The organism is Thalassotalea piscium (assembly GCF_030295935.1).
GTDB classification, from domain to species: Bacteria; Pseudomonadota; Gammaproteobacteria; order Enterobacterales; family Alteromonadaceae; genus Thalassotalea_B; species Thalassotalea_B piscium.
The window spans coordinates 749729-807399 of the sequence record NZ_AP027362.1 but is presented as its reverse complement, the minus strand read 5'-3'; the positions used below and the strand labels follow the sequence as shown (position 1 = coordinate 807399).

Below are 57671 nucleotides of genomic sequence, written 5' to 3'. Positions count from 1 at the left end.
ATTTTCAAGATCATAGTAATAACGAGTTGTTCTTCCTAAATTGTCCGTTTCACTGATTTTATTGCCTTGACTATCATAACTATAAGTTGAGGTATTACCTAACTCATCCGTTAAGCTAATTAACCGATATTGGGCATCATGAATATAGGTTTTACTTTTACCAGTTCTGTCGGTATATACAGCCGTAGTTGAGCCATCAGCATTATTAGTATATGAGATATTACCTGCGTCATTACCAGTTCTAGCATCTTCTTGTTGAATAACTCGACCTTGAGCATCATATGTATTACTAAAATAGACAACATTTAAAGCATCTGTACCCGTTAGTAACCTATGATTTTCATCATAAGTAAATGATTCTGTGTGTGTGAGTGCATCAGTAATCGTAATTAAATTATTACTCCCATTATAAGTAAAACTAACAGTACCTGCATCAAGCGCGGTAATACTACTTACACGCCCGCTAAGATCATAAGTAAAATCTATATACCGACCTGATAATGGTTCAGTTACCGACGTTAGCTGGTTAGATGTATAACTATAGTTTAAAGCCAGGCCTACTTTATTAGTTTTACTGATAAGTTGTCCGTTAGCATTAAATTCGTACGTTACTTGGTTTTTATCGATTAACTGATAACCACCATTAATAGTAGTAAATTTGTCTTTAGCATCGCCATCCACAATTTGGTATCTGCCTGAGCTTGGGTTGCTGTAATGTGTAATACGGCCTGTTGGCCAGGTTAAGGCTACAGTTTGCCCTGCTTGAAATTCGAGCTTCATATTAAAACTATGATTCCAGCCATAACCCATATTGCCATTTTTAGGATTGAATGAGCTATAATTTAACTCCATATCTAACGGCAAAGCACCTTGAACATGCATCACATTTCGACTAAGCACATGAGCACCCGTTGAAATATCAATAGGATCGGCAATTAAACTTAATAATCGGTCTACATGGGTATTATCTATTGAATCAGCCGTTTGTGTAGGTATTCCATTAAAAGTAGCGACAAGAGTATAAGCACCAACAGCACTGCCTGAAATGCCAAGGTAATAATCTCCATCAGTATTAAAAGTGACATTTAATAATTTTGTTTCCCCATCATAAACCGTTTGGATTTGCCCTAATGAAACAAAGTTTTCATCATAAAGCGTTACTCGTGCCCAGCCTGCATTAAAAGCTCCCGTTATCGCAGCCGTAAATGTATCACCTGCATTTGCACTAAAACGATAATAATCAGTTAACGGTGTATTACTCTTTGTTAAATGAGTGCGAGTATATGACCCTGATGCTAAATAATGGGCACTACCAAAACTGTGCTTATAGGTGCGTAAACCATCATGAGCACCCGCAGAGCTCCAAGTTGAATTGACTGACAAATCATAACTACCCACACCAGCGCCTGTTACTTTAATATAATAAGTGCCTGCTGATGCTATCTCTTCATCAAATGAAACAGTATTACCATCATAAAAATTACTAGAATCGGCAAGTAGCTGATTAGCATCGCTATAAAGAAATACTCTAATTGGTGATGAATTGTTCAAATGTGCTGTCGTGGCAACTGTAATTCCTTCTCCCGCGAGTTTGTCAAACTTGAACCAATGAACCGTATTCGAAGTCCCTTGGTATTCTGCTGTTAACATTTGATTAAAGTAAGGTAACTGTGTAGCTGCTGATTTAGTGTTCGAAACGCTTTCATGAGCATATTCTGCGAAGGCATTCGGATTACCACCGTTTAAAAGCTCTGCACCGTCTTCAATACCATCACCGTCAGTGTCTTTTACATAAGGGTTAGAATGGTGAAAGTATTCAACGGCATCATTAAGCCCATCATTATCACTATCGCCATCTGTTTGTGCTCCCGTAATAGCTAATTGGTAACTACCGACAGACGTACCTGAAACACTAAGGTAGTAAAGCCCCGTTTTAGTTATAGCTTCTGATAATTCTTTTGTTTCCCCATCATAAACCGTTTGGATTTGCCCTAATGAAACAAAGTTTTCATCATAAAGCGTTACTCGTGCCCAACCTGCATTAAAAGCTCCCGTTATCGCAGCCGTAAATGTATCACCTGCATTCGCACTAAAACGATAATAATCTGTTAACGGTGCATTATTTTGCTCTAGATGAGTGCGAGTATATGACCCTGATGCTAAATAATGCGCACTACCAAAACTGTGCTTATAGGTACGTAACCCATCGTGCGCACCCGCAGAAGACCACGTGGAATAAACCGCTAAGTCATAATTACCCACCGCCTGACCTGATACTTTTAAATAATACGTACCTGCTGAAGATATTTGCTCGTCAAATGATAAGGTATTACCGTCAGTCAAAGTGGAATAGCCGAAGCTTCCTAAAAGATTATCGGCAGCATCATAAAGAAAAACATTCATTCCGCTTGAATTATTAAAATGCCCACTAGCGACAACGGTAACTCCTTCTCCCGCCAACTTGTCAAACTTGAACCAATGCTCTGTATTCGAAGTCCCTTGGTATTCTGCTGTTAACATTTGATTAAAGTAAGGTAACTGAGTGGCTGTTGATTTTACATTTGAAACACTTTCATGAGCATATTCTTTGAAGGCGTTTGGGTTACCACCGTTTACAAGCTCTGCACCGTCTTCAACACCATCACCGTCAGTGTCTTTCACATAAGGGTTAGAATGGTGGAAATATTCAACGGCATCATTAAGCCCATCATTATCACTATCACTATCTGTTTCGGCTCCAGTAATAGCTAATTGATAACTACCGACAGACGTACCTGAAATACTAAGGTAGTAAAGCCCCGTTTTAGTTATAGCTTCTGATAATTCTTTTGTTTCCCCATCATAAACCGTTTGGATTTGCCCTAATGAAACAAAGTTTTCATCATAAAGCGTTACTCGTGCCCAACCTGCATTAAAAGCTCCCGTTATCGCAGCCGTAAATGTATCACCTGCATTCGCACTAAAACGATAATAATCTGTTAACGGTGCATTATTTTGCTCTAGATGAGTGCGAGTATATGACCCTGATGCTAAATAATGCGCACTACCAAAACTGTGCTTATAGGTACGTAACCCATCGTGCGCACCCGCAGAAGACCACGTGGAATAAACCGCTAAGTCATAATTACCCACCGCCTGACCTGATACTTTTAAATAATACGTACCTGCTGAAGATATTTGCTCGTCAAATGATAAGGTATTACCGTCAGTCAAAGTGGAATAGCCGAAGCTTCCTAAAAGATTATCGGCAGCATCATAAAGAAAAACATTCATTCCGCTTGAATTATTAAAATGCCCACTAGCGACAACGGTAACTCCTTCTCCCGCCAACTTGTCAAACTTGAACCAATGCTCTGTATTCGAAGTCCCTTGGTATTCTGCTGTTAACATTTGATTAAAGTAAGGTAACTGAGTGGCTGTTGATTTTACATTTGAAACACTTTCATGAGCATATTCTTTGAAGGCGTTTGGGTTACCACCGTTTACAAGCTCTGCACCGTCTTCAACACCATCACCGTCAGTGTCTTTCACATAAGGGTTAGAATGGTGGAAATATTCAACGGCATCATTAAGCCCATCATTATCACTATCACTATCTGTTTCGGCTCCAGTAATAGCTAATTGATAACTACCGACAGACGTACCTGAAATACTAAGGTAGTAAAGCCCCGTTTTAGTTATAGCTTCTGATAATTCTTTTGTTTCCCCATCATAAACCGTTTGGATTTGCCCTAATGAAACAAAGTTTTCATCATAAAGCGTTACTCGTGCCCAACCTGCATTAAAAGCTCCCGTTATCGCAGCCGTAAATGTATCACCTGCATTCGCACTAAAACGATAATAATCTGTTAACGGTGCATTATTTTGCTCTAGATGAGTGCGAGTATATGACCCTGATACTAAATAATGCGCACTACCAAAACTGTGCTTATAGGTACGTAACCCATCGTGCGCACCCGCAGAAGACCACGTGGAATAAACCGCTAAGTCATAATTACCCACCGCCTGACCTGATACTTTTAAATAATACGTACCTGCTGAAGATATTTGCTCGTCAAATGATAAGGTATTACCGTCAGTCAAAGTGGAATAGCCGAAGCTTCCTAAAAGATTATCGGCAGCATCATAAAGAAAAACATTCATTCCGCTTGAATTATTAAAATGCCCACTAGCGACAACGGTAACTCCTTCTCCCGCCAACTTGTCAAACTTGAACCAATGCTCTGTGGAAGCATCATAACTAACATTGAATGTTTGGTTGAATTGAGGAAGTAAGGTGGCAGTTTCTTTAGTTTGCGAAAAAGCTGCGAAAGAATTACCAAAAAATAACAATGAGATAATGAAGAGGAATTTTATTTTTATCATTTTTTATTAACAAATTAACATTAAGTTAACGCTATTATAGGGTTTTGCTCCATAAATTAATAACACGATCCAAGCAACTATTAACAAAATACAATCAACTTAGTATTAATTAACCTGAGTTCGGGATAATGGATGTGCATAAAAACATTTAAAATAATAGTTTACAGTGCTTTAGGTGATTTTTTATAAGTACTAGGTGCATTGTAACTCAACCAATGCTAAAAGTTTTGTGTGAATCAAGGCTGATTTGTGTACCTAATAGCTGGCTATTAGTAGCAAATTATACGCAGATGCGCGCAAAAATCTTAGCTTTGGTGTACTTAGCTTATCCCGAACTCAGGTTAATTAAGCTTTTGGTTCCAATACATTGCGTGGGATCAACTTTACAGTTACAAATTATTCTAAAGAGTATTGTATTGTGTTAATGTTTTTCAGCTTTTATGTTTAATAAGGTTTCAGTGGATGAAGTTAGTTGTACATCAACTAGTTCTTTTTCTTTATATATTGTGTTTGTTTTGTTCAAATAATGGTAATGCTAACAATTTAGTTATAGCACCTGTTAATGACCCTGCATTGAAAGACTTGTTAATTAGAACAATGTTTGTTGATAAACAAAAACGTATTTATATAGGCACGGATTCAGGACTTTATCGATATACAAACAAAAACTTAGTAAAGTTAGATGATAGATTTGCCATTAATGCGCATGCTTTTAATGGCGCTATAAGTAGTATTCATGAGTTAGGTAACAGATATTTAGCCATAAATGCCTTTTTATCAGACGTAATTTATTTTGACCGCATTAAAGATGGTTATGTTAAAGCCCCATATAATTTAAATCAAATAAACACATTTCTTCACACAGAAAAAATATCAAGTTCACAATGGCTTTGGAATACTACAAGTGAATTATTTCTGTATTCGTCAAAAGTTAATAAAAATAGTCTCCTATTAGCAACACCACAAGATGAACGCATTATTAACTTTAAACTTAATAATGCGAATAGTTCTGTTTATGTTTTAACGCAAAAAGGTCTTTATTACAGCAAAAGCATTGAATTACCACTTAATTTAATTTTTAAAACTCACAGTGATAGTTTTTATGGTCTGTTTCTAACTAATAACCTTCTACATTTAATAAGCACTAAAAGTCACTTAACTTTTAAAGAAACTGAATTAATTTCGTCGATTGATGTGGCATTTTGTAGTAAAGAACAATTTAAACGTATAAAAGCACAAACTCGAGCTCATATGTTTAACAACCCCATTTTTTACACTGTTTCAAGTAATCATATTATGGCTCTGTCTGAATGTGGCGCTTATAAATATGATTTATTAAACCATAAATTAGAATCTCTGTTACTCCCTCAAAAAAACAATTTAGCACAATGGATAAAAGGTGTTGGTTATACCAAGGCTCTACCTACGATATTAGAGACTAATATCGGTTTGTTTTTAATCAATGAAAAAGCTGAAATATCTGCCCTAAAAGATAAAACTTCTGCAAGTTTGGGCGGGTCGACTTTTAGTGTAGTAAAAGTAACTGATGATCAATACTTAATTGCTGATGGTACGCCGGGTTTAAAAATAGCCTCTACAAGACTAAATAAATTCAACAATTTACATAAATCAGATCTCGTGCGATTAACTGGAGGGCATTCACTACGAGACATAATAAAAATTAATAACAATACTATATGGTTGGGGAGTCAAACTAACGGGCTGATTAAAATTGTTAAACATCAAGATACATGGCAAACAGACAAACAATTCCTAACTAAAGTACACATTAGATCTTTATATAAAGATAAAAATATTCTATGGGTTGCAACCGAAGGTAGCGGCTTGTACCAAATAAACTTAACAGATGACACTATTAATAAAATTTATTCTCCAGAAAACATACAAGGTTTACTCAGTTTTCTGCCGATAGATAATGAACAATTACTAATAGGCACAACCAATGGCGTATTGATATATCATAGAAAAGATATGAAGCTTGTTAAAAAAATACCTGTAATAGAAGGTGCTGTTTGGGGTATGGCACAAAATAACAAGGGTGAAATCTGGTTAGGCAGTCAACTCGCAACGGAAGGATTATTTAAGTTAGATAGAGATTTTACAATTTCAGAAACTTATACATATAGCGCAGATTTATATAATAGCGCTATTATGGATATTACTATAGATGACTACCAACAACCGGCTATAGCGACATGGGGCGGTGGTTTACTCTACCGTATGAAGGGTCGAAATGAATTTAGCCAATTGAACGCTAACGATGGTTTATTAAATGACACAATACAATCAGTTACTAAGATATCTGAAAACCAGTATTGGCTAAGTACAGAAAAAGGTCTCGCTAATGTAACGTTATGCCAGCTTACAGAATGTAATAATGAAGTTAAAACTTACACAACTAACGATGGACTAGCGACCAATTTATTTGATCTTAATAGTGCACACCTTAACCCGGATGGTACTTTAATTTATGGTGGCTTTTATGGCTTAACTTGGTTTAAACCAAAAACCGACATAATTCATAATACTGTGCTCCCAAGCGAACACCACGTAAACAGCCTAATTGTAGATGGAAAGAAGGTTACGAATAAAATTACAACCAATAACAATATACCCAAATTAAATTTAACCTCTGACACTCAGCAAATTAATATAACTTTTCACAGTGATGATTATGTTAATCAAAATAATAAAAAATATCGTTACCGTATTAATAATAGTAATTGGGCTACCACATTAAAACCAGAAATAAGCCTTTCTGCATTAACATACGGTAAGTACCTTTTAGAAGCAGGAAGTAGCAACAGCGATGGTTTATGGGCAGAAAACAATCTAAAGTTAATGATTATAATTTCACCCCCTATTTGGTTGTCACTTTATGCCAAAATAATTTACATAGTTCTATTTATACTATCTATCATTGCTTTATTTAAAAGAAGAAGCACAAAACTAATAAGACAAAACACTTTACTCGAAAGTAAAGTACAAGAAAAAACAAAGTTATTAAGTAAAGCAATTGCAGAAAAAGAGCATATGTTCGAGTCTTCATCACATGAATTACAAACGCCATTAACACTTATTTTAAATTACCTTGATCTACTTCCCAAAAAAGAACTTTCAATTAAATACGCCAATTATATTTCAATTGTAGAAAGCCAGTCGCAACGTTTGCGCTACTTAGTAAAGAATATGCTACTTAACGCTGATCCCGCATCATCTAATAATCAATGTGAGTTAACCAACATAAGGTCTAGTATAACAACGCTTATTGAGCACCATAAAGTACAGGCTAATAAATCTAACATTACATTAAATTTTCATTCTGATGTAAGGGAGGATGTTTTCGCTAATTTAGTCGTTGACTCTGAACATATTATATTTGGTAACTTAATTGATAACGCCATAAAGTATTCACCTAATGGCTCAATCGTAACAATAACCTTATACCTTAAGGATAATAATTTGGTATTTTGCATTTCTGATCAAGGACCTGGTTTTAAAGATTTAAACAAGATTTGCTATAAATACTATAGAGAATCAAAGCACATTGAGGGAACAGGGTTAGGGTTATGGAACGTAAAAGAATACATCAATAAAAACCAAGGCACATTAAGCATTACTAACAACTTTGAACTAGGCTGTAAAATAATTCTATCATTACCATTATCTTGTCAACAACCTCAAACAGAAACAACAGAGCAAACACCCCAAAAACAGAAAAGTTATCAGCTCAACTCCACAACCCCTTCAAATACAAGTAAAAAGGTTTATAACGTTTTACTTGTAGAAGACGACACTAACTTAACAATTTTATTTAAAGAAACATTAGCCAAGCAATATTGTGTTACGTTTTGCTGTAATGGAAACCAAGCACTTGAATACCTTCAACAAACAAAGGGTGATCTACCAGATATTATTGTTTCTGATGTAATGATGCCAATAATGAATGGCTTTGATTTATGTAAACACGTTAAACAATCTAACGACTTTAAGCATATACCTTTTTTATTGCTAACGGCCAAATCTGACAATTCGAGTCTATATAAAGGTCTTTCTTTAGGAGCTGACGATTACCTAAACAAGCCATTTAAAATGAGTAATTTACAGCTAAAAATTAACAATATAATTACAACCAAAGAAGCACAAAAGCAGTTACAACTAAATTATGTTACTACTAAAGAAAATATTGAAATAATCGATAATAATCAAGATAAGTTTATTATTCAGATCAAAGAGTCCTTAAAAGCAAATCAGCAAAATTCAAGCTATAGTATTGCAGAACTAGCCGATGCTCATAATATGTCGACCTCAACTCTACGTAGAAAACTGAAACAATATTTTGACCAAACATTTACAGAAATATTAAAAAAATCTCGAATGAATAAAGCTAAAAAATTATTAATGACGGATAAACAAATACAAATAATTGCTGAAGAGTGCGGTTACACAAATACTTCATATTTCAACAAGCATTTTAAAGAAGAGTTTAATTTAAGCCCTAAAGCGTTTCGCAAGTAACTTAGAAAATAATATAACCCTATTAATATTCAATTTATACTAAATAAAACGCCCGACATATATCGGGCGCTATCTATCCTTATTACTGATACATCCAACTGCCATTAGTGGTCATTCCTACACCACCTGAGCCAGCGGCAAAGCCTCTATTGCCATTAAGGTGATACAGATACCATGCGCCATTACTGTTACGTATAAGCACGTCGGTATTACCATCACCATTAAAGTCATTGGCTGCCTTAAACTGCCATGCTGCGCCAGTTGTTAGCCCTAAACCTCCAGAGCCCGCACCAATACCTCTTGCACCAGTTAAGTGGTATAACCACCAACCACCAGTTGCGCTATTGCGTACAAGAATGTCGGTATTACCATCACCGTTAAAGTCTTGTGCGGCTTTAAATTCCCAGTCGGTGTCGTAACTCATACCTATACCACCTGAGCCTGCTGCAAAACCACGGTTACCATTAAGATGATAAAGGTACCAAGCCCCTGTACTGCTGTTTCTCACCAGTACGTCGGTATTGCCATCGCCATTAAAGTCTTTCGCTGTTGTAAACTCGTAGCTTGCGTTTGTTGTTAAGGCTATACCACCTGAATTAGCCGCTAAACCACGCGCACCATTCATATGATATATCCACCAACCGCCTGTTACGCTGTTACGCATTAAAATGTCAACGTTACCATCGCCATTAAAGTCTTCGGCTGTTTTAAATTCCCAGTCTAAGCTCGTTGATAGGCCAACACCACCTGAATTAGCTGCAAACCCTCTTGCACCGTTTAAGTGATACATGAACCATACTCCTGTATTCATGTTTCTCACCAGTACATCTTCAAAACCATCGTTGTTAAAGTCTGCTTTGGCTTTAAGTTGATAGTTCGTATCACCTATCATCGCTATGCCGCCTGAATTAGCTGCAAGACCACGATTGCCATTAAGGTGATTAATCCACCAAATACCATTGCTATTACGCATAAGCACGTCGGGAATACCATCGCCGTTAAAGTCATCGTTGATTATTGCATCTTCTTCTGCTTGCTCTGTAGGGACAACATGCCAGTTGATATCTTTAGTCATGCCCATGTTACGACTACCTGGTACTAGGTTGCCTTGTCCATTAAGTAAGAAGCCTTTCCAGCGGCCATCAGCTTTGTGTCGTACAATTAGGTCTACGTTACCGTCTTGGTTATAGTCTGCGACTTGTTGAAGTACCCAGTTTTCATCTTGTGGGATACCTGCGCTTAAGCTGTGAGTACCTGCTACACGCTCTGTGCGATTAAGGTTTAAGGCCACGGCTTCATAGGCATAAGTGCTTTGATGTTGTAGCAATAAGTCAACCACGCCATCGCTGTTCATATCAACAAGACGTTTAACCTGCCAATCGCTATTGCGACTTACCCCTAATCCGCCTGAGCTTGATAATACATCGCCATTCGCATCAAGGTGGTTAACATACCATGCACCGTTGGTGTTATGGCGTAATAACACATCAACATAACCGTCGTTATTAAGGTCGCTAAGTCCTTCAAATACCCAGTCTTGGTTAGTTGTTACCCCTAAGCTTCGATAGCTCGCAACGCCTTTAGCTCCATCAAGGCGATATAGCCACCAACTGCCATTGGTGCTATTTCTGACTAGTACATCGGATAGCCCATCGCGGTCAAAGTCGTGCAGTCCTTTAAATTCAAGGTTTTTAGCTGTAGGTAGTTGCCCTATAAAGCCTACGTCACCCGTTACTTGGCGGTTGCCGTCTAAGGTAAATTGATACCAATGGCCATTATCATGGCGTACCAGTACATCAGCATTAACATCATTGTTTAAATGCCCTATGTCTTGTACTGTCCAGTTACTGTCCGTTGTCAGCCCTACACCGCCCCAACTCGCTAAGCTTAAGTCGGTATCTATACCGTATAAGTACCATTGATTCGTGCTTTTATTTCTAAGCAGTAAGTCTGCTAGGCCGTTACTATTAAAGTCGATACCGCGGTTGTCGGTTAATGGCATTAACGGTGATAAGTCATCGCCATCTAATACACCATCTCCATCAGTGTCACTATTTGTTGGGTCTGTGCCTGCTTGGTATTCTTCAAGGCTGATTAAACCGTCGTTGTCTGAGTCTACTAATGCATCTGTTGGGTCAAGTGGGTTTAGGCCATTAGCCAATTCAAATTCATCTGACATGCCGTCGTTGTCAAAGTCTTGAATTTCATTACCATCAGCTTTACAGTTTTGAGTAACCCAATAAGCTTGTTCAATACCCCAAATATTATTTACAACATCGACTTGCCAACAAGGTAAATTAAATTGTGAAACTTGGAGCCAGTTTAATGAGTAAAATACACTAAGCCCTTTTAGATCAGTTACTGTATAATTATAACAATCAATAGAGGTGACCTCGCTCACAACTATCGCATCCGGGTAATCATCTTTTATACACTGAGCAAGTGTTTGATCTTGTAATTGAGCGATTGCATCATCAAACTTCACATAAGCAACACTCTCATCATATAACTTTCCAAATTCTACCGTGTGTGCATTTAACGCATATACAGCATCGGCTCCATTTGAAAGATTCTTGTCAATCCCGCAAGGCATTCCATTTTTACACGTTAACTCAGGTGATGAATACTTATATATTTTATCATTACCCCAAACACCAAATGCACTAGCATAGGCCATAACTGTCACAAATTCATTCGCTACCCCATAACCTCGCCCAAAATCATAATTTGCTCCAGTATCCCCCTGTTCATATGAATGTTTTAGCCCCATATTATGGCCAATTTCATGAGCTACAACATAGTCTGCACAAGAAATATCAACCACAGTTTTAGTCATCTTAATAGTGGCAGGAGAAGATAAAACCCATCCTAACCCACAGCTTGAACTTCCGCTTGGCTCCACTTTAATTAGCGTCATAAAATCAGCTTTATTAGCCAATTGTAGATCCCAAATTCTTTTCACTTCAGCATCATTTTTTATACTGTAACCATTCTGCCCACTTAATCTATACAATGCTGTATTCATACTTTCACTGTCAGCTAAGCTAGTAAGGGTTTTATGAACAAATTCAAGGGTTAAATTAACGCCGCTGTCTATATATATTTGATTAGTTATGGATTCAATATGAACCAGTTTTGTTTCAATTTCAGGGTAAGCCTGCAACGCGCCAGACGTATAAGCAACTAACCATTTAATTGTAACATTCTCTGTTGGCGTTCCACTTTCAGTCTCTATGGTCTGACGGTTTTTTTTGGACAAAGATTTTGGACTAACAATATTGCTATTAGTCTTATTCTTTTTTGGGGGGATTAAATAATCAACTCTGTCCGTATGTCGATTTTTATGAATGACACTTTCTTTGCCTAATTCACCTGAACCATCAATTGCTTTAATTGAATACGTAGTGTTTGATGTAACAACTCGGCCAAAAAAGCTTCGCTCGCCAAGGGTTAGCACTAGAGGATAATCAAAATCCTGCTCTGTAGTTTTCCCTGTAATAGATACAATACTATTTTTTACTTTATAGGTTGTGATGGTAAATTCAGCACTCTTATTATTCAATAAAGGTAATATTATTGTGTCGCCTACTTTTAATGATCGAATAATATCTTTATTGATTAAAACACTTTGTTTGCCTTTCATTGACTTTCTTATAAACGTTGTAGGGTCACCAAGAAAGGAGCTTGGTATTGACTGAGTCAAATTCCATAATTGTTTTGTGTCTTTTGCAGCATAAGAATTCATGCTAAAAAGTAATCCAACCAATAAGAAAACACTAATGACAATACTATTTAGTATTAAATTTTTAATTAGATGAAAGTTCACTTTATGTTCCACTATATTTAAAACGCCCGACATATATCGGGCGCTATCTATCCTTATTACTGATACATCCAACTGCCATTAGTGGTCATTCCTACACCACCTGAGCCAGCGGCAAAGCCTCTATTGCCATTAAGGTGATACAGATACCATGCGCCATTACTGTTACGTATAAGCACGTCGGTATTACCATCACCATTAAAGTCATTGGCTGCCTTAAACTGCCATGCTGCGCCAGTTGTTAGTCCTAAACCTCCAGAGCCCGCACCAATACCTCTTGCACCAGTTAAGTGGTATAACCACCAACCACCAGTTGCGCTATTGCGTACAAGAATGTCGGTATTACCATCACCGTTAAAGTCTTGTGCGGCTTTAAATTCCCAGTCGGTGTCGTAACTCATACCTATACCACCTGAGCCTGCTGCAAAACCACGGTTACCATTAAGATGATAAAGGTACCAAGCCCCTGTACTGCTGTTTCTCACCAGTACGTCGGTATTGCCATCGCCATTAAAGTCTTTCGCTGTTGTAAACTCGTAGCTTGCGTTTGTTGTTAAGGCTATACCACCTGAATTAGCCGCTAAACCACGCGCACCATTCATATGATATATCCACCAACCGCCTGTTACGCTGTTACGCATTAAAATGTCAACGTTACCATCGCCATTAAAGTCTTCGGCTGTTTTAAATTCCCAGTCTAAGCTCGTTGATAGGCCAACACCACCTGAATTAGCTGCAAACCCTCTTGCACCGTTTAAGTGATACATGAACCATACTCCTGTATTCATGTTTCTCACCAGTACATCTTCAAAACCATCGTTGTTAAAGTCTGCTTTGGCTTTAAGTTGATAGTTCGTATCACCTATCATCGCTATGCCGCCTGAATTAGCTGCAAGACCACGATTGCCATTAAGGTGATTAATCCACCAAATACCATTGCTATTACGCATAAGCACGTCGGGAATACCATCGCCGTTAAAGTCATCGTTGATTATTGCATCTTCTTCTGCTTGCTCTGTAGGGACAACATGCCAGTTGATATCTTTAGTCATGCCCATGTTACGACTACCTGGTACTAGGTTGCCTTGTCCATTAAGTAAGAAGCCTTTCCAGCGGCCATCAGCTTTGTGTCGTACAATTAGGTCTACGTTACCGTCTTGGTTATAGTCTGCGACTTGTTGAAGTACCCAGTTTTCATCTTGTGGGATACCTGCGCTTAAGCTGTGAGTACCTGCTACACGCTCTGTGCGATTAAGGTTTAAGGCCACGGCTTCATAGGCATAAGTGCTTTGATGTTGTAGCAATAAGTCAACCACGCCATCGCTGTTCATATCAACAAGACGTTTAACCTGCCAATCGCTATTGCGACTTACCCCTAATCCGCCTGAGCTTGATAATACATCGCCATTCGCATCAAGGTGGTTAACATACCATGCACCGTTGGTGTTATGGCGTAATAACACATCAACATAACCGTCGTTATTAAGGTCGCTAAGTCCTTCAAATACCCAGTCTTGGTTAGTTGTTACCCCTAAGCTTCGATAGCTCGCAACGCCTTTAGCTCCATCAAGACGATATAGCCACCAACTGCCATTGGTGCTATTTCTGACTAGTACATCGGATAGCCCATCGTTATCAAAGTCCTGCAATCCTTTAAATTCAAAGTCTTTTGATTGTGGCAGCTGTCCTATAAACCCTACATCGCCTGTAACACTACGGTTACCATCTAAGGTAAATTGATACCAATGGCCATTATCATGGCGTACCAGTACATCAGCATTAACATCATTATTTAAATGCCCTATGTCTTGTACTGTCCAGTTACTGTCCGTTGTCAGCCCTACACCGCCCCAACTCGCTAAGCTTAAGTCGGTATCTATACCGTATAAGTACCATTGATTCGTGCTTTTATTTCTAAGCAGTAAGTCTGCTAGGCCGTTACTATTAAAGTCGATACCGCGGTTGTCGGTTAATGGCATTAACGGTGATAAGTCATCGCCATCTAAAATACCGTCGCTATCTGAATCATTGTCTTGAGGGTTGGTACCTGCTAAGTACTCGGCAAGATTAGTTAAACCGTCATTGTCTGAGTCTACTAATGCATCTGTTGGGTCAAGTGGGTTTAGGCCGTTAGCCAATTCAAACTCATCTGACATGCCGTCGTTGTCGTCGTCAAGGTCTATGTTGTCAGGAATACCATCATCATCACTGTCAGTTGTTTGAATTGCTATATAAGCTTGGGTAATTGTGCTATGAGCCAACACCGAGTCTAACTGTGGTATTTTAGAAGGGTAAATAACAATATCTCCTGAGGCAGAAATACGCGGTTTAATATGATCCGAAATATTACCTGCTTCAGCTATATAATGTGTGGTGTTTGCCACTAAGTCACGCACTAAGATATGTTCTTCATTTGCAGCATTATAGCCTTTGAAAACCACTTTCTGACCATTATCCGAAATCTCACTATCATAAGCATATCTAATTTGGCTATTATCAGTATCTAAACTAATTAATTGAGTCTGGTTAGTTGCGCGGTCATATAAAAGTATATCATCGTATGAAGAGTGATCATTATCATAACCAATAATTTCCTCTGTAGCATCTGAATTATATGTTACATACCGTCCATTCCATGAAATTGATGGTTTATAGTTGCTTGAGTTAGTTGGGTCTTCACCCACAGAGAGTGTTACCAACGTATTTTGCTTACTTGCTACTTCATACAAGGCTATTTGATGAGAATAGCCGCTGTCATACCCAAACACGCCATGTTTAGTTGTTTGGTAGGTAATATAATTGCCAGCACTACTTATTTTCGGATTTGAAGATGTTCCTGTTGTTGAGAAGCCGTTAGCATTTTTACTGACTAAAATGGTTTCTTCAGAAACTGCGTCGTACAAGTAAATATCTGTATAACTATCACCATTGGATACAATATTACTTGCTCTAGACGTAAATACAACATAGCGCCCATCCCCTGAGATATCAGGACTATCTGAATCACCATTTGCTTCACTGCCATCATGGCCAACGCTGATACGTTTAGTAACGCCACTACTACGAGTGTGATAAAAAATATCCCATGTAGTGCTAGTATCATTAACATCTATATTCGTTGCCGAAGAAGCAAATACGATCTTATCTCCGTCGCTAGAAATAGCAAAACCTGCATCACCAATATCTCTATTTAAATTTGCACCCCGAGTGCCAAACATTAATCGCTCTTTGGTATTAAGTGCTCGATCTATTAAATATAAATCATCGTATGAGCCTCCTCCTTTTAAAACATTAGTAGCATCTGTTCGTACTAAAGCAAATCGTCCTGTACTTGAGAGAGCGACTCCATCAACGTCACTGGTATAGTGTTGTCCAGCAGGTTCGCTAATTTTAACGGTTGTAGTTGATAATAAATCATACATAAACACATCATCAAGATTATCTACATCTAAGGCATTTATTTCCTGCCTGTCGGTATAATAAACAATAAACTGACCATTAGCTGATAGTTTAGGTAAAAGTGCGTCACCGTCGCCTGGGAAGCTACTATCGTAAGCATGAGAAGCCATAACTGTTGTACCCGAAATTAAGTCACGGACAAATATTTCATGATTAGTAGCATCAGGTTTATCAGAAGTAAAAGAGTCATAGGTAGACGAAAAAGCCACACGACTGCCATCTGCCGAAATACTAGGGTTGGTAGCCCACCCTTCAGTATTAACCCCATTTTCATTTAGACTTACTTGAACAGTAGTACCAGCACTTACATTTCTAACGTAAATATCATCTCTGGTGTCCCCATCTGTAATAGCAAGCGAACCTGTAGTCTGAAAAGCAATTAAATTACCATTACTGGAAATACTTGGGGCAATACTAGGGCGGTACGCGTTCTTTAATTCATTTGAGTCAACACTGATCAGTTCAAGGCTGTCATTTAATATATCATAACGATAAACATCGTCATAAGTATCAGTATCAGTAGGCAATAATGTAGTTGCATCAGATGAAAATGCGATGAATTTACCATCACCACTTATAACCGCATCACCTGAATTTCGATCACCTTCAGTTCCATCTCCAGCAATACTGATTCGTTTAGTAGTCCCTGCACTACGGTTTCTTAAATAAATATCTTCTCTATTATTTATATCATTTTGTTCAATATCTAATGAGGTTGCAGCACTAGTAAATACAACTAAATTACCATCATCAGATACAGATGGTCCATAAGAAGTACCATTCCCTCTTACATTATCAGTTGCAAGAGAAATCAATTCTATTGAGTTCATCACCCTATCGTACAAATACACGTCATATGTAGAGTTACCACCAATTAAAATAAGATCTGATGCTCTAGAATAAAAAGCTATATAACGACCGTCAGCAGAAATTGATGGTGCATAAGAATCACCATTAGCAGGAAAACCTAATAAGTTTTTTGAGATAATATCCGTGGTATTTAGCACCGTATCGCGTAAAAAAATGTCACAACGCCCATTACTGTCATAATCGACTAGCGTTGATGCACAAGATTGAAAAGCTACAAACCTACCGTTCCATGAAACTGCCATCTGATTGGAGTTATGATCATTGTAATGTAATTCAGTTTCACTGACGAGCTCAGTGGTGGTCCAAGTTGACGTGGCGGCAACTACATTATTTATTGTAGTAATAAAAATAAATACAATAAAAAAAAGTTTACTAAAAAGAAGCTTAACAAACATAAGAATAACATCCCTATTTTTTAGTTAATTAATTGATAAAAAAGCTACATAAACAAAACGATTAAATTATACACTAACTATTTTAGTAAAGTAAATACGATCTAATTGCACATTAATTCAACTTAATGTGCAATCACTAATTTAAACTAGGAAAAGTATGATAGATATTAAAACGAAATGTGAAAAGTGATCTCTCTTTAGCAACGCCCAAATACATCTTCAAAGCGAACTATATCATCTTCACCCAGATAGCTGCCGCTTTGCACTTCTATCAGTTCTAATGGTAATTTTCCAGGATTAGTTAGCCTGTGAGTTTCACCAATAGGTATATACACCGATTGGTTTTCTGTTAATAATTGCTCTTTTTCGCCAACTTGTACTAGTGCACTGCCCGACACAACTACCCAATGTTCAGCGCGGTGATAATGCATTTGAAGCGATAAGCTCGCACCTGACTTTACCGTTATTCGCTTAACTTGGTAGCGCTTACCGTTATCTATTGAGTCGTAACAACCCCATGGGCGATGTACTTCTCGATGTTGAAGGTGTTCATCGCGTTGATATTTTTTTAATTGCCCTACGACTTTTTTAACATCTTGTACTTGATCTTTATTGGCAATTAATAGCGCGTCATCCGTATCTACTATCACTAAGTTTTCTAGTCCAATTGTGGCAACCAGTTTTTTAGGGCTATGTACCAAGTTATTATTACTATTGATTGAAATTACATCCCCCACAAACGCGTTGGCATTTTTGTCTTTGTCTAATATGTCCCATAATGCAGACCAGCTTCCAAGATCGCTCCAACCGGCGTCCATAGGTACTACACGTACATTATTTGACTGTTCCGCTGCATCTTCGAAAACTGCATAATCTATTGAGTCATCTGGGCTTTGTTTAAAAGCTTCTTTATCAACTCGTATAAAGTCTAAATCTGTTTTAGCCAATTTCAATGATTTTTCACAGGCTCTGGTGATTTTAGGGTTTGACTGTTCAAGTGCTTTTAAATAAACCTCAGCCTTAAATACAAACATGCCACTGTTCCAAAAATAGTCACCTGATTCAATATACTGCTGTGCGGTAGCTAAATCTGGTTTTTCAACGAATTTTTCAACATGGTATGCCAAACCTTTCGCTGATTTATCGGCTTTGATATAGCCAAAGCCTGTTTCTGGCTTGTTCGCTACAATACCAAAGGTAACTAATTTATTGTTTTGGGCTTCTGCAATAGCAATATTTAAAGCATTTTGAAACGCTTCGGCATTGGTAATAACGTGGTCTGCTGGAAATACCGCAATAACAGCGTTTTGGTCAAAACTTAGGGCTTGATAAGCAGCTAACGCTATTGCAGGGGCTGTATTTCTAGCTACTGGCTCTAATAAAATAGATTTAGGTGTAATTCCCATGGAATGACATTGTTCTGCTACCATAAAGCGATGGTCTTCGTTACAAACAATTATAGGAGCGTCAATATGTGATACCCGCTTAAGCGTGTCTTGTAGCATGGTGTATTCGCCACCTGCTAAATTAAGCAACTGCTTAGGGTATTGTTTGCGCGATAATGGCCATAGGCGTGTACCAGAACCACCAGACAAAATAACGGGTATTACAGACATAGAAATCCTTAAATTAACTATTTGTTATCAGCTACCAAGCAAGCGAGGTATTCTAGCGTAATGTTAAAGTTATTCAATACGCTTAACTTTTTATTTTATTTTATTTTATTTTATTGTGAGAGTTTTCGCGCTTTATTGAACATGTGTAAAGCCATTTCTTTATCACCCATTTCTTCAAAACACTTACCCACACCAATCACTGGCTCTATCATGTTTGGTTTTAATTTCATTGCTTGAAACATGTACTTTGTGCAATGTAAATAGTTTTTTTCTTGCCAGTAAAAACTACCCAAATTAGTATAAATTATTGGTAAAAATTTACTCCCTTTAAGTTGCGGTAATAATTGTAATGTTACAGCAATAGCCTCTTTGTTTTCCCCTGCTCTACTAAGCGCTGCTATATAATTATTAAAATAGCCAAACTTAGCATCAAACCCTTGATTATCTAGGTCGTTAAATTCACCTGTTAACTCATAGGCTTTTTTATAGTTATCGGCTGAAAGCTTATGCTTGCTGTCTAGTCGGTAATAATCTCCAAGACTTGCATAAATTCTTGGTTTATTATCGTTAATTTTTAATTCGTTAGCATATAGTTTTTCGGGGTCAGACCAAACCTCGTTTCGCTGATAAGTTAAGTAAGCTAACACCACTATTATTAATAGAGTAACAACCTTTACTGTGAATAGTTGTTTGCTCGCTATTTTTTGCAAGAAAAATATAGCTAACAAGCATAACGATAAGTTGGGGAGATACGTTCTATGTTCAAAAACAAGATCTGAAATTGGAATAAAGGAAGATTCTACTGCATGCGCAATAAAAAAGAAGATAATTGCAAATGCTAAAATTGGCTCTTTTCTACGATAAAAAAACGCAACACTAATCGCTACTGCGTAAGCAAATAAATAACCTATGCTGTCTAGTAAATTACCATCTGCTAGAGGGTAAATATATTCTACTTGTAAGTTTACTGGGTAAATAAATAGCGTTATGTAGTGAACAAGTATAGTTAATTGAGACTCAAAATATGCCAACCGAGTAAAATCTGTTGTTTCTTTACTCGCAGCATCTAGAGCAATTACAATCTCTGGAAATATAAGCAAGCTAATTGCCATAACTACAGTTAAACAAGCACCAATAATAAGTGGTATCCGCGGCGAATAACGTAAAATTGGATAGATAAAAATAATTTCAAGTACGAGTAACGCACCAGGTAATGTATATGTATTTTGCTTAGTTAGTACGGCTAAAACAAATAGGGCAAAAGTAGCAATAAACATTACCGTTTTGTGCGTATGTTTTTCTGCAAACCTGAACTTAAAATAACTGAACATGGTTGCAATATAAAATAATGCTGCAAGCGAAGTTGTTCTTTGTACAATATAAGTTACCGCTTGAGTTTGAAGCGGGTGCAATGCAAAGAGTAAACAAACCAGTAATGCAAACCACTGTATATTTAACAGCGGCGCCCTTTCTTTAAGAACAAGAATTTGATTGGCTTTAAGTATTTCTAAGGTGAGTAAGTACACAAAGAATGCACTTATTAAATGAATGCAAGTGTTTACTAAGTGATAACCCCATACGTCTAGTTGATGGAGTTGGTAATTCCCATAAAAAGTTAAGTACACAAGTAATCGTTGACCAAACTCTTGATAAATAGCAGAAAAGCCCTCTATATAAACCTTTTGTTTTTCGACAATAGACGTTATATCGTCGAATAAAAATGGAACTAAAAACGAGTTTGAATACGCTAAAAATATCACAATTAAAAGGAAAAAAAAGGTAAATATAGAAAAGCTTGTTTTTTGCTCGAAATACAAAATACATCCCGCTGTAGTTATTTGAGTGCGGCGTAGTTTAAACCTACTACCTACATTTATCAATTAAGATAGGAGAATAAAGACTCTGTTTAACCCTGTAATGACATTATATTACAGGGTCAGGTTGAGGGGTATTATGTGTTAACAATTTTATGCTAACAAGATACTCAGTATTTCTTTCGTTTTTGTTTGCATTAGTTCTTCATCTGCACGTGATTCTACATTCAAACGGACTACAGGTTCAGTATTACTGCAACGAAGATTAAATCGCCAATCTGCAAACTCTACGCTTACACCATCGGTTTCATCAATAGTTAATGCATGCTCCTGATAATATGCCAAAACACGTTTAATGGCGATATTAGGCTGCTTAACTATATTGTTAATTTCTCCTGATGATGGGAATGCTTTGATTCGTGCTGATACAAGCTCAGAAAGTGGTTTTTCTTTTAAGCATATTAATTCAGCAATCAGTAACCAAGGGATCATCCCGCTGTCACAGTAATAAAAATCGCGAAAATAATGATGAGCACTCATTTCACCACCGTAAATCGCATTTTCTTTTCTCATTCTTTCTTTTATGAATGCATGACCAGTTTTACTTTGAATGGCTTCACCACCCGCCTGATTAACTATATCGATTGTATTCCAAGTTAAGCGCGGGTCATGAATAATTTTTTCTTTTACTTGATTAGCTTGATGTTTTTTCGCTAAAAAGTTTTCTGCCAATAAGCCAACAATATAGTACCCTTCAATGAAGTCACCATTTTCGTCGAATAAAAAGCAACGGTCGAAGTCTCCATCCCATGCAACACCAAAGTCTGCTTTATGAGTAATAACTGCATTTTGTGTTGCTGAGCGATTTTCTACTAGTAAGGGATTAGGTATACCATTTGGAAATGTGCCGTCAGGTTGGTGATTGATTTTAATGAATGTAACAGGCAACTTTAGTTGGTTGAAAGTATGTTCTATTACATCTAATGCTGGCCCTGCTGTTCCATTACCGGCATTCACCACTATTTTTAATGGTTTGATATTAACTGGGTCAAAATAGGTTAGTAAGTGCTTAGTATAAGGCTTTGATATATCCAATGTAGACATACTGCCTTTTGCTTTAACTTCTTTAAATTTATTTAATTCAGCTAATTTCTTTATGTCAAATAGCCCAGTATCACCACTTATCGGTTTACTTTGTTCGCGTACGAGCTTCATTCCGTTATAGTCTATAGGATTATGACTTGCTGTAACGACAATACCACCATCACACTGTAAATGACTGGTTGCAAAGTAAATATGCTCTGTGCCACATAATCCTATGTCGATTACATTGGTGCCTCCATCCATTAATCCATTACTAAGCGCTAACTTTAACTCTTCGCTGGTTAAGCGAATATCCCCGCCAACCACAACGCTCTTTGCTTTAGTATGCTGTGAAAATGCTCTACCTATTCGATACGCAATTTCGTTATTCAATTCGTCGCCAAGCTTTCCGCGAATATCGTATGCTTTAAAACAGGTAAGTGGTGATGTACTCATAATAGTTTCCATTGATAAATTTTTAAATTGAGATTGTTTTTTAGTAAAGTTTTTATTCGTAGTATTAACTTTTTGACGGTATAAATACCGACCTACAGTGTTGCTAGCTTTTTTTATTGGCTTCTGGCCGCATAAATGCCGACCGATATTTGTTTAGCAGCACTATTTTTTTGTAGGTTGGCCTTCAGGCCATCAACAATTATAAAAGGGTAATGCAGAATCAATTAACGTTGAGCCCATTAATTTCACTCAAATATGTTACCTTTTGACGGCGTAAACGCCGACCTACACCTGTAATTCAGAGCTATTTTTGTAGGTTGGCCTTCAGGCCATCAACAATTATAAAAGGGTAATGCAGAATCAATTAACGTTAAGCCCATTAATTTCACTCAAACCTGTTACCTTTTGACGGCGTAAACGCCGACCTACACCTGTAATTCAGAGCTATTTTTGTAGGTTGGCCTTCAGGCCATCAACAATTATAAAAAGGTAATGCAGAATCAATTAACGTTAAGCCCATTAATTTCACTCAAATCTGTTATCTTTTGACGGCGTAAACGCCGACCTACACCTGTAATTCAGAGCTATTTTTGTAGGTTGGCCTTCAGGCCATCAACAATTATAAAAAGGTAATGCAGAATCAATTAACGTTAAGCCCATTAATTTCACTCAAACCTGTTACCTTTTGACGGCGTAAACGCCGACCTACACCTCTAATGCAGAGCTATTTTTGTAGGTTGGCCTTCAGGCCATCAACAATTATAAAAGGGTAATGCAGAATCAATTAACGTTAAGCCCATTAATTTCACTCAAATCTGTTACCTTTTGACGGCGTAAACGCCGACCTACACCTGTAATTCAGAGCTATTTTTGTAGGTTGGCCTTCAGGCCATCAAGTTTAATATTTACTTATATTAATTGCTTTTACGTTGATGCAGAGTTACTAGCATTTCTGCTTCGGCTTGGGGAAGGTCGCATTCAGCCATTAACTCTGCAACATCAGCACCTAATAACACTAACTTTTGAGCTCGGCTATACAGTTTATCTTCGGGTTGTTGCAGCTTAAGTTGCTCGATGGTTTCGTTTTGATTTTTTAATTGCTGGTTAACTATTTTAATTCGGTGCTCTAATTGCTTACTGACTTGTTCACTTTCAATTTGTTGATTATTCAAGGTTTCATTAAGTAATATCAGTTGTTTTTGCACATCGCTCAAAGAAAGCTGTAATTGGCTAATTAATAGCTCGCTTCCTTCAATTTGAGTTTTTAGCATATTTATGTCGGTATTTTTAATATGATGCTTAACTAAAGACAGAAGCGCGGCAATAAGTGCAGCGCCTGAGGTAGCTATACTAATAATGAGAATGTATTCTTCTTTCATAACATCAACTTCAACGACTAATACTCTGTAGGTTAGGTAATTTCAGTAATACTAGGCGTTAACAGCAATTAAAATTGCTTAAGTTCATCCCATTCATCGTCTGATAGTAGTTTGTTAAGATCAACTAAGATCAATAATTCTCCATCACGATTAGAAACGCCTTGAATAAACTTAGCACTTTCTTCGTTTCCAACGTTTGGTGCAACATCAATTTCAGATGCTTTTAAGTAAACAACTTCTGCAACGCTATCTACTAATATACCAATAACTTGCTTTTCAGATTCTATAATAACAATGCGGGTGTTGTCGGTTATTTCAGATGACTCTAAACCAAAGCGTGAACGCGTATCGATAACAGTTACTACATTGCCACGAAGGTTTATTATACCCAACACATAAAGAGGAGCGCCAGGTACCGGCGCTATTTCTGTATAGCGTAATACTTCTTGCACTTGCATTACGTTAATACCGTAGGTTTCGTTGTCGAGCTTAAACGTTACCCACTGTAATACTTCGTCATTTGAATCTTGTGTTTCTTTAGTATTGCGTCTTTCATCAGACATACAACTTGCCTCTCAAAGTTATTCACTTTTAAACTTGATATTAGTTTATATCTAAATTCTTAATAGTTATAGTTGTTTACGAACTTTCGATTTAACAATTATATTTTTACTTACCTATACTGATTAATATCAGCACCTTTATTTAATAAGGTAATTAATGCTTCAACGTCAAGCAAGGCACACATACGTTCTTTAACTAAACCTGCTAACCACGGACGCTTATTTGATTGCTCTATCCACTTCACATCTTCTTGCTCTAAGGTTACGGTGTCAACTAAGTGCTCTGCCATTAATCCCCAAGCACTTTCACTAAGCATAATAATATATTGATAATTTAGCGAATTTATTAATTGTTCATTACATTTTTCTGGCATTACCCATAATGCGGTATCAACTACATTAATTTTATCATCACGGTGGACCATTACTCCTTTAAACCAATTAGGTTTACCCATTAAACTAGTGGTTTTATCTACATTATGTATTCCACCTAGCTCAATAAGAGGAACAGCGATAGTTAAACCCGCAACGTCAAAAAACATCGCTTGAAAACTACCCTTACGATAGTCTTTTTCGGGTTTTATTTTAAATTCGCCGGCACTTTTTCGTGTTGTAATTTCTTTAACTGTATCAACGGCAACTGTTTTCTCTTTAACCGTTGGTGCTACTGCAACTTTTTGACTTTCAGACTTAACGGTTGTTACCGTATTAAAGTTTTCAGTTAACGCCTTCGTAGCGCTTGCTTGTTGTAATAGTTTATTTAGCTTTTCTTTTTCAACACTATCAACCCTTTCGGCCATAGCAGTAGCTGGCTTCTTTTCTAAAACCGGTTGTGGCAAAACCTCTTCGGACTCTTCAGTTAACAGTTCTGATAGGTAGTTTTGCATTAATTTTTTACTTGCGGCTAAGCCGCTGCTATCTTTCATTTTACTATCTACTACCCGTTAATACTTGTGTTAGAGCTAGCTTTTCGACGGCATAAATGCCGACCTACATTGTATACTATTATTCTTTTGTAGGTTGGGCTTCAGCCCATCAAAACTGGCGTTTGCAAGGTACTACAGAAGCAATTACCGAATAGCCCTTTAAGCCTTAAGCTTTAACCTTTGACGGCATAAATGCCGACCTACATTGTATACTATTATTCTTTTGTAGGTTGGGCTTCAGCCCATCAAAACTGGCGTTTGCAAGGTACTACACAAGCAATTACCGAATAGCCCTTTAACCTTAAGCTTTAACCTTTGACGGCATAAATGCCGACCTACATTTTATACTATTATTCTTTTGTAGGTTGGGCTTCAGCCCATCAAAACTGGCGTTTGCAAGGTACTACAGAAGCAATTACCGAATAGCCCTTTAACCTTAAGCCTTAAGCCTTAAGCTTTGACGGCATAAATGCCGACCTACATTTTATACTATTATTCTTTTGTAGGTTGGGCTTCAGCCCATCAAAACTGGCGTTTGCAAGGTACTACAGAAGCAATTACCGAATAGCCCTTTAACCTTAAGCCTAAAGCTTTGACGGCATAAATGCCGACCTACATATATCAATCATTTAAATGCGACCCACATTACTTGTATAACCTAATAATATGTTCATCTATTTTTTACATCTAATTTGATTAAATAATCTATTAATTTACGATAAGCGAGTGTGCCTCTTGAAGAAGCGGCAAAGTCAGAAATGACCCTTTGCTCTACACTTGCATTTCTAAAGTTAGTATCGATTGGAATTACACCCGGCCATACTGCAGCTCCGTATAACTCTTGCATTTTCAAATACGCTTGCAACGATGCCTTAGTTCTTTTATCAAACATAGTTGGCACTATGCTAAATGTAAATGGCTTATGTTGTTCAACTTGCATAATTTCCATTGTTTTAATCATGCGCTCTAACCCTTTAAGGGCTAAAAATTCTGTTTGTGCGGGTACAATAATACGATCACACGCAGCAAGCGCATTTACCATTAACACCCCTAAAACAGGAGGACAATCTATAAGTACATAATCATATTCATCTTTTAGCTTTTCTAGTGCTTTTTTGAGGACTAGCCCCATACCACCTTTACTACCTAATGAACGATCAAGTGTAGCTAAGCCCATGGTTGCGGGTAGCACATCTATATTTTCATAGGCGGTTGGCGCTAAACTCATCATTATTTGTTCTTTGGTTGATACCTGCACAAATAAGTCATATACACTCAGCTCTAAGTCTTCCGACTCTATGCCAAAGTAGTAGCTTAATGAGGCGTGAGGATCAGTGTCGATAAGCAATACTTTATAGCCTTGCTCAGCTAACAAGCCGCCTAACGATATAGTAGTTGTTGTTTTTCCAACACCACCTTTTTGATTCGCTACTGTCCAAACTATCAAAGGTTCACCTTCAAATTAATTTACTTATATTAAATACTAAAGCAAATGTGTTAGTAATTGCTTACATTTAATAATCATGTGTTATAGCAATACATAGGCACCATGCAACCTAGATTCTTAATAGTTATTTTTATTTTAGGTCGGCATTTATGCCGTCAATAGCTTAACGCTCGTTACTTTTTGATGGGCTAAAGCCCAACCTACAAATATATGGGCTTATCGGTAATTGCTTCTGCATTACCCTACTACCGCACCTTTGGCGGCAAAGCCCAAACTACATTTCAATAAAGTACAGTTTTCTTATTGCCTGTTGTAGGTCGGCATTTATGCCGTCAATAGCTTAACGTTCGTTACTTTTTGATGGGCTAAAGCCCAACCTACAAATATATGGGCTTATCGGTAATTGCTTCTGCATTACCCTACTACCGCACCTTTGGCGGCAAAGCCCAAACTACATTTCAATAAAGTACAGTTTGCTTATTGCCTGTTGTAGGTCGGCATTTATGCCGTCAATAGCTTAACGTTCGTTACTTTTTGATGGGCTAAAGCCCAACCTACAAATATATGGGCTTATCGGTAATTGCTTCTGCATTACCCTACTACCGCACCTTTGGCGGCAAAGCCCAAACTACATTTCAATAAAGTACAGTTTGCTTATTGCCTGTTGTAGGTCGGCATTTATGCCGTCAATAGCTTAACGTTCGTTACTTTTTGATGGGCTAAAGCCCAACCTACAAATATATGGGCTTATCGGTAATTGCTTCTGCATTACCCTACTACCGCCATCTTTAGCGGCAAAACCCAAACTACATTTCAATAAAGTACAGTTTGCTTATTGCCTGTTGTAGGTCGGCATTTATGCCGTCAATAGCTTAACGCTCGTTACTTTTTGATGGGCTAAAGCCCAACCTACAAGTAGTGTATTTTCTTATCGTCTGCCGCTGAGTAAATATTACTTTAGTTAACTACCCTTTACTCTATGTATTATATGACAACTTTCATTATAGCATTAGGAATTTCAAGTAACGGTAATACTAATTCTGATATACCTGCTACAGCAACCGCTTGTGGCATTCCATAAACAACAGAAGTTGCTTCATCCTGTGACCAAATGGTTGCCCCTTTGCCTTTTAACAAACGCGAACCTTCTCTACCGTCAGCGCCCATTCCCGTTAAGATAATACCTAACACATCTCCTGAAAAAACTTTAGCTGCTGAACCAAAGCTAATATCAACACTTGGCTTAAAAGCAATACGAGGTGAATCATCTTCAAATATTCTTAATTTAGCATTGTTACTGTTGCCCTCTACTATCATTTGTTTACCACCAGGAGCTAAATATGCATGCCCTGGTTTAAGCACGTCCCCATTTTCGGCTTCTTTGACTTTAATGTTGCATAAAGAATCAAGTCGGTTTGCAAATGCTAAAGTGAAAGCAGCAGGCATATGCTGGATCATAATAATAGGAAGAGGAAAGTCTGCTGGTAATGCTGTTAATACTTTTTGAAGTGCAACAGGCCCTCCGGTAGATGTTCCAATAGCTAAAAGCTTGTATGACTTGCTTTTAGTTAAGTTACCTGCACTTCTAGTAGGAATACTAGCTACAACAGGAGTACTGGTCGATCTAGTGAATGTACTAGTAGGTTCACGCGACAAGCTACTGTCAAACTTTCTTCGTAATGATGGTGTTGAAGCTGGTGTTGATAAGGCTCTACGTGTACTTTTGCCTTTTTTTTGGGCTATCTCTAATACCCGTTGTTTTAAAATATGTCCTGCATCACTCGTTGTTTTTGCAATTTCATTAAATTTCTTAGGTAAAAAGTCTAATGCTCCCGCGTCTAAAGCTTCTAAAGTAGCTTTTGCGCCTTGATGCGTTAATGAAGAAAACATTAAGATAGCAGTTGGAGAATTCGCCATTATTTGCTTAACGGCATCAATACCATTAAGTACTGGCATTTCAATGTCCATGGTGATCACGTCAGGTCTTAACGACTTAGCTTTATCTACCGCTTCTTGACCATTAACCGCAAAATCTACCACAGTGAGGTTAGGGTCACTTTCTAAAATATCACTAACACGACGACGAAAAAAGCTGGAGTCGTCTACCACCAAAACCCTGTAGGTCATTTAACTTCTCTTTGTCTTTTACAAAACTGGATTAGTTGTGTAATTATTATGAGCGTAACTTTTTATTCACGATCGATTTTTTCGCATAATATTTTAGCATATTAGCTACATCAATAATGAGTGCAATGCCGCCATCACTCGTAATTGTAGCGCCCGCCATACCAGGCGTACCGTGTAAAAGTCGATCTAATGGTTTAATTACTACTTCTTCTTGACCAATTAAGCTGTCAACAACAAAACCTATTTGCTGCGTGCCAAGCTGTACAATAACAACATGGCCCGTTTTACGCTTATTCTCAACATGATTTCTAACCAACCATTGGTCAAGGTAGAATAACGGGATAGCTTTCTCTCTAACAATAATGGTGAGCTGACCATCAACTAAATTGGTATTAGTTAAGTCTAAATGAAATATTTCATTTACAGCCGCTAGTGGTAAAGCAAAAGTTTGCTTACCCACAATAACCATTAGCGTTGGTAAAATAGCTAACGTAAGTGGCACTTTAATTTCTAGTACTGTGCCTACGCCCATTTCTGAGTCTATATTAACAGTACCATTAAGTTGGGTGATTTTCGTTTTCACCACGTCCATCCCAACACCACGTCCTGATACTTCAGATATTTCAGTTTTGGTAGAAAATCCTGGCGCAAAAATTAAAGCAAAGGCGTCTTTGTCTGACATTCTATTAGCCGCATCTTCATCTAAGACACCTCGCTCAATAGCAATGCTTTTTAATTTATTAGCGTCCATACCTGCACCATCGTCACGAATAGTCAGTAATATATGGTCACCTTCTTGAGAAGCAGATAAAATGACGGTACCTTCTCGACTTTTACCTTTGGCTTCACGATCGTCAGGCAATTCAATCCCATGATCTACTGAGTTACGCACCAAATGCACGAGTGGATCAGCTAATGCTTCAACTAAGTTTTTGTCTAAATCGGTCTCTTCACCTTGTAAAATTAACTTAATGTCTTTATTCAAGGTACGCGCTAAGTCTCGAACAACGCGAGGGAAACGTCCGAAAACTTTCTTAATCGGTTGCATGCGCGTTTTCATTACCGCGCCCTGTAAATCTGTAGTAACTGCGTCTAAGTTTGACACAGCTTTTGTCAACTCTTCATCTTCTTTGGTCATACCTAAACTTGTTAAGCGATTTCTCACTAAAACGAGCTCACCAACCATGTTCATTATTTGATCAAGGCGTTGCGTGTCAACACGAACCGTTGTTTCACCTTGAGGAGCGCTACTCTGTCCAGGTTTTTTCTCAGCTGCCACTGGTTTAGCTGCAGGCGCTGGTGCGGGTTTTGATGCAGGTGCGGCTGCCGGTTTTTGTGCGGCTGTAGGCGCGGGGGTTACTGGTTTTTGACTTGTTTGTGGTGACTTTCCTTGACCATGCAATTCATCTAGCAGTGATTCAAATTCATCATCAGATATATCATTAGACGAGGCTTTATTGGCCGGTGTCGCTGGTGGTGTTTTTGCCACATCAGAAGAAAATGCCCCCTGACCATGCAGTTCATCTAACAATGATTCAAACTCATCATCTGAAATATCATTACTATTATTCGAACTAGTTACCGCAGGAGTGCTTGGCGCACTTGTACCATGTAATTCATCTAAGAGTCGTTCAAATTCATCTTCTGACATTTCATCACTTGAAGTAACGCTAGATTCATTACCACTTACCGTATTTTCTACAACCACAGTAGTTTCAACTGGTGGTGCAGCCCCTTCTGGCTCGCTTAAACGGTGAAGTTGTTCTAGAAGTGCGGGATCAGCAGCATCAACAGGTTCTCTATTTTGAACTTGGCTAAACATTTCATTAATGGTGTCTAACGCCTTTAAGATAACGTCCATTAAATCTGCGGTTACTGCACGCTTACCGGTACGCAGTATATCAAAGACATTTTCTGCACCATGGCAAGCATCAACAAGTTCAGTTAATGCTAAAAAGCCTGCGCCACCTTTTACCGTATGAAAGCCTCTAAAAATAGCGTTTAATAACTCTGCGTTATTTGGATCGTTCTCTAACTCAACAAGTTGTTCAGATAAACTTTCAAGTATTTCACCTGCTTCGATTAAAAAATCCTGTAGAATTTCTTCATCTGCTTCATAAGACATCCAACAATTCCTCTTAAAATCCTAGGCTTGATAAAAGATCATCAACATCATCTTGGTCAGAAACAACGTCATCTCTATTCTCTGTGTTTACAATTGGGCCTTCTACTAAGTTATCGCCCACTTTAGGTTGTTTTTTTTCTTTATCTCGTTCTGAGTTTAATCCAAAGGCCGTTAACATGTTAATTAAGCTTTCTTCAACCTCTCTAACCAAGTCAATAACTTTACGAATAACCTGCCCGGTTAAGTCTTGAAAGTCTTGCGCCATTAATACATCGGTCATTAAGGCGTGCATGTGCGATGTTTCTTTTTCTGTTGTTGTTAGTAAAACGTCAATATCGGCACATAATGCTTTAAATTCTGAAAGTTCAAGTTCGTTATGCATCAGCTTGTGCCACAAAGGCTTAACCGTAGCTATTTGCTGCTGAATAGTATCAACAACAGGAAAAATAGACTCTACAGCATCCATGGTTTTATTAGCGGCTTCTTCTGTGCGACTAATCACATAGTTTAAGCGCTCTTTTGCATCAGGAATATCTGCATTAGCTAAATCGTTGAGTCGTGAATCAACTTGGAAATTAGTTAACGAATCATGTAATTGACGCGTTAATTTACCAATTTCAGCAAAAAGCGCGGTATTGATCGGATTTTGTATCTCAGCGACTAACTCATCGGCTTTATCTTGTTGATTACTTTCAAGGTATTCAACCAATAATTTTGCCTGTTCCAGCGACACATGGACACTCGTATTAATACTCATGCAACGTCCTTAATTAACGGTTAAGGTTTACCCTAAACGCTCAAATATTTTATCAAGCTTGGTTTTCAACGTTGCAGCTGTAAATGGCTTAACAATGTACCCATTTACGCCAGCTTGAGCTGCCATAACAATTTGCTCTTTTTTAGCTTCAGCTGTCACCATTAATACAGGAATGTGCGATAAGCTAGCGTCTGCACGAATTGCTTTTAATAAGTCAATACCTTGCATGCCTGGCATGTTCCAGTCGGTTACAACGAAATCAAAATCACCGCCTTGAAGCATAGGTAATGCTGTACTACCGTCATCTGCTTCTGAAATATTGGTGAAGCCTAAGTCGCGTAAAAGATTTTTCACTATACGTCTCATTGTTGAGAAATCGTCAACAACAAGTACTTTCATATTTTTATCCAAGACACCCTCCGGGGATATAGTTCTAAATTCTATTTATTATATTGTAATCAACTTTTCCACGATTGCATACGTGCTTTTAATCGATGTAACGCTTGACTATGGATTTGACTTACTCTTGACTCACTAACGTCAAGGACATGACCAATTTCTCGTAAGTTTAATTCTTCGTCATAATACAACGACAGTACTAGAGCTTCGCGTTCGGGTAAAGTAGAAATACATTCACTGAGTGCTTTTTTAAAAACTATTTGCTCTATATTGCTATAAGGATTGTTGTTACTTCTATCTTCTAACTGACTTAGTGCGTCTTCACTAACTCCTAAGTCTTCAATCCCAATAATCTTTCCCGTACTTACCTCGTTAAGAATATCATGGTACTCATTTAACGAAATATCAAGTTTTTCAGCAACTTCAATATCAGTTACGTCGCGACCAAGTTCGGCTTCTAAGTGTTTAATTGCTTCGTTAACCATTCGGCTATTTTTATGAACTGAGCGCGGAGTCCAGTCACCACGGCGTATTTCGTCAAGCATCGCACCTCTAATTCTGATCCCAGCAAAGGTTTCAAAACTAGCGCCTTTAGTATTATCAAAATTATTAGCTGCCTCTAATAAGCCAATCATGCCTGATTGTATAAGATCGTCAACAATGACACTAGCGGGAAGTCGAGCAAGCAAATGGTAGGCTATTCGTTTTACTAAAACGGTATGTTGCTCTAGTAGAGTAGTTTTATCTATTTGATTAATGTAAGCATTTGCTTTAGCCACTATCACCCACCACTATTTTATGGATTGTACTTAGTTTTATTGGATTATTACGATTTATTTTCTAACAACTGCTCGATAAAGAATTCTAAATGACCTGACGCTTGGTGAGGTATTGGCCACTTAACTATTTTTTCAGCAAGTTGTTTAAGTGCCTTCGCTGCTGGTGAATCTGGATAAGCTTCAACAATAGCCTGTTGCTTACGTACAGATTTTCGTATGTTTTCATCAAAAGGAATGACACCCACTAATTCTAGCGCAACATCAAGAAAACGTTCACTAACTTTTGATAATTTTCCAAAAAGCTGCTGTCCTTCTTTTGGACTACGTACCATATTGGCGACAACTTTAAATTTATATACGCCATGGTCACGACTTAATAGTTTCATTAAAGCATAGCAATCAGTAATTGAAGTGGGTTCATCACATACCACCAGAAGTACATCTTGTGCAGCTCTTGCAAAGCTTAGCACCATATCTGAAATACCAGCCGCGGTGTCAACAACCAAAACATCAAACTTAGTTTTCATGTCGCTAAAAGCGCGAATTAAACCTGCATGCTCAGCTGGTGTTAAGTCGACCATAGATTGGGTACCAGAGGTTGCAGGAATTATATTAATGCCAGCTGGACCTTTAATAATGACATCATCAAGCTCGCACTCACCTGATAACACATGAGATAAATTACGCTGCACTCTTAAACCAAGCATAACATCGCAGTTGGCTAAGCCTAAATCGGCATCTAAAACCAATACCCGTTTACCAAGTTGAGCTAAAGCAATTGCAGTATTAAGTGATATATTAGTTTTACCTACACCCCCCTTACCGCCTGAAACAGCAATAACCTTTACAGGGTTACTTCCTTTTCTACTGTTGTGATTTGCATCTTGCATTTTTCTTAAGCCACTCGCTTGATCGATCATCTATATTCTTTCTCGTTTTATCAGTATTACACAATTGCAGCAGAAGTCATGGGCATTGGTCGCGAAACGTGTTGATTATTGTATTTATTTGCCATTCTTTCAGCAAGAGTAACTAACTTTTCAGCATTTGCAACTTTAATATCTTCTGGTACTCTTTGCCCATCAGTAAGATAGCCGATCGGCAGACCATTTTGAATAGCTGTGGTAACTATTTCACCAACACTTAAGCTTTCGTCTAGCTTTGTAAAAATACAACCCGCTAGTGGTATTTTTTTAAACCGTTGAACATTCTCTTGCATAACCCGTTGTTGCGAGTTAGCTGCAAGAACTAGATAATTTCTTATTTTTACCCGTGAGTTTGCTACAAGTGTTGCTAAGTGTTGGGCTAATCTCATATCACGTTGGCCCATGCCAGCGGTATCGATTAAAACCAATTTTTTATTCGCATATTGTTGCAACAATAAATCAAGCGATTGAGCGTCTTTCGCCATTTTAACTTGGCAACCAATAATTTTTCCATAAGTGGAAAGTTGTTCAAAACCCGCAATACGGTAGCTATCTGTTGAGATCATAACCACTTGATCAGCACCATGTATTTGTGCATATCTCGCTGCTAGTTTTGCAATAGTTGTAGTTTTGCCAACGCCAGTAGGACCAATTAACGATACAACACCACCCTTATGAATAATGTCATTGCTGGTGGTACTAAGCTGTTGAGTTAATAAGTTTTTTGCATGTTCCCATGCTTGACTTTCATTGGCCGAACTTGGAATGTAACTCGCTACTTGCTCTGCTAATGCTTCTGTGATGCCCATTTGCATTAAGCGGTTTACAAGTACAGCTTTGCCAGGATCTTTTTGTGCCATATCTTGCCACATTAATCCAGACACTTGATGCTCTAATAATTGACGAATACTGTGCATCTCTTGACGCATTTTTTCAATTTCATTAGCAGAGTCAGTATGGTGATACTGTTGATTTGCATACTCATTAGCTACATGAGGCGCTGAAGGCTGCATTACCTCATCAGTATGATGTGCTGAGCGAACTTGAGGTGTTTGTTGAGCATTTTGCTCTAGTCTATCGGTAAAGCTTTTAAGTTGGTCTTCAATATCACTATCTGTTTTTGCTACATTCTGAGATGGTGAACTAGCCTTATTTTGATTTGTTGCTGTCTGGGGCTTTTGAACCGTACGGTTTAATAATGCTGACAAACTATCAACCGGCGGTTGCTCGTTAGCACTTTTATCACTAGGCTGAAATGCCTGACTACTGATAGAAACTACATCATTGGGTATGCTGTCTTCATTTTCTTCAGGCACCGATGTTGCAGGCGCTTTTTGGTTATAATCGACAGCTGCCATTAATTCGACACCTTCAGGAATTTTTTTATTTGACATGATAACGGCATCTGCGCCTAATTCTTCCTTAATGTCAATTAAGGCGGTTCTCATATCTTTTGCAACAAAACGTTTAATTTTCATAAAAACTCCTACACCAGCTTCACGCACATAAACTTATCACACTAGCTATATTTTCGGTTTGAATTATCAGACTACTGACCAATTGAACTTACAATTTTAATTTGTTTATCATCCGGTATTTCTTGATATGAAATTACTCGTAATCCTGGGATGGTATATTTAACAAATTTGGCCATAACTGTTCTTAATATTCCTGACGTTAATAAAATGGGTGTTTCACCGGCCATTTCTTGTTGCTGCGCCCCTTCAGTCAAAGACTGTTGTAGTCGCTCAGCAAGTCCAGGTTCAATACCAGCACCATCATCTCCCGCCATTTGCATTGACTGGTGCAACATTTGTTCCAACTCTGGCGACAATGTTATGACAGGTACTTCAATGTCAGAGCCAACAAGCTCTTGCACGATAAATTTTCGTAAGCTTATGCGCACTGCTGCTGTTAATATTTCAGGATCTTGACTCTTTGGTCCGTACTCAACTAACGTTTGAACTATGCTGCGCATATCACGAACCGCTACCCCTTCGTTCATTAAGTTTTGCAATACTTTAACGATTGTTCCCAGAGTCAGCGTATCAGGAATTAATCCTTCAACTAATTTAGGATAGTTTTTCGCTAATAAATCGAGTAAGTTTTGCACCTCTTCATGACCAAGTAGTTGAGCAGCATTATTGGTTAACACTTGACTTAGATGGGTCGCTAATACTGTTGCAGCATCAACAACAGTATAACCTAATGACTGTGCTTGCTCTCTTTGGTTTTGCGTGATCCAAACTGCATCTAATCCGAAGGCAGGGTCTTTAGTAGCAATACCATCAAGCTTACCATATACCTGACCTGGATTAATTGCTAGGTCATGATCATGGCGAATTTCAGCTTCGCCAATGGCGACTCCCATCAGTGATATTTGATAAGAGTTAGGATCAAGATCTAAATTATCTCGAATATGAACCGCAGGAACTAAAAAGCCAAACTCTTGTGATAGTTTCTTTCTTACGCCTTTGATGCGATTGAGTAGCTCTCCGCCTTGGCCTTTATCTACAAGTGGAATTAATCGATAGCCAATTTCTAACCCTATAATGTCAACATGATTTACATCGTCCCAACCTAAGTCTTTCACTTCAGCATCTTGCTGCTTTGACTCTACTATGTCAGCCTGTTCTTTTTCAACAAGCTCTAACGCTTTAGCAATTTTTAATTTATTACTAAAATATGCCCCACCTGCAATAAATAATGCAAACATGATAAAAGTAAAATTAGGCATTCCTGGGACAATACCCATTACAAACATAACGCCTGCAGCAATGTACAGTGACTTTTCTTGACCGAGCTGGTTACTAACTTGCTGCCCCATGTCTTGTGTAGTATTTTGACGGGTAACTACAATTGCGGTTCCAACAGAAAGTAATAAACCAGGAATTTGAGCTACCAAGCCATCACCAATGGTTAACAGGGTATATATTTCAACCGCACTATCAAAGGATAAGTCGTGTTGAACCATACCAATAACTAACCCACCGGTAATATTAATCACTAAAATTAAGATACCGGCAATAGCATCACCTTTAACAAACTTACTTGCACCATCCATAGACCCATAAAAATCAGCTTCACTTGTTACTTCTACACGACGTTCTCTTGCTTGCTCAGCAGTAATAAAACCAGCATTTAAGTCAGCGTCGATCGCCATTTGCTTACCTGGCATTGCATCTAAGGTAAAACGCGCGGTTACTTCTGAAATTCGCCCTGCACCTTTAGTAACAACCATAAAGTTAATAATAATAAGAATTAAAAAAACCACTAAACCAACAGCATAATTGCCACCAATAACTACCGAGCCAAAGGCTTCAATCACCTTCCCTGCAGCACCAGGGCCTTCGTGCCCTTCGAGTAGTACGACTCGAGTACTAGCTACATTTAGCGCTAATCTTAAAATTGTCGCAATTAATAAAACGGCGGGAAAAGAGCCAAAATCAAGCGGCTTTAGGGTATAAACAGTGATCAGTAAAACCACCAATGATAAGGCAATATTAAATGAAAATAGAATGTCCAGTAAGAATGATGGCATCGGAAGAATGATCATGCCTAGGATGGCCATCACTAACAATGGCGTTCCCATTCCAGTTAAATAACTGAATTTTTTTTGTTTTATTTTATTAAAATGAGCTGCTAGTTGCATTTAATACACACGATAAAATTTTGACGCATACAAGCAAACAGCAATATTCAGACCAACTAAGATGAAATACGGTTAATATGCCAAAATTTTCAGTTGAGCTTTGACGGCGTAAACGCCGACCTACAATATTTTCTATGTGTAGGTTAGGCTTCGGCCCATCAATGATTCGCTATAATGTGTATAGAAGTACAATTATTACTAAGCTTTTCATATCTTTCTGACGGCGTAAACGCCGACCTACAATATTTTCTATGTGTAGGTTGGGCTTCGGCCCATCAAGGATTCACTATAACGTGTATAGAAGTAAAGTTATTGCTAAGCTTTTCATATTTTTCTGACGGCGTAAACGCCGACCTACAATATTTTCTATGTGTAGGTTGGGCTTCAGCCTACCAAGGATTCGCTATAACGTGTATAGAAGTAAAGTTATTGCTAAGCTTTTCATATTTTTCTGACGGCGTAAACGCCGACCTACAATATTTTCTATGTGTAGGTTGGGCTTCGGCCCATCAATGATTCGCTATAACGTGTATAGAAGTACAATTATTGCTAAGCTTTTCATATTTTTCTGACGGCGTAAACGCCGACCTACAATATTTTCTATGTGTAGGTTGGGCTTCAGCCCATCAAGGATTCGCTATTCCGTGTATAGAAGTACAATTATTACTAAGCTTTTCATATCTTGCTGACGGCGTAAACGCCGACCTACAATATTTTCTATGTGTAGGTTGGGCTTCGGCCCATCAATGATTCGCTATAACGTGTATAGAAGTACAATTATTGCTAAGCTTTTCATATTTTTCTGACGGCGTAAACGCCGACCTACAATATTTTCTATGTGTAGGTTGGGCTTCGGCCCATCAAGGATTCACTATAACGTGTATAGAAGTAAAGTTATTGCTAAGCTTTTCATATTTTTCTGACGGCGTAAACGCCGACCTACAATATTTTCTATGTGTAGGTTGGGCTTCAGCCCACCAAGGATTCGCTAGAACGTGTATAGAAGTAAAGTTATTGCTAAGCTTTTCATATTTTTCTGACGGCGTAAACGCCGACCTACAATATTTTCTATGTGTAGGTTGGGCTTCGGCCCATCAATGATTCGCTATTCCGTGTATAGAAGTACAATTATTGCTAAGCTCTTCATATTTTTTTGACGGCGTAAACGCCGACCTATAATATTAATACTTAAATTCATCTGGAATAGGTAAGTTTTTTGGGATCGCTTTCGGACGTTTAGCTTGTCCTTTTTTATGCTCAGCTAATTGAAAAACAAACGCTAATATTTGTGCTACTGCAGCGAATAATTCTTCAGGTATTTCATCATCAACTTCTGCTGTGTAGTAAAGAGAGCGAGCTAATGCTGGTGAGGCAATAATTTCAACATTGTGCTCTTTAGCAATTGTACGAATATGAATAGCCATTTCATCAACCCCTTTAGCGATAACTACCGGTGCTCCACCTCCATTGGGGTCATATTTTAGCGCAACTGAAAAATGAGTTGGGTTGGTGATCACTACATCAGAATTTGGCACCTCCGACATCATTCGTCGTTGTGACATTTCGTATTGCGTACGGCGGATCCGGCCTTTAATTTCAGGGTTACCCTCTGTATTTTTATTTTCGTCTTTTATTTCTTGTTTAGTCATTTTTAGCTGACGAGTATGATTCCACTTTTGATATGGTGCATCAACAATAACAATAATAATTAACGAACAGCCCAATACTAAGAACATCCATAACAGCATTTCAACCGCATGATTGAAGTTCAGTGGTATCGCTTCGATGCTAAGCGATAGAATTTGATCGAAGAGGTTATCTAATAACAAATAAGCAACTATAAACACTACAAAAAATTTGAGTATCGATTTAACTAGTTCAACATAAGCTTGTACTCCAAACATTCGTTTAAAGCCAGCTAAAGGTGAAAGCTTGCTCCACTTAGGTGCCATCGCCTCCCACGAAAAACTCATGCCACCCAACATGGTATTGCCAATAAACGCCGCTAACATAATAATGGCGAAAATCCACATTAATGGAGAGAATACGGCTGAAACGCTTTCGCTAACTACTTGATATAACGCATGTACATCCATGGCTTCTTTGCGCGTTACACTAAATAAACGTGCCATCATTTTAGATAAGCTGTCAACGAGTGAGCTACCAACCATCATTAGAGCTATTGCGCTGCCAACGAGCACAAATAATGTCCCTAAATCTTTTGATCGTGCTATTTGCCCTTTTTTACGGGCATCTGCAAGTTTCTTTGCTGTTGGTTCTTCGGTTTTTTCACCACTACTTTCTTCAGCCATTAGCTTGCCTGACAGTTAATAAGATAACAACTAAAGTCGAGTGCCCTTTGCCATTGGGCTTCAAAGTGCGTTAGAAAGTTCCCCATGGTTAACCACATGATAATTAACCCTGAGCACATGGTTATAGGAAAACCAATCGCAAAGATATTTAACTGTGGTGCAGCTCGCGTCATAATACCAAATGAAAAATTAATTAATAACATTGCCGTAATGGGCGCCATTGCTAGCGATAAAGCCGTAGCAAACATCCAACTCCCCCACTCAACTATTTCTCGATATTTAACGGTTTCAAAGCTTTCAAGCGGGATAGGCAATGTCTCGAAGCTCGCCACCACATAGTTTAAGTAGGCTAGATGACCATCCATAGTCCAAAAAAGCAACGTGGTTAAAATTAAGAAAAACTGCCCCACAGCAGGTACGCTTGTACCACTTGCAGGGTCAACCAATGAAGCAAAACCCAAACCTGATTGCATCGCAATAATTTGACCCGCTAAGGTAAAGGTATTAACAACGATAATTGTTACAAAACCAATCATTACGCCTATTATCGTTTGCTCTGCAACAAGTAATGCAGTTTGAAAAGAAAGCAGCTGTTCAACTTTAACCGGTGGAATAGCAGGCATAATAGCCACTGTGATTGCTAAACATAAAAATAATTTTACTCGAGTAGGGATATTTTGGGCGCCAAACCCCATCATAGACATAATTAATGCAGACACTCGAGCGAAAGGCAGTAAAAAATCAGCCATATACTGATTGATAACTGACTCGGTAAACTCCATTAGCTCACCACAGAAGGAATACTATTGATAAGCCTTATAGTATAGTCCATCAGCTGTTGTACAAGCCAATGTCCGCCAACAATTAAGGCAAGTAAAGTGACAATTAAACGTGGTAAAAAACTTAAGGTTTGTTCGTTAATAGAGGTCGCAGCCTGAAAAACAGCAACGATTAATCCAATAATTAAACTTGGCACTATAATCGTACTGACGAGTAAAATAACTAAAAATAAGGCATCACGTAGAATATCAACAAAGACTTCAGGGCTCATTAAACGGCTCCTAATCCATAGCTTGTTGCAATAGTGCCTATCACTAAATTCCAGCCATCTACCAAAACGAATAACATTAGCTTAAACGGTAGTGATACGATCATCGGCGATAACATCATCATACCCATTGCCATTAGTATACTTGCCACGACTAAATCAATGATCAAAAAGGGGATGAATAGCATAAAGCCAATTTGAAAAGCCGTTTTTAACTCACTAATGATAAATGCAGGAATAATTACCGTCATGGGTAAGTCTTCAGGTTTATCCGCTTGAGTTATACCTGCCATACTGGCTAAAGTATCTAAATCTTTGATCCTTGTTTGCTCTAACATAAAAGTACGTAAAGGTACTTTGGCTTTGTCTATGGCTTCAACTGAGGTTAATTGATCTGCCATATAAGGTGCTATTGCCCGCTCATGTATTTGATTATAGACCGGAGTCATAATAAACAAAGTCATAAACAGCGTTAAACCAATAATTACTTGATTCGAAGGTGTTTGTTGCAGACCGAATGCTTGACGCAGTATCGCCATAATCACAACGATACGCGTAAACGAGGTCATCATAATGACGGCCGCAGGTATAAAACTTAGCGCCGTCATAAAAATTAGAATTTGAAGGGTAACCGAATATTCTTGAGAGCCATCAGGGTTAGTTGTCAGTTTCAATGCCGACATTGATAAATCTTGAGCAATTGCAGTTTGGCTGATTAAACCCAATGCTAACAGCGAAATAATGACAATAAGTTTAATATTAACTATGCGTCTAAATGCGTTATTTTTTATCATTATTTTCACTCTGCTTCGTCAGGTATTTCAACAGCGTACTATTCATCGAATTTTTCATCGATGTAGATGCAGACTTTTCAACAATCATTGGCTCGTCTAGTGTTTTCAATAAGGTAATTTGTTGAGCAGTAACGCCAAGCAAAACTTGTTGTTGTTGTATTTCAACCACCACTAATCGCTCTTTTGGGCCAAGCGACAAACTTGTGATCACTTTCATTCCAGAAACAGTTTCAGTGGATAATTTAAACTTTTTTAAGATAAAGGCACTAATAATGATTAATGCTAACACCATAAGTAAAGACACAATCATCGAGCCTGCATCTAAGTTAGTGTTAGCATGCTTACCCACCTGTACCGCTTCTTCTTGTGCGAGAGCAGACATTGAAGCTACATTGAGCATCAAATAGATGAATATATATTTCAACGTTTTATTTAAGCTTTTTAATACGTTCAACTTGACTAATAACATCCGTTAATCGAATACCAAATTTATCATTAACCACAACGACTTCGCCATGTGCAATTAATGTCCCGTTAACTAATACGTCAAGTGCTTCACCTGCTACGCGATCTAGCTCAACCACTGAACCTTGGTTAAGTTGTAGTAAATTACGAATGCTAATATGACTACGACCCACTTCCATCGCTATGGTAACAGGAATATCTAAAATCGCATCAAGTTTGCGTTTTTCTTCCCCTGTTATTGGTGCATCCTCTTCTTTAAGCTCATCAAGCTCTACAGGTTTGGCTTCTTCGGCTTCAGCTTCGGCTTGTTCTTCCATCGCTTCGTCCCACATGCCTAAGTCTTCTTCGTTCTCACTCATACTTTTAACCTCAATAATCTAAATCATCTTCTAGCAGATGTAATTCAGCATCACTATCTAATCGTTTACCGCCTTTAGTCAAAATAGTCAGCTCTGACTTCACTGATTCTGGGCGTTTAATTTTCTCTTGTATTTGTAAAGCCACATTCTCACGACTCTTACCTAACTTAGCTCTAAATGACGGTAGATCTTCAATTAAGACGGTAATATGCTCTGGCATTTCTATCGGAATTATATCACCTACTTTAAAGTCCATTATTTGCTGCAATGTAACCTCAACCTCTAAGAATTTAGTGGTTAATTCAACCGGAACATCCATAATTTCATCACGCAGCGCCTTTGACCAGCGCATATCTGTGTCTTCTTTGTCACTTTGCACACCCGCATCTAGTAATTCACGTATTGGCTCTAACATGGAATAAGGTAGTGCTACATGAAAGTCACCGCCGCCACCATCAAGTTCAATATGAAATGAGCTGATGACTACCACTTCTGTTGGGCTTACAATATTGGCCATAGATGGGTTTACTTCCGAATCTAAATATTCAAACGAAACATCCATCACCGGTGACCACGCTTCTTTGTAATCTTCAAAAATCAGCTTTAATAGCATTTGTATGATACGCCGTTCGGTGGGCGTAAATTCACGGCCTTCAATTTTGGCGTGGTAACGACCATCACCACCAAAAAAGTTATCGACGAGTATAAAGACTAATCGGGCTTCCATTGTGATCAGCGCCGTGCCTTTTAATGGACGAAAACGCACCATATTTAAACTTGTCGGCACAAATAAAGTGTGAACATACTCACCAAACTTTATCATTTGAATACCGTTGATTGACACTTCGGCAGTTCGGCGCATCATATTAAATAAACTAATACGCATATGACGAGCAAAGCGTTCGTTTACCATTTCCAGTGTTGGCATACGACCACGAACGATACGATCTTGAGACGAGAAGTCGTAGTCGCTGGTGCCTTTACGCTCGCCAGACTCTTCGACTACCTCTTCTTCTTCTACTTCATCTACACCGTGAAGTAGCGCATCGATTTCGTCTTGTGATAATAAATCGCTCACTCAATAATCCTAATGATTTATTTGTAATGCATTATTGCATTACAAAACCTGTAAATAATACTTGTTCTACTACTTTGGCGTCTTCAACTTCAGTCATAATTTTTTGCACTTCAGCTAATGCTTTTTGCTTTAGTGAAGTTTTACCTGCACTAGTGGCCAAATCATCAGCATTAGACTGTGTAAATACCGCAAGCAAAGTACTTTCAACTAAGGGTATATGCTTTTTGGCTGCTTCTTCATTACTGCCACCACGTACTAATAATTGCACTCGAATTTCTACAAAGCGATCTCGCGCTGCGCCTGGTACATTAAACCTAAAAGGCCTTGGCATGGGTACATATAAAGCACTACCCAAGGTTGCTTTTTGTGCTTCTGACTCTTCACCTTCAGCTAAAGGTTGCCCACCATCTAGCGCTGCATCTAACTGTGCTTGTGAAACATCTTCACCACCAGACATAAAAAAGAATGCAGCCCCTCCACCAATAGCTAGTATCGCGACAACAGCTATGATGATAATTAGCTTTTTTTTCTTACCCGGTTTCTCTAATTCGAGTTCTTTTTCATCTGCCATGGTTAATCCTTAATATTACTCAAGTATTTCCCCTAAAAGGGTATGCTACCTTAGACTATATACTTGATCACGTATTCAGCAAAAGTCTTTTCTAACAATATGTAAGCATTAAGCATAGTAATCAATACTAGTTGCTGAAGCTTTGTACAAATTTGCATTATCAACAAAGCTTTGTTGATCGTCTATATCAGTAACATTTTCATGCTCAGCATGTTGGTTTCGTTCTGTACTAGCATCTTCACTACTTGCTTGTTGCTGCTGTTGCTCTACATTGGCATCACCAACATCTACACCACTTTCAGAGAGCATATCGCGTAATTTCCCCATACTTTGCTCTAGTGCCTCTTTTGCTTGCTGATTTTGCACAATGAAACTAACCACGGCTTGTTCATTTTGTAAGTTAACTTTTACATGCATACTACCTAATTCTGGTGGGTCAAGCCTAATTTCAATTTGTTGCAACTTTTGGCTGATCATCACCATGACTTTATCTTTTACCGCAACACTAAAATCTTTACGATGTATGGCAATCGTTTCATTATGCAAATTTAGTGTTTTTTTCTGTGTCATTGCATCAACTGCATCACTTGCTGATTTTTCAATAATATGAGCAGCTGCTTGTTGCTCTGCCTGAACAAAGTTAGCAGAGTGAATATTATGTGAACTGTGTTCAATTGGCTTTAATGCAGAAGTTTCTTTAGGTGTTAACATTGATAAAGCATGCTTAATATCAGCATTACTTTCCTGCTCTATTCTGTGCTTTACGCTTAACTCTGGTTGAGTCTTATCTGCGTCACCGGCGGCGCTTTTAATGGCATCAGCTTTTAAATTGAAAGTATTTGCTTCACTATTAGCTTTACCTTGACCAGATTGTTCTTTGCTTTCACCATTACTTTGATTAAAGCTACGGCTCCCAGATATTCGGTCTAAATTTACTGAGCTTTCTTTATTTGCGTTATTTTGCAAACTTACATTAACCTCTTTAGTTGCCTCAACGCCCTTTGCTGTTGCCGCTGCAATAAAAGAGTCTGTAGACTGATTCTTTGTTTCATTTAGTGAAACACCTTGATTGGCGAATTGAGCACTTTTTAATTTACTCTCTATTTTATCAGTTGCACTGTCAACGTTTTTGCTAGAAGTAACGTCTTGTTTATTCGCCGTTACAGCTACTACTTTCTCATGTTCTGCCACATCACTAAATTGAGTTTTTATAACTGTCTCGTTTACCGTTTTCGTGTCTTTATTGTCATTTGTATTATTACCGCTATTAAGTGTCTCAGATTGAGGAAAGATTACAGATACACTTTTTGACTGCGCTACAACATCACCAAATTGCCCCCTTAGACCAACTTTATTATTAGCTTCAACGGTTTCTGTTGCATTAACTTTAATGGCGACTTTATCTGATATAGCAGCAGAGATTTTTTCATCGAGTTTTATACCCGATTGAGCTCCTTTACTGTCTAATTGTTCAACCGATTCGCTATCAAATAGTGAGGAATCTTTTTTCTCTTGTATCGGATTAATAACAATATCTGGAGTTTTAAATTTGTACTTTTGCAGTGCTAAAGCCGCCGTTTCTTTACCCGCTAAGCTTTCAAACTTAGCTTTAAATTCAGAGTATTCGGCTTCGGTTAAATTTTTCATTGTACCTAACAGTTCGGCTAACTTTCGCACTTCTGTGGCGGGCAAACCATTCTCTTTGAGGTTTTTATGATCAACAGATAATGTGTTGGAAGTTGCTATCATCGCTAATAGCTTTAGGTGTTCTGCATCATCATTAATGGGTGTTATCTGTTGATTTACAATAGTTTCATTTGGTAAGTTTTCACTATTTTGCTCGGTAGTAAAATTATCTGATTGTTCATCGGGCCCTTTACTTAGCACCTCAGCAGAGCTTTGTGGCGGCTGATTTTCAATGTTTGTCTCTTTTATATCCGACTCTGCCACAATTGTGACTACTTTATCGGCTCCGTTGCCGCTTTTAGGCTCACTGTTGCCGCTACTTTCTTTTTTATGTTGGTTAATTAAATCAGAAAATTTGCCTGAGCTTCCATTCCAAGGCCCTAAAGCAGATTCGGCACTAACCACTGAAATATCAGTAGATTGGACACTCTCTATGTTTAAAACATTCATTGATGACATAACAAACCTTTGCTAAAAAGTAATATTACAGCAAGTAAAGCGCTATAACTTTATTTGCCTGTTACCCTAACCATACAATTTTCATTCCAACTCTTTCTGTTATCTATTGATGATGTCGACGAATGTATTGTTGTGTAGCGAACTCATCAAACATGGCTTGCTCCCGTTTATTCTCAAGGTTTACTTTTTGCTTTAATTTTTGTTGTTGTAACTGTTCAACGGCCTTAACCTTTTGTCGCTGTGCAAGCCATAGTTTTTTACTTTGCTCTACCAGCGCTTTTGCTTGGGTAATTGCGATTTCAACCTGCTCTGCGGCATTATCTAGCTTGGCAATAAATGCGTGAAAGTGTCGGTAGGTGGCACTATCTATTCCTTCTAATGAACGTTGCTCTAACCTTTTCATATATTCAAGGCGATAGTCACCCACATTTTGAAGCCTTAATAAATTTTGCTGATAATCTTGCTCAGCAAGTTGTAGCTGCTGCGCTGCTTTTTGCTCTTTGTCATACTCATATTTATATAAGGTATTTAATTGCTGTAGCGACATTAGAATTCCTAATTAGTAGCTTGATTAGTGTTACTTTGAGCATGCGCTTGTGCAGCTTGTAATATTTCTTGTAACTGGCTTAAGCTTTGATCATAAGGAATGATTTCATTCATTTTTTGTTGTAAGAAAAACTTTATTACGGGGTTAAGTTCGATCGCATGATCAATTCGAGGGTCGCTACCTCGGGTATAAGCACCTATTGAAATTAAGTCTTTATTTTGTTGATACAGTGAATACATTTGCTTCAATTGTCGCGCTAGTTGCTGATGTTCTTCGCTTGTAACCATTGGCATAACTCGACTAATCGACGCTTCTATATCAACAGCAGGATAGTGACCTGCATCAGCTAAATCTCGTGATAATACAATGTGACCATCTAAAATAGCACGAGCAGCATCAGCAATAGGATCTTGTAAGTCATCCCCTTCGGTAAGTACGGTGAAAAAAGCGGTAATTGAGCCTTGCCCTGCACCACCATTACCTGCACGTTCCACTAATTGTGGTAACTTAGAAAAAACTGACGGTGGGTAGCCTTTCGTTGCAGGCGGTTCACCCACAGCTAATGCTATTTCACGCTGAGCTTGCGCGTATCGAGTTAGTGAGTCAATTAATAAAAGAACGTTTAAGCCCTGATCACGAAAATACTCGCTAATTTGCACTGCAGTTTCACAACCTTTTAAACGCATGAGCGGTGAATTATCAGCAGGGGCAGCAACTACAACAGAGCGTGCACGCCCCTCTTCACCTAATATTTCTTCAATAAACTCTTTAACTTCTCGACCACGTTCGCCAACTAAGCCCACAACAATAACATCTGCCGTTGTGCCTTTGGTCATCATTCCCATCAGTACACTCTTACCAACACCTGAACCAGCAAAAAGGCCCATACGTTGGCCTAGCCCCACAGTAATAAAGCTATTAATAGCGCGTACGCCAACATCCAAGGGCTTGGATATCGCACGGCGTGATAATGGATTAATTAATTGTGGATTATAGTTTGCAGCTTCGTCAGTTTTTATCGGGCCTTTGCCATCAAGCGGTTTGCCGACACCATCAACAACTCGGCCTAGTAAGTCCATAGACAGCGGTACACGAGATTTACTACTAACAGGAACAACACGCGCACCGGGTAAAACACCGCGTAGGCTTAACTCTGGCATTAAATATGTGGTGTCACCTGAAAAACCAACGACTTCAGCGATTAAGTCACCTTGTGCCGTCTCGACCAAACATTGGCTACCTACCGATGCTTTCACACCTACAGCTTCCAATGTTAAACCGACAACACGAACTAAGCGACCAGCAACTGATAACTGATGTTTATGCACATAGCGCTGGCTGTTTTTGAGCCGATTAGTCAATTTTTCGGTGTCAAACATATTATTAAAACCGTTGGTTCTTTGACGTTTAGGTCACTATTTACTGATGTAGTGCTTCTTGCAAAAATGAGTCCAATACTTCTTTTAGTTTGGTCTCTATTGTAAGGTCAATATTAGAGGTGCTGTTTTCTATTTGGCAAGAACCACGAGTTAGATGAGGTGTCGGTAATAATCGCCAGCCTTGCTCGCTGATAACTTCAGCAGATATTTCTTTTTCAATTAACTTAATATCATCAGGGTGAAGTAATATTTTTGTTTGTGCTTCTTGTATTGGAAGTGCTTTCATTCCGGTTTTTATTGCAGAGAGAATAATGTCTGGATTTGTTTTAGCTTCGTGCAAGGTAATTGCTTCAGTTAGTTGTACTACTAACTGTAATAGTTGCTCTTCAACCATACCTTCAACGACTTGCATTGGCTGATGTATCTGTTCTATTAACTGTTGCCATTGCTGAGTTAGCTGGTCAATGTCTTCTTTGCTTTGCAAAAGACCTTGCTCAAGCCCTTCTTCATGACCTTTAGTAACGCCTTCTTCGTGGCCTGTTTTTTGTCCTTGTTCAAAGCCCGCAACAAAACCTTCTTCTTTGCCTTGATTAAAGCCTTCTTCATGTGCCGCTTGTCTTATCGCTTCTATTTCATCAGCAGTAAGAGGAGCAAGCACCGGCTCGTCCTCTTCTGGTGGCTCATACACCCAAGTTGATTTTTTACCAAAAGCATTGGTTTTTTCGTTTTCGAGCGATTTTTGTTGAGTCACATCCGGCAATGACCATACATCTAGCTCTTGGTCATCTTCTAATTGAACAACATGATCAACTGGGTTCTTTGAATTAAAGTTTTTCATAGAGCTAACAAAGTACGTATGCTAACAAGCTAAATCGATTATAAGAACTCATCACCACCGCCTCCTCCGCCGAGCATAATTTCACCAGCATCAGATAAACGGCGTGCAATTGACAGTATTTCTTTCTGAGCAGCTTCAACTTCACTGATGCGCACAGGGCCCATTGCTTCTAAGTCATCCATCATCATTTCAGCAGCACGCTTAGACATGTTTTTCATAATTTTTTCTTTCAATGCTTCGTCAGCACCTTTTATTGCTTTCATCAGTGCATCTTGTTGCACTTCACGCAGAATTGCTTGTATACCACGGTCATCTACATCGGCAAGGTTCTCAAAAACAAACATTAAGTCTTGTATTTGTTGGCTCATTTCTTCGTCATGCTCACGAATCGCATCCATTAAGACCCCTTCAATATTGGTATCGAGGTAATTCATAATATCTGCAGCCGCTTTTAAACCACCCATTTTCGCAGCTTGAGCCCCAGCTTGACCGGCAAATTGTTTTTCCATTATTTCATTTAATTCTTGTAATGCTGCTGGTTGTACTTCTTCTAAGTTGGCAATACGCATCATCAAGTCAAGGCGCACTTTATCAGCGAACTGACTCATTATTTCAGCTGACTGCTCGGGTTCTAAGTACGAAAGTACAATCGTTTGAATTTGAGGATGCTCATTACGAATAATATTTGCTACTTGTTTAGAGTCCATCCATTTCAATGAATCTAAGCCTTTAGCACCACCACCCATAACAATTTGATCAATAAGATTACCAGCTTTATCTTCACCTAATGCCGCAGTTAATGCTCGACGAACAAATTCTTCACTTTGGAAACCAATGGTACTAAAGTTTTGTATTTCGTTAATAAAAAGCTTATGAACCGCAGTAATTTTTTCTTGCGTAAAGTCTTCCATCGCCGCCATAATCATGCCGACTTGCTGAACTTGCTTCGGCTCAAGATGCTTTAAAATTTGTGCTGCATCTTCTTCCGACAAGCTTAATAATAAAATGGCCGCTTTTTCGGAGCCGTCTAGTTTATCAACATCAAAACCAGCCGGTGCGCTCATAGTTTGGGTTTGGGCTTCATCACTCATCTTCGTTCAACCAACTTTTTACAACTTGCGACGATAATTCAGGTTCGTTGGCAACTAAGGCACGAACCGCTTTTAATATATCTTCATCTCTGTGAAGATCTGGTAGCTGTAAGCTACCATCTGGTGCAAAGCCAACAGCGCCTGCATCAAAGTCAGATGTTAGCATATCCATTGTTTCATCACCTAAGTCAATGTGGCTATCAAGTGATTTATCGCCATAATCAGACGGTGATTGATCTGGATAAATTAAGCGTTTTAACATTGGACGCACTACTGCCATTATTAGCACAATAATAACTAAACCACCTACTCCAAGTTTAATCGCCTTCCAAAACCAAGGTTGCTCATAAATTGCTGGCTCAATTAATTCAGGCTCTGCAAGGCGTGAGAATGGTAAAGTAACGACCTCTAATGCGTCACCTCGTTGCATATCAAAACCTATACTACCTTGCAACAAGCGACGAATATTTGCTAACTCTTGCGCTGAACGTGGTGCTTGATCAATCTGCCCTTCAGGGCCTACATTATTAATATAGTCTAATGCTACTGAAACACTAATTCGACGGATAACCCCTGTTTGTTGCTTAACATAGCTAATAGATTCGTCAAGCTCATAGTTTTTAGTAGATTCTAAATGTTTACGACTTGGCATTGCCTTTTGTTGTCCACCTTCTGCGTTCTCTGGAATATTAGAATCTAGTGGAGGTTGATTAGTGAGTGCACCAGGAATACCGCCTAGCAGGCCACCCGTAGTGCTGTCTTCAACTTTCATTTCACTTCTAAGTGCAGGTAAATCAGGATTATAGCGCCGTTGTGTTTCTTCTGAGTTTGTAAAATCCATAGTTACGTCGACTTGCGCGGTATAATTACCTAAACCAACCACTGGAATTAGAATGGTGTCGAGCTTTTCCATGTACTCTTTTTCACGTTTTTGCTCAATTTCAAACTCTTTTCTAGAGCGAGAAGAAATGGAGTCTTGTGATCCTGAATTTAATAAACGACCATTTTGATCAGTAACCGTTACTCTATTTGGATCAAGGCTTTGTACCGCTGAAGCGACTATATCAACCACCGAGTCAACTTCTTCTTCTGACAACATTCGTCCTCGGCGCATAGTTAATACAACTGTTGCTGATGGCGAACTTTTACGTTTAGCAAAAACATTTTCACGCGGTATAGCTAATAATACTTTAGCGCGAGTAATAGACTGCAGCTCTTCAATAGTACGAGCCAATTGTTGTTCACGAGAGTGCTTTAAGCGTTCACCTTCCAAGCGTTGACTAACGCCAAAGCCCATATCTTGCATAATTATTTCATTACCCGCTTTAGGCTGATCGTCTAGTCCTTCTCTTGCGAGTAATAGTTTTACACTCTGATATTCGTCTGCACGCACCGAAATAGTGTTATTTTCCTGAGTATACTCAACCTTATTGGCATCAAGAAAATCCATGGTTTTAATTAATTGATCAGTAGGTTGCTTTGCTAAAAAGCGATAATCGGGCTGGTTTGCCCACAAAATAACAAAAACAGCTATCGCTAAACATATTGCTAACGCCATGATTAATGTTATTTGACGCAAAACATCAACATTTCCCATTGCTGCAGCAAAACCTGATTTTTGCTCATCAATATCTGAATCGTCGTGTTCATTCACAACCAAATCGGTATTGTTATCTGATGAAACCATTGCTGTGTTTGTATCTGCCATGTTACGTCTCGCTCTTTTACTTTACTTAGATATTGCGTTGTTTAGTAACACTAAACTGGCATACTCATTATTTCTTTATAGGCTTCAACAAATTTGTTGCGAACCTGAACTGTTGCATCAAAGGCAACACTTGACTTGGACGCTGCAATCATAGTGTCAGCTAACGTCACGCTGCGATCGCCCATTTCAAACGCCGTACGTTTAGCACCAGCATCTTGTTGTAGGTCGTTTACAGTATTAACCGCGTCTTTTAACATAGACGCGAAGTTTGCAGATGAGTTATTTGCAGGTGCAACGGCATTAACAAGCTCACTATTGCCTTCAACGGGAAAGCGTTTACCTGAAGCTTCTAACGACATACTCTGCATTTGTGCGTAGAGTGAATTTGCTTTGATATCCATAACCTGCTCTCTTGTGTCAATTTATTGTTTAATTAACGATTACGAGTAATAAAGCAAGCTTAGTGCCAACGTTATTTACTATAAAAAATGGCACATAACCAATTGATTATATGCCATTAATTAAAATAAAGCTTTTATTAACAATGCTATTTTTTAGCAATAGTCTAAATAACTTAAGCCGGTATTTGAATACCACTATCACGCATACGCGCTATTTTATAACGTAAAGTACGAGGGCTAATACCCAACCGTTCAGCGACTTCTTTTCTACTACCATGACAGGCATGTAAAGTATCAAGAATAATTTGATGCTCTTGCAGCTTTAACTCACTGCCTAACTTATCGGTGCTAGCTGGAGTTACTTCTTCCTGCTCTTGAATAATTTCAGTATCAAAATTCTCAATTAATATATCTATAGCATCAATTTGTTGATCACTATGCAAAATTAATGCGCGTTGCATTACGTTGTCTAATTCACGCACATTTCCCGGCCAGTGATAAGTCATTAACTTACTCCGCGCGGACGCAGTAAATTCAGGAATTACATCCCCATTTTTTTGACAAATTCGTGCCACCATGTGTTGCGCCAATGGAATAATATCATCTCGACGATCAGCTAAAGGTAACCAGGTTAATGGAAAAACATTAAGGCGATAATATAAATCTTCTCTAAATATGCCTTCTTTTACTGCCTCTCGTAAATCTCTATTACTTGTAGCAATTACCCGAACATCTAATTGTATTGTTTTTCGACCGCCCAAACGCTCAACTTCACGCTCTTGCAAAACGCGCAATATCTTAGCTTGTAGGCCTAAGTCCATTTCGGTTATTTCATCAAGTAAAATAGTGCCACCTTGTGCTTGTTCAAACTTACCTGGACATGCTTGAATAGCACCAGTAAACGCACCTTTTTCATAGCCAAATAACGTTGCTTCGAGCATGTTTTCCGGAATAGCTGCACAATTAATAGCAACAAAAGGTTTGCTTGCTCGGGCCGAATGGTAATGTACATATTGCGCAAGTACTTCTTTACCCGAACCACTAGGACCCAAAACCATCACGGAAGCATCTGTGCTTGCAACCTTTCTTGCTAAGTTTAATAACTCAATACTTTGCTTGTCTTGTGCAATAGGGTCGCCACCGTCATTAATAACTAACGGTATGTATTGGCTCACCATATTGAGCAGCACTTCAGGGGCAAATGGCTTAGCCATATAATTACATGCACCATCTTTCATCGCTTGCACTGCATCATCAATAGTACCGTATGCCGTCATTATTAATACAGGTAGCTGCGCATTAGCGCTTTTAATTGATTTTAGTAAAGAAAGTCCCGACATCCCCCCCATTTGAACATCGCTGACAACGAGATCAACAAGGTGGTTCTTTAATAACAATAACGCCGCTTCGCCTGACTCTGCTTGAATGCACTGGTAACCTGCGATAGTTAAGGTATCAACTAACGCTTCTCTTAGACCAGCATCATCTTCTACCACTAAGATTTTACTCTGATTCATAAGTACTCTCCTGTGAAGCTGACTGAAAGGTATCAGTATAATGGGGGTATTGGTGTGCTTTTACTTCATCAGTTGTTTCTTGTTTCAATTTCAGTAACGGTAACTTAATACAAAAATGCGCGCCTTCATTTGGGCCACTAAGTAATTTAACATCACCTTGATGCGCATTTGCTACTGATTTGACAACAGCAAGTCCTAAGCCTGTGCCATGAACTCGTGAAGTGTAAAAAGGTTCAAAAATTTTATTCGCTAATGCGCTGTCAATTCCTTTGCCGTTATCTATTACGCTAATAAATGCGTAGTCTTCAAGGCAGCGAGACTCAATTTGTATTTTTGCTTTGTCAGGTATCACTTGTAAGGCATTATGAATTAAATTAACAATGGCACCATTAAGTGCGCGCTTATTTCCCAGAACTTTACAATCGTCTGGGCAAGGTTTTATGGTAAGAGTGGCATTGGCTTTTTTAATAAGCGCTTCTAAGCCATTGCTTGACTCAGACACCAGCTCATTAATAGAAATTGGCTCAACCACCTGTTGTTTACCACTTTTAGCAAATAACAACATATCATTAACTTGCTGTTCTAGGTCGTTTAAACGTGACATTAATTTGTGCTGAAAATTTTCTCTATCTTCAACTTTTAAATTTTTATTTTTCAGGTTTGCACCATAAAGCATTGCTGCCGATAACGGTGTTCTAATTTGATGAGCAAGCTTAGACACCATTTGCCCTAGCGAAGATAGACGTTGTAATTGGCCTAATTTATCTTGCAGTAATCGTGTTTCGGTTAGGTCTGTGATCAAAATTAGCTGACCCGGTTGATCAACTAATGGAGTGATCTCAAGCTTTACTCGGCGACCGTCTTTAAGTGACACTTCATGCCAGTCATCTGCCCGTGGTTTAAATGAGCGACGAATAACATCGAACCAAGGTTGGCCTAAAATAGGCTCATCAAGTAACTGACTAGCAATTTTATTAATTTTTACCACTACACCATTACCATCGAGCAAGATCACACCTGACGGCATAACATTAATAACTTGCGCAAGCTGCTCTGATTGCTGCCTTAACAGCGCAAGCTCTCCATGATAAGTTTCACGCTGTAATTCAGACGTTTCTTCACCAAATACAGGTGAGTGCATAGAAACCTTTGCGGTATTGAACAAAGATGAATGATCCACGCTTTTTGATGTAGTTGAATATGCCACTGTCATAATACTTACCTATTTAACGATAACAACCAATCAATGCACTTTTTATACCAACCCAATTTACCCTTTAATAACAATACGTTAATAAGGTGAAATCAGGTATTAGTAACAGTCAAAGAATTGGCTTATCGTTAATAGGACAGCAATAAGTAGACCACGTTATGTGTGGATGTAAGTGTGCTAGTTGCTAGGTATTAGTTGCAAACTAAGCCATAGAGTCTGATATGGACTCCCCGTTAATGTCAAAAAGAAAAAGTTTAAAATAAGTTAGATGCTAGGGTCTGTTGATCTTTCAGTTTATAGCTCTGTTGCATTTGAAAAAGATGACAGTCGAGGCACTTAATGTAATGTTTGGTTGTTCCAAATGCACATTAAGTACAACTGCCGCGTCCTGCTCTCGTTAAGTACCTACATCCTGTAGGCGACAAAGAGTGACGCTTTTTCAAGGCAACCCAAAGGGCTATGACTATTTTTCAACCTAACATCGTTAAAAATGGTTAAAGTACGACTGCACGGATGCAGAAGGTAGAGCGACGCAGGATGCCAAAGCCGAGAATGCTACATTGCACCATTTTCGCCTTGTTATCTTAAAAAATAGTCTATAGCAGAGGCTAAAATGAAAGATCAACAGACCCTAGCTTTTTTGTAAATTATATTTACGCATTTTTTCTACTAATGTAGTTCTGCGCATTCCTAGCAATTCAGCCGAACGTGCAACAACCCAGTCGTTTTTTTCTAATGCCTGGTTGATCATCGACACTTCTAAATCTGCAAGATAATCTTTTAAGTTAAGCCCTTCATTAGGCAATATATCAACCATACCAGTATTGGCTTCATCAGTAATGTTAGTGCCAAAAGCATTGTCGTTATACTTTTCGTCGTCATCTTCATAATCAAAGCCAGCAAATAACTCGTTTATCGCCTCGCGCTCTTGTAACTCCTCTGGGTATTGAGGTTGATACTCTTCAACATCGATATGACGATACTTTGAGGGCAGTTCACTCACATTCACAACCTGCTCGCCAAACATAATAATCATTCGCTCAATTAAGTTTGACAACTCCCTAACATTCCCCATCCAAGGATGTTCTTGCAATGAAGCAATCGCTTGCTCAGTAAAGCGCACAGACTTGCCTTGTTCATGCTCAAAACGAGTGACTAGCTCTTTAAGTAACAAAGGTATGTCTTCTTTACGCTCTCGAAGTGAAGGTGTTTCGATAGGAAAAACATTAAGGCGATAATACAAATCTTCTCTAAAGGTATTTTCTTTGATCATATCTTCTAAATGTTGGTGCGTGGCAGCAATAATACGCACATCAGCTTTGATACTTTTTGCGCCACCAACACGTTCAAACGTTCTTTCTTGTAATACTCTCAGCAACTTTACTTGCATCGGTTGCGGCATATCACCAATTTCATCCAAAAATAATGTGCCACCTTCCGCTAATTCAAACCGCCCTTTTCGAGTAGAAATTGCGCCGGTGAAAGCCCCTTTTTCATGACCAAACAATTCACTTTCAAGTAACTCACCAGGAATTGCCCCACAATTTACGGGTACAAAAGGCCCTTTATGTCGGTCTGATAAGTTATGAATATTGCGTGCAACCACTTCTTTACCTGTACCCGACTCCCCAAGTATTAGTACGTTTGCTTGCGTGCTAGCAACTTGTTCAATTAAAAAGCGTACTTGCTGCATGGCATTACTTGCACCCACTAATGAACGAAATAACATGCTATTACCTGCGTTTTTAATCCGCTTGTTTGGCATTTTATTATGGTATTGGTGACAGTGATGAATCATTTCTGTCAGTTGAGCGTAATTCAGTGGGATAGTGACATCGCCTAACAAATTAACCCTATCTATTATAGGGTGCTTGTCTACTACATCATGCGTTATAAATGGACAAGCAGGGTTAGCTTTAACTATTTCAGCTAAAGGTTCAGAAACTTCTCCAGAAAGTATCACCGTTAAAACATTAGGGTGCGACTTAAAGTGTTGCTCAACTTCATCTGCTTTGCAGCAATAGTAATGCTCGCCAATAAAAGCAAGAACAGTTGCTAATTGCTCTTGTCGAGCACTTTGATTATCAACAATTAAAATATGTTTTTGTTCTTGCATAATAGATTGAAAAACCGACTAATTATCTGAGATATACAATGATTCTAACCTGTAAGGATAATCTTTCAACAAAAATTTGACGCTACCAGGTCATTTATTTGACTTTTGATAGACCTAACATACAGAAAGGTTACTTACCTCTGCATACTGAAGCCTTTACATTGAAGAGTTGGCTTATTATTTGCTTTATTTTATTATTATTAGCTGCAACATTCTTTTTAACTTCGCAATGATATATCCTTAAGTTAAGAAGGAAGTTAACCATAAGTGATTAGGATTTTTTATGAGTGAAAGACAAGCGCAATTCGAGCAATATCAGATAAGTAAATTTGATGACCCTTATTTATATTCAGTTAATCGCAATGTCTTTGAAAAAAATAGTGCGAAAATTATTTTTGATAATTTTTATGAAAATAGACTATGGGATGAAGATTATTTCTATATTATCTTAGGGTGCGATTCTGGTTTGCTGACTAATTATATATTAGAGCACGGTCTTGCCAAAGGTTCTCGCTATCTATTTATAGACTCAGAACATGTCCTTGAAAATCTAAAAGCACAGTTAAGTTTTACACAATGGAGTGACAAC

General features: G+C 38.3%; 41 protein-coding genes (2 of these 41 running past the window's edge). 5 read left to right on the top strand and 36 right to left on the bottom strand.

Annotated elements, in window-relative coordinates:
• Positions 1 to 4365, bottom strand: partial view of an RHS repeat-associated core domain-containing protein gene (locus tag QUD79_RS03410; RefSeq protein ID WP_286289877.1) — the 5' portion only. Its footprint begins 2868 nt before the window's first position; 4365 of the gene's 7233 nt are visible here — the first part of the coding sequence; it begins with the start codon at positions 4363 to 4365; its stop codon lies beyond the left edge, outside the window.
• 462 nt (positions 4366 to 4827) lie between these two features.
• Here QUD79_RS03410 and QUD79_RS03405 point away from each other — a divergent pair, with 462 nt between their 5' ends.
• Positions 4828 to 8904, top strand: coding sequence for a response regulator (locus QUD79_RS03405; RefSeq protein ID WP_184426901.1), 4077 nt, complete (start codon positions 4828 to 4830; stop codon positions 8902 to 8904).
• An 82-nt stretch (positions 8905 to 8986) separates the two neighbouring features.
• On the opposite strand, the gene QUD79_RS03400 is transcribed toward QUD79_RS03405, so the two are convergent.
• From QUD79_RS03400 to flhA, 17 genes are all read right to left on the bottom strand, one after another.
• The gene (locus QUD79_RS03400) at positions 8987 to 12649 is read right to left on the bottom strand and encodes an FG-GAP-like repeat-containing protein (protein ID WP_286289875.1); all 3663 of its coding nucleotides are present in this window, start codon (positions 12647 to 12649) and stop codon (positions 8987 to 8989) included.
• 137 nt (positions 12650 to 12786) lie between these two features.
• Complete coding sequence (locus tag QUD79_RS03395) at positions 12787 to 17451, bottom strand: FG-GAP-like repeat-containing protein (protein WP_286289873.1); 4665 nt, start codon at positions 17449 to 17451, stop codon at positions 12787 to 12789.
• Positions 17452 to 17648: 197 nt separating this feature from the next.
• The gene (locus QUD79_RS03390; RefSeq protein ID WP_184426337.1) at positions 17649 to 19067 is read right to left on the bottom strand and encodes a mannose-1-phosphate guanylyltransferase/mannose-6-phosphate isomerase; all 1419 of its coding nucleotides are present in this window, start codon (positions 19065 to 19067) and stop codon (positions 17649 to 17651) included.
• A 110-nt stretch (positions 19068 to 19177) separates the two neighbouring features.
• The gene (locus QUD79_RS03385) at positions 19178 to 20884 is read right to left on the bottom strand and encodes a hypothetical protein (protein ID WP_184426339.1); all 1707 of its coding nucleotides are present in this window, start codon (positions 20882 to 20884) and stop codon (positions 19178 to 19180) included.
• A gap of 150 nt (positions 20885 to 21034) precedes the next feature.
• Positions 21035 to 22420, bottom strand: a complete 1386-nt coding sequence (locus tag QUD79_RS03380) for a phosphohexomutase domain-containing protein (RefSeq protein WP_184426341.1) — start codon at positions 22418 to 22420, stop codon at positions 21035 to 21037.
• A 914-nt stretch (positions 22421 to 23334) separates the two neighbouring features.
• A complete protein-coding gene (locus QUD79_RS03375; RefSeq protein WP_184426344.1) occupies positions 23335 to 23799 on the bottom strand; it encodes a DUF2802 domain-containing protein in 465 nt (154 codons plus the stop codon).
• Positions 23800 to 23867: 68 nt separating this feature from the next.
• Positions 23868 to 24362, bottom strand: coding sequence for a chemotaxis protein CheW (locus QUD79_RS03370; protein WP_184426346.1), 495 nt, complete (start codon positions 24360 to 24362; stop codon positions 23868 to 23870).
• Between the two features lie 110 nt (positions 24363 to 24472).
• The gene (locus tag QUD79_RS03365) at positions 24473 to 25288 is read right to left on the bottom strand and encodes a chemotaxis protein CheW (protein WP_246455024.1); all 816 of its coding nucleotides are present in this window, start codon (positions 25286 to 25288) and stop codon (positions 24473 to 24475) included.
• Between the two features lie 670 nt (positions 25289 to 25958).
• Positions 25959 to 26735: a ParA family protein gene (locus QUD79_RS03360; protein ID WP_184426349.1), complete on the bottom strand. Its 777-nt coding sequence runs from the start codon at positions 26733 to 26735 to the stop codon at positions 25959 to 25961.
• Between the two features lie 984 nt (positions 26736 to 27719).
• The gene (locus tag QUD79_RS03355; RefSeq protein WP_184426351.1) at positions 27720 to 28862 is read right to left on the bottom strand and encodes a protein-glutamate methylesterase/protein-glutamine glutaminase; all 1143 of its coding nucleotides are present in this window, start codon (positions 28860 to 28862) and stop codon (positions 27720 to 27722) included.
• A gap of 46 nt (positions 28863 to 28908) precedes the next feature.
• Positions 28909 to 30987, bottom strand: a complete 2079-nt coding sequence (locus QUD79_RS03350) for a chemotaxis protein CheA (RefSeq protein ID WP_184426353.1) — start codon at positions 30985 to 30987, stop codon at positions 28909 to 28911.
• A gap of 13 nt (positions 30988 to 31000) precedes the next feature.
• Entirely contained in the window at positions 31001 to 31744 is a 744-nt protein-coding gene (locus tag QUD79_RS03345; protein WP_184426356.1) for a protein phosphatase CheZ, read from the bottom strand.
• Positions 31745 to 31771: 27 nt separating this feature from the next.
• A complete protein-coding gene (gene cheY, locus QUD79_RS03340) occupies positions 31772 to 32155 on the bottom strand; it encodes a chemotaxis response regulator CheY (RefSeq protein WP_184426359.1) in 384 nt (127 codons plus the stop codon).
• A 47-nt stretch (positions 32156 to 32202) separates the two neighbouring features.
• Entirely contained in the window at positions 32203 to 32925 is a 723-nt protein-coding gene (locus tag QUD79_RS03335; protein WP_184426408.1) for an RNA polymerase sigma factor FliA, read from the bottom strand.
• A 44-nt stretch (positions 32926 to 32969) separates the two neighbouring features.
• On the bottom strand, positions 32970 to 33842 hold the full coding sequence (locus tag QUD79_RS03330; protein ID WP_184426362.1) for a MinD/ParA family protein: 873 nt from the start codon (positions 33840 to 33842) through the stop codon (positions 32970 to 32972).
• A 26-nt stretch (positions 33843 to 33868) separates the two neighbouring features.
• Entirely contained in the window at positions 33869 to 35326 is a 1458-nt protein-coding gene (gene flhF, locus QUD79_RS03325; RefSeq protein WP_184426364.1) for a flagellar biosynthesis GTPase FlhF, read from the bottom strand.
• A gap of 71 nt (positions 35327 to 35397) precedes the next feature.
• The gene (flhA, locus tag QUD79_RS03320) at positions 35398 to 37500 is read right to left on the bottom strand and encodes a flagellar biosynthesis protein FlhA (RefSeq protein WP_184426367.1); all 2103 of its coding nucleotides are present in this window, start codon (positions 37498 to 37500) and stop codon (positions 35398 to 35400) included.
• Positions 37501 to 37674: 174 nt separating this feature from the next.
• Between flhA and QUD79_RS03315 the strand changes: the two genes are divergently transcribed.
• The 3 genes from QUD79_RS03315 to QUD79_RS03305 are packed head-to-tail and all read left to right on the top strand — an operon-like array spanning position 37675 to position 38601.
• Complete coding sequence (locus QUD79_RS03315) at positions 37675 to 38016, top strand: hypothetical protein (protein WP_286289857.1); 342 nt, start codon at positions 37675 to 37677, stop codon at positions 38014 to 38016.
• A gap of 30 nt (positions 38017 to 38046) precedes the next feature.
• A complete protein-coding gene (locus QUD79_RS03310; RefSeq protein ID WP_286289855.1) occupies positions 38047 to 38250 on the top strand; it encodes a hypothetical protein in 204 nt (67 codons plus the stop codon).
• 30 nt (positions 38251 to 38280) lie between these two features.
• Complete coding sequence (locus tag QUD79_RS03305) at positions 38281 to 38601, top strand: hypothetical protein (protein ID WP_286289853.1); 321 nt, start codon at positions 38281 to 38283, stop codon at positions 38599 to 38601.
• Positions 38602 to 38681: 80 nt separating this feature from the next.
• On the opposite strand, the gene flhB is transcribed toward QUD79_RS03305, so the two are convergent.
• From flhB to QUD79_RS03215, 18 genes are all read right to left on the bottom strand, one after another.
• Entirely contained in the window at positions 38682 to 39812 is a 1131-nt protein-coding gene (gene flhB, locus QUD79_RS03300) for a flagellar biosynthesis protein FlhB (RefSeq protein ID WP_184426369.1), read from the bottom strand.
• A complete protein-coding gene (gene fliR, locus QUD79_RS03295; RefSeq protein WP_184426372.1) occupies positions 39812 to 40594 on the bottom strand; it encodes a flagellar biosynthetic protein FliR in 783 nt (260 codons plus the stop codon). The genes flhB and fliR overlap by 1 nt, the downstream gene beginning before the upstream one ends.
• Positions 40594 to 40863 carry a flagellar biosynthesis protein FliQ gene (fliQ, locus tag QUD79_RS03290; RefSeq protein ID WP_184426374.1) on the bottom strand — a complete coding sequence of 90 codons (270 nt, stop codon included), beginning with the start codon at positions 40861 to 40863 and terminating at the stop codon, positions 40594 to 40596. The genes fliR and fliQ overlap by 1 nt, the downstream gene beginning before the upstream one ends.
• Positions 40863 to 41654, bottom strand: coding sequence for a flagellar type III secretion system pore protein FliP (fliP, locus tag QUD79_RS03285; RefSeq protein ID WP_184426377.1), 792 nt, complete (start codon positions 41652 to 41654; stop codon positions 40863 to 40865). Before fliP ends, fliQ begins: the two co-directional genes overlap by 1 nt.
• Positions 41641 to 42036, bottom strand: coding sequence for a flagellar biosynthetic protein FliO (gene fliO, locus QUD79_RS03280; protein ID WP_184426378.1), 396 nt, complete (start codon positions 42034 to 42036; stop codon positions 41641 to 41643). Before fliO ends, fliP begins: the two co-directional genes overlap by 14 nt.
• 46 nt (positions 42037 to 42082) lie before the next feature.
• Complete coding sequence (fliN, locus tag QUD79_RS03275; protein ID WP_184426381.1) at positions 42083 to 42478, bottom strand: flagellar motor switch protein FliN; 396 nt, start codon at positions 42476 to 42478, stop codon at positions 42083 to 42085.
• A 10-nt stretch (positions 42479 to 42488) separates the two neighbouring features.
• Positions 42489 to 43556 (bottom strand): flagellar motor switch protein FliM, encoded by a 1068-nt coding sequence (gene fliM / locus QUD79_RS03270; protein WP_184426383.1) that lies wholly within the window; start codon positions 43554 to 43556, stop codon positions 42489 to 42491.
• Positions 43557 to 43587: 31 nt separating this feature from the next.
• The gene (gene fliL, locus QUD79_RS03265) at positions 43588 to 44127 is read right to left on the bottom strand and encodes a flagellar basal body-associated protein FliL (protein WP_184426385.1); all 540 of its coding nucleotides are present in this window, start codon (positions 44125 to 44127) and stop codon (positions 43588 to 43590) included.
• A gap of 108 nt (positions 44128 to 44235) precedes the next feature.
• Complete coding sequence (locus QUD79_RS03260) at positions 44236 to 46272, bottom strand: flagellar hook-length control protein FliK (protein ID WP_184426387.1); 2037 nt, start codon at positions 46270 to 46272, stop codon at positions 44236 to 44238.
• 103 nt (positions 46273 to 46375) lie between these two features.
• Positions 46376 to 46819 carry a flagellar export protein FliJ gene (fliJ, locus tag QUD79_RS03255; protein WP_184426389.1) on the bottom strand — a complete coding sequence of 148 codons (444 nt, stop codon included), beginning with the start codon at positions 46817 to 46819 and terminating at the stop codon, positions 46376 to 46378.
• 8 nt (positions 46820 to 46827) lie between these two features.
• Positions 46828 to 48198 (bottom strand): flagellar protein export ATPase FliI, encoded by a 1371-nt coding sequence (gene fliI / locus QUD79_RS03250; protein ID WP_184426391.1) that lies wholly within the window; start codon positions 48196 to 48198, stop codon positions 46828 to 46830.
• A 40-nt stretch (positions 48199 to 48238) separates the two neighbouring features.
• Complete coding sequence (fliH, locus tag QUD79_RS03245; RefSeq protein ID WP_184426393.1) at positions 48239 to 49036, bottom strand: flagellar assembly protein FliH; 798 nt, start codon at positions 49034 to 49036, stop codon at positions 48239 to 48241.
• 38 nt (positions 49037 to 49074) lie between these two features.
• On the bottom strand, positions 49075 to 50127 hold the full coding sequence (gene fliG / locus QUD79_RS03240) for a flagellar motor switch protein FliG (RefSeq protein ID WP_184426394.1): 1053 nt from the start codon (positions 50125 to 50127) through the stop codon (positions 49075 to 49077).
• Positions 50120 to 51814: a flagellar basal-body MS-ring/collar protein FliF gene (gene fliF, locus QUD79_RS03235; protein ID WP_385958608.1), complete on the bottom strand. Its 1695-nt coding sequence runs from the start codon at positions 51812 to 51814 to the stop codon at positions 50120 to 50122. Before fliF ends, fliG begins: the two co-directional genes overlap by 8 nt.
• Before the next feature lie 71 nt (positions 51815 to 51885).
• Complete coding sequence (fliE, locus tag QUD79_RS03230) at positions 51886 to 52236, bottom strand: flagellar hook-basal body complex protein FliE (protein ID WP_184426400.1); 351 nt, start codon at positions 52234 to 52236, stop codon at positions 51886 to 51888.
• Between the two features lie 173 nt (positions 52237 to 52409).
• Positions 52410 to 53753 carry a sigma-54-dependent transcriptional regulator gene (locus QUD79_RS03225; RefSeq protein ID WP_184426403.1) on the bottom strand — a complete coding sequence of 448 codons (1344 nt, stop codon included), beginning with the start codon at positions 53751 to 53753 and terminating at the stop codon, positions 52410 to 52412.
• Positions 53740 to 54894, bottom strand: coding sequence for a sensor histidine kinase (locus QUD79_RS03220; protein ID WP_184426410.1), 1155 nt, complete (start codon positions 54892 to 54894; stop codon positions 53740 to 53742). Before QUD79_RS03220 ends, QUD79_RS03225 begins: the two co-directional genes overlap by 14 nt.
• A gap of 703 nt (positions 54895 to 55597) precedes the next feature.
• A complete protein-coding gene (locus QUD79_RS03215; protein WP_184426067.1) occupies positions 55598 to 57082 on the bottom strand; it encodes a sigma-54 dependent transcriptional regulator in 1485 nt (494 codons plus the stop codon).
• A 283-nt stretch (positions 57083 to 57365) separates the two neighbouring features.
• Between QUD79_RS03215 and QUD79_RS03210 the strand changes: the two genes are divergently transcribed.
• Positions 57366 to 57671: the 5' end (the start) of a 6-hydroxymethylpterin diphosphokinase MptE-like protein gene (locus tag QUD79_RS03210; protein ID WP_184426069.1), read on the top strand. The gene runs 2205 nt beyond the window's last position; only the first 306 of its 2511 coding nucleotides appear in the window; the start codon lies at positions 57366 to 57368; its stop codon lies beyond the right edge, outside the window.

Bases quoted from the DNA above. Each gene is read 5' to 3' on its own strand.
- QUD79_RS03405 (WP_184426901.1), top strand. From the start codon at position 4,828: ATGAAGTTAGTTGTACATCAACTAGTTCTTTTTCTTTATATATTGTGT.
- QUD79_RS03400 (WP_286289875.1), bottom strand. From the start codon at position 12,649: ATGAATTCTTATGCTGCAAAAGACACAAAACAATTATGGAATTTGACT.
- QUD79_RS03395 (WP_286289873.1), bottom strand. From the start codon at position 17,451: ATGTTTGTTAAGCTTCTTTTTAGTAAACTTTTTTTTATTGTATTTATT.
- QUD79_RS03390 (WP_184426337.1), bottom strand. From the start codon at position 19,067: ATGTCTGTAATACCCGTTATTTTGTCTGGTGGTTCTGGTACACGCCTA.
- QUD79_RS03380 (WP_184426341.1), bottom strand. From the start codon at position 22,420: ATGAGTACATCACCACTTACCTGTTTTAAAGCATACGATATTCGCGGA.
- QUD79_RS03375 (WP_184426344.1), bottom strand. From the start codon at position 23,799: ATGAAAGAAGAATACATTCTCATTATTAGTATAGCTACCTCAGGCGCT.
- QUD79_RS03370 (WP_184426346.1), bottom strand. From the start codon at position 24,362: ATGTCTGATGAAAGACGCAATACTAAAGAAACACAAGATTCAAATGAC.
- QUD79_RS03365 (WP_246455024.1), bottom strand. From the start codon at position 25,288: ATGAAAGATAGCAGCGGCTTAGCCGCAAGTAAAAAATTAATGCAAAAC.
- QUD79_RS03355 (WP_184426351.1), bottom strand. From the start codon at position 28,862: ATGACCTACAGGGTTTTGGTGGTAGACGACTCCAGCTTTTTTCGTCGT.
- QUD79_RS03350 (WP_184426353.1), bottom strand. From the start codon at position 30,987: ATGTCTTATGAAGCAGATGAAGAAATTCTACAGGATTTTTTAATCGAA.
- QUD79_RS03345 (WP_184426356.1), bottom strand. From the start codon at position 31,744: ATGAGTATTAATACGAGTGTCCATGTGTCGCTGGAACAGGCAAAATTA.
- QUD79_RS03330 (WP_184426362.1), bottom strand. From the start codon at position 33,842: ATGATCGATCAAGCGAGTGGCTTAAGAAAAATGCAAGATGCAAATCAC.
- flhF (WP_184426364.1), bottom strand. From the start codon at position 35,326: ATGAAAATTAAACGTTTTGTTGCAAAAGATATGAGAACCGCCTTAATT.
- flhA (WP_184426367.1), bottom strand. From the start codon at position 37,500: ATGCAACTAGCAGCTCATTTTAATAAAATAAAACAAAAAAAATTCAGT.
- QUD79_RS03315 (WP_286289857.1), top strand. From the start codon at position 37,675: ATGTGTATAGAAGTACAATTATTACTAAGCTTTTCATATCTTTCTGAC.
- flhB (WP_184426369.1), bottom strand. From the start codon at position 39,812: ATGGCTGAAGAAAGTAGTGGTGAAAAAACCGAAGAACCAACAGCAAAG.
- fliR (WP_184426372.1), bottom strand. From the start codon at position 40,594: ATGGAGTTTACCGAGTCAGTTATCAATCAGTATATGGCTGATTTTTTA.
- fliQ (WP_184426374.1), bottom strand. From the start codon at position 40,863: ATGAGCCCTGAAGTCTTTGTTGATATTCTACGTGATGCCTTATTTTTA.
- fliP (WP_184426377.1), bottom strand. From the start codon at position 41,654: ATGATAAAAAATAACGCATTTAGACGCATAGTTAATATTAAACTTATT.
- fliO (WP_184426378.1), bottom strand. From the start codon at position 42,036: ATGTCTGCTCTCGCACAAGAAGAAGCGGTACAGGTGGGTAAGCATGCT.
- fliN (WP_184426381.1), bottom strand. From the start codon at position 42,478: ATGAGTGAGAACGAAGAAGACTTAGGCATGTGGGACGAAGCGATGGAA.
- fliL (WP_184426385.1), bottom strand. From the start codon at position 44,127: ATGGCAGATGAAAAAGAACTCGAATTAGAGAAACCGGGTAAGAAAAAA.
- QUD79_RS03260 (WP_184426387.1), bottom strand. From the start codon at position 46,272: ATGTCATCAATGAATGTTTTAAACATAGAGAGTGTCCAATCTACTGAT.
- fliJ (WP_184426389.1), bottom strand. From the start codon at position 46,819: ATGTCGCTACAGCAATTAAATACCTTATATAAATATGAGTATGACAAA.
- fliI (WP_184426391.1), bottom strand. From the start codon at position 48,198: ATGTTTGACACCGAAAAATTGACTAATCGGCTCAAAAACAGCCAGCGC.
- fliH (WP_184426393.1), bottom strand. From the start codon at position 49,036: ATGAAAAACTTTAATTCAAAGAACCCAGTTGATCATGTTGTTCAATTA.
- fliG (WP_184426394.1), bottom strand. From the start codon at position 50,127: ATGAGTGATGAAGCCCAAACCCAAACTATGAGCGCACCGGCTGGTTTT.
- fliF (WP_385958608.1), bottom strand. From the start codon at position 51,814: ATGGTTTCATCAGATAACAATACCGATTTGGTTGTGAATGAACACGAC.
- fliE (WP_184426400.1), bottom strand. From the start codon at position 52,236: ATGGATATCAAAGCAAATTCACTCTACGCACAAATGCAGAGTATGTCG.
- QUD79_RS03225 (WP_184426403.1), bottom strand. From the start codon at position 53,753: ATGAATCAGAGTAAAATCTTAGTGGTAGAAGATGATGCTGGTCTAAGA.
- QUD79_RS03220 (WP_184426410.1), bottom strand. From the start codon at position 54,894: ATGCACTCACCTGTATTTGGTGAAGAAACGTCTGAATTACAGCGTGAA.
- QUD79_RS03215 (WP_184426067.1), bottom strand. From the start codon at position 57,082: ATGCAAGAACAAAAACATATTTTAATTGTTGATAATCAAAGTGCTCGA.